We start from the raw sequence: 57671 nt of genomic DNA, 5'->3' as shown, positions 1-57671 counted from the left end.
CGTGGGAAAGATCTTATCAAGAAGCTATCAAAAACCTTAGGGATATGAACGTTCTTGCTGAGGAAGCTGGTTTAAGATACCATATTGGCATGGGTCAGGTAATAGAGGCATATACAATTACCATGTTGGTAGATTATTTTGGTGAAGTACCCTATTCGGAAGCTATTTCCGCTCCGGATATATTAAATCCTAATATTGATGCTGGTGGTGATATTTACGACAGTACTTTGGGCCTATTAGATCAGGCTATTGCTAATTTTAATGCCACTTCTACTGCTTTACCTGAAAATGATTTCTTTTATGACGGTGATGCCAGTCTTTGGATTAAAGCGGCGAATACTCTAAAAATGAGATTATATCGCAATACAGGGAATGCTTCGGCCTTTAACAGTATCGTGAGTAGTGGTAACTTTATTCAGAGTACTGACGAAGATTTCCAATTTACTTGGGGATCCAACGCTGTGCAGCCAGATACCCGTCATCCAGATTATGCACAAGGATACACAGATCAAGGTGGTGGCGATTACCAATCCATTTGGTTAATGGATTTGATGCTGACATCAAATGACCCTAGAATACGCTATTTCTTCTACAGGCAAAGTAACGCCACCCCAGGCGCCCCTGGTGTAGCACCTAATGAAGAGACATTAGCTTGTTCTTTGACAACTCCTCCACAACAGTACGTAGATGGGAATTATGCCTACTGTTCTTTACCGAACGGGTATTGGGGCAGAAACCATGGCAACGACGAAGGTATACCGCCAGATGGTCTATTACGAACTGCGGCTGGTGTTTATCCTATAGCTGGTAAATTTGATGATAGTTCCTTCTCAGAAATCTCATTAGGTGCCGGTGGTGGTGGTGCTGGAATAACGCCAATGCTACTAGCTTCAACAGTAGATTTTTGGAGAGCCGAGTTCTTACTTGGAAGTGATCCGGTTGCTGCCAAGCCGTTCATAATTTCGGGCATACAAAAGTCTATTGCCAAAGTTGCGAGCTTTGGATCTGTGGATCCGGGTGCAGACCTTTCGGAGGCGCCAACTGCGGGTGATATCACCCAATTTATCCTGGACATCGGCACGGCTTATGACGATGCCGAGGGGACGGACAAGTGGAACATCATGGCGGAGCAATTCTTTATCGCTTTAAAAGGTAACGGACATGATGCATATAATTTCTACAGAAGAACAGGATATCCGGACGACCTTGAGCCAAGTTTAGAACCAAACCCAGGAGCATTCATAAGGTCTTTCTTTTATCCGGCAAATGCTTCCAGTAACAATCAATTTATTGTGCAAAAATCCGGTGTAACAGATCAGGTATTCTGGGATACAAATCCAGCTTCCCCTGCTTTTCCACCAGCTAACTAAAATAAAAATTGAGACAATGAAAAAACTAAAATTACATATATACGCTATAGCTTGTCTTACACTTGTCATTTCATGTGATAGTGATGATAAGGTATTAGACGAAGTACTGGAGACTTATACATCAGGAGCAGTCTTAAGAACACTAGATTCTTCAGGCTCTTTTGATATGTTTAGGACAGATAGAACCTTTGCGGTGACGGTTGAAGAACAGGATGATCAAAACGGTGAGTTAATAGATAGGGTGGACATCACGGTAGATTTCGTAGATAACAACAAAGAGGGAGCAACAGGTGATGACACTAATTTAGGAGTGCCTTTTGCTACGCTGACAGCATCAGATTTTACCATTGGTGAAAGAGGATTACCTACGGCTGATTTCTCCTATACGATGGCAGAGGCTCTTACAGCATTGGGCATCGATTTAACCGAGGTTTTACCGGGAGATAGAATAGCCATTAATTTAGAGTTGTTCTTTACTGATGGAAGGTCCTTCAAAGCTTCAGATGCGGCAGTTACAGTAACCGGTGGTTCATTTTTTAGCTCACCATTTGCCTATGCTCTTACAATCTCTGATGGTATAACTTTTGGCAAAAAAGGCGTTTTTCCGAAAGAAGTAAATACCGTTCCCGGAGAAATACTCAACGATTACTCGGTCAATATCAGCATAGATGATAGAGAAGGTGGTGATTTGCTAGAAACTCTAAATATTTATAGAACTTTTAGGGATTTAACCATTGGTGAAGACGGAACAAACTTATCACAGCCAGAAGCGCTAATCGCTACGTTTGAAATTGCCTCATTGACTTTGGAAGTTGATCCAGATGATGAAGATGATTCAGGGACAAGAACGTTGAGCTATGTTATTCCGTCTACTCCTGGTGATGTACTTAGCACAGGTATTACCCTTGACCAATTAGCACTAGGGGATGACTTTTCAATACGTTATGAAATTATAACAGCTGATGGCCGTATCGTTACAACAGATGAGGGAGGGACGGAATATTTTGATGTTATACCAACAACGGAGTGTGTTCAATTAAACCTTGATACACCGGTGCCTGGAGAATATACCATCGAATTCGAAGATAGTTTTGGAGATGGATGGGATGGTGCTTTCATCTCAGTTGATATAGATGGTAGCTCTACTGATTACACTTTAGAAAGCGGATCTAGCGGAACAACTAGTTTCACGGTTCCCGAAGGAGCCGGTTCGTTAATACTAACCTATGTAGATGGTAGTTTTGAGGAAGAACATTCTTATACCATAGTAGATCCAAACGGTCTAGATGCCTTTGCGGATGGTCCTAATCCGAACGTTGGTGTTATACCAATAAAAGTTTGTCAACCAGAGGACTAACCCTAATTATAGCATTATTAAAAGACCGCCTTTTGGCGGTCTTTTTTATTCCCAAAATTTACTATTTCCAAAAAAGTATATTTATAGTCATTCCTTTTTTTTATAATTTTAAACTTTGCTTGTTAACAACTGTAAAAGACTCGATTCCATCTTAAAATAACCGCTTTAATGAAAAATCTCGCTTATTATTTAATAATACTTCTATTTGTTCCAAGTTTTTTAATATCACAAAATCTCAGTACTGCTCCTACTACAGAGGCGGGAATGTTTGGAGCCGCTCAAGGCGGTAGCCCCCAGTTGAATTTAGTTATGATGGAAATTAGATCTAATCCAAACTCCACTAAATTTCTTGGTGAGACCATAGGTACGCCCTATGCAACCGATAAATTCATAAAAAGTAAGCTCTTCTACGGGGAGGAAGCACAAGGTGATTTTTTCGTAAGATATAACGCTCTTAATAGTAATATCCAAATAAAAAAAACCAACGAACCTGATGAAGAGCCAAAAAATCTGTATGCAGACAAAAATGTACGTATTAAGTATTTGAATAAAGAATTACGATTTACTACCTACATCAATAAAAAAGATGAAACCAAAAACGGTTATCTGTCGAAAATCGTGGATGGTGATAAATATAAACTATACCATAGGCTAGCCGTAAAATATTCGGAAGGGAAAGCAGCCGCTAATTCAATGGTTGCTGATATTCCCAGCAGATTTGCCCATTTTGAAGAATATTATTATCAAAAAGTAGGGGTTGATAGAATCGATTATTTATCCTCAAAAAAGAGTGCCATTTTAAGGCTCGTTGATGACAAAATGAAAAGGGAGAGATTAAAATTACATCTAAAAGAGGAAAATTTCGACTTGAACAGAGAAGATGATTTAATTACAATTTTCAAATATATGAATACGCTTTGATTTTATATTGATATTATTCTGCAATTAAAAAATACAAGAACCTATGAAAACATTATTTCATACGTTGGTGATCATGCTTGGTATTTCTTCATTAAGTGGACAGGTTTTAAATACTAGTAATGAACAAGTACAAGTCGCATTGAGCAACGCACAAGTGGAAGGTAGTCCATTAGCTAACTTTTTTCAAAAAAGAACCCCAATGATGGATATTCTCAATGCTCTGGTAAAGGATGACGACGGCATCGTACGCCATTATGTTGGGGCGGAAGTTGGTTCAGCTTATGCAAACGATGATTTTCAACCCGGTCAAGTATTTTATAACGATGAGAAACTTGGGGACGTCCATTATCGTCTAAATGCCTATAACGACGAGATTGAGTTAAAAAAAACAGCCCTGGACGAAGAGAAGCCCTTGGCCCTTATCAAAAATGAAGAGGTTAAAATGGTAACGGAGAACGGTGAAATAGTATTTAGAACCTTTTTAGACGATAAAAATAAATCGAACGAGGGCTATCTATACGTATTGGATGAGGGAGAAAAGTATATTTTGTATAAAAGGCTCTATAAGAAATTCAGCGAACCAAAACCCGCTGCAAACTCCATGGTAAGTCCAATTCCGAGTAGATTTACGGACTATGTAGCCTACTACTATCAAGAAAAGGAGGGAAACCAAATTGTTGAAATTCCTCTAAAGACGAACAAATTTCTAAAAGAATTCTACGTAGATAATTCCAAAGTATTAAAAGAATTCATGAAAAGCAATGATTTGGATTTGGAGAACGAAACAGACTTGGTAAAGATTCTCCAATTTATAGCTGATTAATAAGTCTTTTATATAATTTCCCTCAGGCGATTTTTAGAATTTGTCATTTGTTTACGTAGGAATTTGACATTCAGCGTATTATCCATTATTTTTTCTTATCTTCAAGAAGAATTAAATAATCGCTAAAATATAAGCTATGAAAAACAACTTATTACTAGGATGCTTACTGCTTTCCTTAACCGGGGGTATTACTTTTGCCCAAGTTTCACAAAGTACAAGTGATATTGCATCACAAGCAACCACCTGTGGTGACATGCAAGCTCTTTTTACCAATTCGGGCCAATCTATGCATAACCTATTATATTCAAATTTAGATGTTACTGCTAGTGCTCAAAGTATAGCTGCCCAAAATATAAAAGGTTCTCCATTTCTGGTCGATAATTTTGAAAAAAGCACTATTTACGTTAACGACCAATTACTAGGTTCCTTTTATTCGCGGTACAATGCCTTTAATCAAGAAATAGAAATTAAAAAGACCGATTTGGCAGAAGAGCAATACAAAGCGCTCAGAAAAGATGAAAATATTAAGGTTGTTTTTAATGATAAAGTAATTGAATATTCCTCATTTGTAGATGAGAAAGGTAAGGTGACACAAGATTATTTAGTTTCAGTGCTATCGGGTCCTAACTATAATCTCTATCAACGTTACATGATAAATTTCGTTGAGGGCAAGCCCGCTGAAAACTCTATGGTAAGTGATATTCCGTCCCGTTTTACCAATGCTACTGAATATTACCTTAAAGATTCAAACTCCAATTTAGTTAGTTATGTTCCTTCAAAAAAATCTGAAATTTTGGAGCTCTTTGATACAAACGAGAGAATACAGATTGCTGCACTAATAAAAAAGAAGCGATTAAATCTTAAAAAAGAGTCTTCGCTATTAGAAATCATGAATTTTGCAAATTCTATAAGTTCCGACTACGCTTCAAAGGAAAATAAATAGATACGTTTACCTATTAAAATTGTAAACCGCTCGGTAACTACCGAGCGGTTTTTGTTTACTTTTGTTTCATGCAAACAACCACCCAGATTTACGGTATAAGGGCCATCATAGAAGCTGTTAATTCCAACGAGGAAATTGATAAAGTCTTTGTGCAAAAAGGCCTTAAGGGTGATTTGATACGGGATTTGGAAAATCTATTAAGAAAAAAAGAGATTACAATTTCTTACGTACCCGTAGAAAAACTGAATCGCTTAACCAAGAATAACCATCAAGGTGCCGTAGCCAACATCTCCCCTATTTCCTTTCATACTTTGGAGGAGTTGGTGGAAAAGTCTCAAAATAAAGAAACGCCAGCACTGTTTTTGCTTTTGGACCAGCTATCGGATGTCCGCAATTTTGGAGCCATCATACGAACTGCGGAATGTTCTGGCGTGGACGGCATTATCATTCAGAAAAAGGGAGCAGCACCTGTTACCGCAGATACGATTAAAACCTCAGCCGGTGCCGCATTTAAAGTTCCAATTGCAAAAGTAGAACACCTTAAGGATGCTGTGTTTTATCTACAGGCGTCAGGCATACAAATTATATCAGCTACTGAAAAAACCAAGACATCGGTTTATGATATCGAGTTCACAAAACCAACGGCCATAGTCATGGGGTCCGAAGACAGAGGGATTACCCCATCAATCTTAAAAGTTTCCGACCATTCTGCTAAAATACCCCTACTTGGAGAGATAGGTTCCTTAAACGTCTCGGTAGCCTGTGCAGTTTTTTTATATGAATCCGTAAGACAACGCATGAAGGTTTAATTTATTTGTTCAACCCTCCCCCGATTCTTTTTTGTACTCATAGTTAATTTTGATGGTGTCATTCTCTTCAATCTCCTCATTAGGAGCAGTTTCGATGAAATTACCGTCAGCATCAAAATGCCTTAGAAAAGGATCTTCCTCTTCATCATAATCCTCTCTCTCCCAATCGAAACCTTTAGACGTAGGAACTCTAACGTTTAAACCAAGGGCTAATATAAATCCGGTAATAAAGCCTCCCAAGTGTCCTTCCCACGATATTCCTTCCTTAACTGGAAAAATATACCACAATAGACTTCCGTAGATGAAAACAACGACCAACGATAGAGCAATAAGTCTATAGTATTTAGTAAATACGCCCTTAAAAAAAACGAAACTGGCCAGAACATAAATAAGACCACTTGCACCTATATGATAAGAACTTCTCCCTATTCCCCAGGTTATTAGGCCTGACAATAGCACCCCAATCAAAAGTACTTTCCAAGCGTTACTCTTATAAAAATAGAAAAGAGCAGAGAGCAAAACTGCAATCGGAATGGTATTATTATATAGATGTTTCAGTGAACCATGAATAAAAGGACTTAGTACAATCCCTTTTAGTCCTGATAAAGTTCTTGGATAAATACCAAAAGAGTTCAAATTTATGTTGTTCAATAATTCCAACCAATAGACCCCCCAAATCATGAGAACGGCTCCTAGTGGAACAATCAATACCAGATTAGAAAATTTAAAATTTGAATTTTCCCGCATTGTATTAAAATTAAGAGGAATTAATCAATTTCTTCGCCAAATTCCAAAATCGGGCAAATTGTCACCCTTACAAATACAAACAAAAAACAAGAATTGATATTGCACCAATATAAATAGCACTTCAAGAACTTTATTCTATTTTTATAGCATGAACGAACCTTTAGCTGAAAGAATTCGCCCTAAGACTTTGGAAGACTACATCAGTCAAAACCATCTAGTGGGAGAAAAAGGTTCTTTGACCAATCAGATAAAGAAAGGAATAATTCCTTCCCTTATCCTCTGGGGACCTCCAGGAACGGGCAAAACGACGCTAGCAAACATTATTGCCGAAGAAAGCAAACGTCCTTTCTACGTACTAAGCGCCATTAATAGTGGGGTAAAAGATATACGAGAGGTAATTGAAAAGGCTAAACAGGCCGGAGGGCTTTTTACTTCTAAAAATCCAATTTTATTTATAGACGAGATTCATCGTTTTAGCAAATCACAACAAGATTCCCTCTTGGCAGCGGTTGAAAAGGGTTGGGTAACCTTAATTGGTGCAACAACCGAAAATCCTAGCTTTGAAGTGATACCCGCCCTGTTATCTAGATGTCAGGTCTATGTACTCAATGCTTTTGGTAAAGAAGATTTGGAGAAATTGCTTAAACGTGCGATGCAGCAAGATGATTTTCTTAAATCCAAGAAAATTAAACTTAAGGAAACGGAAGCGTTGCTGCGGCTTTCCGGAGGTGATGGAAGAAAATTATTGAATATTTTCGAGTTGGTTGTAAATTCCGAAGACTCGGAAAAAATAACCATCACTGATGAGCTAGTACTGGAAAAAGCCCAAAAAAATATCGTGCTTTACGACAAGACGGGAGAACAACATTATGATATTATATCCGCATTTATAAAATCTATTCGCGGTAGTGACCCCAATGCGGCCGTCTACTGGCTGGCGCGTATGATAGAGGGTGGTGAGGACGTAAAATTTATTGCAAGGAGAATGCTCATTTCAGCTTCCGAGGACATAGGCCTTGCCAACCCAACGGCTCTAGTTATGGCAAATACTACTTTTCAAGCAGTAACTACAATTGGATATCCAGAGGCGAGAATACTATTGAGCCAGTGTGCCATCTATTTGGCAACATCCGCCAAAAGCAATGCTAGTTATATGGCCATCGGAAAGGCGCAACAAGCCGTTCAACAAACAGGCAATCTTTCCGTACCGCTTTCCCTAAGAAATGCCCCGACTAAACTTATGAAAGACCTAGGTTACGGGGACAATTATCAATACGCACACAACTACGAAAATAACTTTGTGGCAACTGAATTTTTACCCGATGAACTCTCAGGAACTACATTCTATGTCCCGGGCAAAAATCAAAGGGAAAATGCGTTGAGCGATTTTCTTAAAAAAAGATGGAAAGACAAATATGACTTTTAAAACTTAATTTTCAATTCTTTATGCACTAAGGTGTCCCCTTCATAATATTCAAAAATCCATTTCCCCTCTTTTTGATACACCATTCCATTATGATCATCCGATTGTGCCATATAGACATTATCCTTTGAACTCTTTAAAAGTCTCATTCTAATCTTTGGAGAACTATCTACCAGTTGATAACCATTTGGAAGTTCCTGGGCATACCAGACATCGTTTGGGTCAATCCTCTTTGGCGTGAGTTTTTTTATCCCGCTTTCTTCAACCTTCTCCAGAACTACAGGCTCCTTACTTTCGTACAGTTGATTTTCAGTAGTGGCCTGCTGCGTTACCATTGGATTAACGTTTTTTGGCTTTTTGTTGGCCGAGTCTTTAACGCTTACTTCTTTGGATGGAGAAGTTTTTTCGGTCTTTTTTAAATTGGGCGTCTTCTCCTCCAACTTCTTCACATCGTTCTTAAAACTAACGGTGATAGGTTTAGGATTCTCCGTTTTTCCAACATAGCTATAGTTTGCGCTATTAAATGAATTCATAGCCAAATTAATAGCCTCGTTATAGGATTGCTTATATTCCTTAATCCTACTTATACCCTGTTTTGTTTCATAAACCGAATCCCCATTACAATCTATCAAAGCAATAATTGTTTTTGTACTGAACATAGAGGAATCATCCTTTAAAGATGCCTCCAGTCCTAAGCACCTGTTTTGCCTAAGGTCTTCCGGCAGGTCGTCATCGTACACCGCCGTAAATCCTTTTTGAGTAAAGAGGTACTTAATCAAAGTGCTTGTCTGATGTTCGTTGGCGTTCCTGAACCCCTCAAACTTCTTGGGAACAATGATATATTTATAATCGTTCAAGTTTCCCTGGCCCCAGCCTAAGTAGGAAAAAAGTATAAAAAAGGATAATACTATTGTTTTCAAAATAATTGAATTTTAGGATTGTATAGAAAGAAATGAAAAAAGCGTGCCAAAAGCTAAAAGATAATGTAAATGGAGGCTTTAAGGTATTATTTCCTTCCCCAAGATATGATATTTAATCCTAATTGAAAAGAGGCATAATTAGTAGCAGCTATGTTCTGATAGGATAAAAGATTATCCGCCATTACATAAAAGTTAACCGGGCCCGCTTGAATATTCAACCCAAGGCCCAAATTCGTATAGCTGAACTTATCTGCGGTATAGTTGGCTTTGAGCGCCATATAGTTACCGAACCTTCTTAAATAAAAACCGGTCAATGCCAATTGCGGACCCCTAGGTCTATTAATGGCGTATAAATGCCCACCGACCGAATTTCTATATTTTACCCTAAGCCTATTTCTAGAACTTCCCGCTGTACAATCACAGTCTATCCCAGAACCATTTTCAATGGGTTTACCAAAATCATGGCGTAAAGACGCATTGAGTTTTGTAGGTCGAAATGTTATATAAGACTTATAAGAGGTTTCAAAAGGAACAATCTCTTCTACCTCATCTACCAAATCCTGCCAAAAATCCCTATTCAAGTTTGCGAAATCTTCCAGAACATCAATTTCAATGCCCTCCACGGTAGCACTTCCCTCCAGACTGTACGTGTAAACATCACTTGAATGGTAGATAAGGCCCAGGTCAAGTAAACTACCGGTAACGACAGTTCTATCGTTTAAATGATAAGAGAAACCCATATCGAAACCTAAACCTAAATCACCGCCAAAAAGCGCTCTCTTTGTAATAGTACCTCCTAAAGTTTCATCTCTTTCCGCATTTCTCAGCTCTCCAAAACCTGAACTTCTTAGTCTTAAATCTGCACTAATTGTAGTAGCCAACAGATTATTCTGTCCCTGAGTATTTACAAGATATCCGTTGTTCGTGGAAGAGTTGTAATCTGCAATCGAAGAATATATTTTGCCTCTTGCCCCAACCGTTAAATTTTCATCAATTTTCTTATTTATACCGAAATGAAAGACGTTGACCATGGACCCCCGAGATTTCAAATCGCCCAAATCAAATCTTCTATCCAGTTGGTCCGAATTTCCTTCAAATGCCAGGTAGGCATAATCTTGGGGCCAATAAGTAATATTATCCAGCTCCAAATAAGCTCCAAAGGAGTAAAAGATATTTGGATTTTCACTTCGGTAGCCTCCACTCAGGAGTTCTAAACTAACATTACCCATGAACTCATCACGTGTGGAAAGTCCGGCAACCATCCGTTCCCTTACCTTAACATTAATATCCAGACCGTCGTCGGCAAAAATATCGTTCACAGAAATTCCATTTGAACCTGCGTGGGCAGAAAGTCCTGATAGTACGGGAATACCTGCATACCATTGAAAATCAGTCTCCACACCAGGATTAATGATCAAGGATTGTGGAATTTCGGAAAAATCATAAAGCAACTGCTTATTTTGCCCTCGTAATAAAGCACAGCAGAAAAGCATTATAAAAAGACAGCCAGACGAAACTCTCATTTTAATCTGAGCCTAAATTTACCGGCGGACCTCAAAATGATAGCGGCGTCCGGTAGGTTCGAGGTACTACTGTTATCCCCTAGATTTCTTGCGCTAAGTCTAATATTAGAAGTATTTCTTAAAACATCCAAACTCTTACCAGTGGTACCATAGGCAACTTCCCGAATGAGTATTGCGGTAGGTGCTGGGCTCATCTGAAAAAATTCGATATCCAAAACATTATTGTCCTCGTCCAAAAATTCTATGGAAACCTCAATATCCTTGCTGGTCGTGTTCTCTAGCTCGTACGTAATAACACCATCCAAGACCCGATCAGCAAAGAATTTTTCTTCAAACGCATCAAAATTAAAATTCTGGGAAAAGAAACTTAGCCCCACCACCCTGTTGATGATACTTTCTTGGGCTTTTACGTAAAAAATACTTGTTTCGTAAGTGGGTGTAATCGTCAAATCATCATACTGACCAAAGTCCTGCTTGTCCGTGCATGAAGTGATAAACAAAAAAAGTAAAACGACTATCCTTAATCCTTTCATTACCGTTAACTAACACAGCTTAAAGAGCTGTATTAATTATAACTCTACAAATAACTTTTTATTTCCCAAAGATCCTGAATCATAGGACAATGCTGATGTTCTGGTTCGTTATGGGCATTGAAATGAATGGCATGAAGACCTACACCCATTGCCCCAAGGATATCGGCTTCAAGACTATCGCCAATCATAATGGACTTTTTAGGGGCAACATTGGCCTTTTCAAGTGCAAGTTCAAAAATTATCGGATTCGGCTTTTTGACTCCGGCCATTTCCGAATTAATCACTTCATCAAAAAATGAATAAATTCCTGAATTCTTCAGTTTCTTATCCTGTATTTCTTGAAATCCGTTAGTGATGATGTGGAGCCGATAGTTTAGCTTTAAATATTCCAAAACTTCTATAGTATTGGGAAACAAGTTGTTGTGCGAAGATAAATGATAGATATATTCTTCTGATAAACTAAAAATCATATCGTCGGAAACCTCATAACTCAAAGTATCAAAAACAGTCTTTAAACGCTGGTACCTTAAGTCTTCCTTCGATATCTTTTCTTCTCGGTACAATTTCCAGTAAACTAGATTAGCCGGCACATAAACATCAAGGAACTTAGCCAAATCGATATCTATTTTGTGCTCCACCAAAATCTTTTCGAAGGTAAGGGCGGAGTTTTTTTCAAAATCCCAAAGTGTATGATCTAAATCAAAAAAAACATCGGTAACGAACTCTTTATACATGATAATTGTTTAAAACAGCTTTATAAATCGTTTTCCATTCCAGCCGCTCCGAACTCCCCAGCAATTCATTGGAAAAAACGGTTCTGAAACCTCCATTCACATTTTTCACCTCGTCATAGACCAAGTTTAAGCGCAAAGAAACTTCTCCTTCACGTTTTAACGTGGATAGGGCATAATCATGTACGGCATACGGATGGACCTTAATGGGCTGCTGTATTTCCAATGGGATATCATAGAAGGCGAACGAAGTACAAGTACCAGCCCTAAAACCGATTTCATGGGAATAGCCCATGGTGTAATCATCCGTAAATTCGGCCGCCAGGAGTCTCCTGTAGGTATCTGGAACGTCAACCCTGTTGTACCGCATGCGGGAGGAAGTCACGGCCCTGTTGATAACACCTTCCAGATTATTTTTCTCTTTCTTTAACACCTCCTCATTATTAAAGGAAGTATAGGAAGCTGCCAGAGCCACCGTACTGTAATCCGCTATGTATTTGATGAGCGACTTAAAATTATTGTTGTTAATGGAGACGTTTTTATCGTATTTCGAATAATCAGCAAACTGAAAAAAGAAAATACTTTTTACGCCATATTCCCTGTGCCAGTTAATTAATTCCGAAAAATTATCATAGGGATCTTTTCTCAATTTCAGCCATACCGCAAGTCTTTCAATTACTCTTCTCAATTTAAGAGTGCCCAAGTCCAAAGCCAATCCTGATATTCCGCGTACTACTCCCCTATGGGAATAACAGTGTGAAGTCGTCACATCTAGAAGGGACACGTATTCGTAATTCCTTTTTCCTCCTTCTAGCTCTGGGAAACGTTCTTGGAGTTGAGCCAATAGCTTAAACGCCCAAATATCCACTACAGGTTTATGAAGAAAATTATTTTGGTAGGCCAAACTGTCCTTAGGTGAAAATCTTCCATGAATATCCTTGACGTGGGGGAGATACTCCTCATACCTGCTCAATAAATAAAAGCTGGCCGCAAAGACATCAAAGGGAACATTACTACGCTCATCCGTACCAAAAAAACACGGCGTATCATCCCAATCCATAACCGATATTGGAACATCGTTGATTCCCTGTTCGAACAAAAGATCATTACTTTTAACAAAGAACTCGTTCTGAAGCGGTTGTTTGGTATAAGTCATCTTGGGGCCGGAGTGCTTTATAAAATCCTCGACTTTTGTAGCGTAACCAATTTCAACACCCAGTGTCCTTTCAAATAATTGCTTCATGATATAACTGAAGCGAGGAGTAATCTTATGGGTATAAATTAATAACATTTACAATATCTTATCGTCGGCGAAACTAAAATAATTCTTTTGGGTAATGATCAGATGATCTAGAACCTTTATATCTAAAGCCTCTCCGCCTGCCTTAATTTTTTGAGTTATTTGCTTATCCGCATTGCTGGGCTTCAATGTCCCGGAAGGGTGATTATGGGCCAAAATTAACGCTATTGCTCCCAACTCCAGTGCCTGTCGCATAATAATCCTAACATCAACCAACGTTCCTGTTATTCCACCTTTGCTTAGTTGCGCCTTGTGCAGGACCTTATTGGAGTTGTTCAGGTATAAGATCCAAAACTCCTCATGCTCCAAATCACCCATAAGCGGTTGTAAAAGTTCATAAGCATCTCTACTACTACCAATGGCTTCAATTTTTACGGACTCCTCTCCTCTTCTCCTTCTTCCTATTTCCAATGCCGCGGCAATAGTTACCGCTTTCGCTTCGCCTATACCTTTAAACTTCATTAATTGTTTTACGGATAACCTTCCCAATTCGTTCAGGCTATTTTCGGTTGACGCCAAAATACGCTTGGAAAGCTCCACGGCACTTTCAGATCTACTACCTGAGCCAATTAAAATAGCAATAAGTTCGGCGTCTGAAAGAACGGCACGCCCTTTAGAAATGAGTTTTTCCCTTGGTTTATCGTCATCGGACCAGTTTTTAATGGAAAAAGATTTCGCCCTTTCTTGCATGCGCTAAAGATACTGAAGTAATTATTTTATTGTAAATTCAAAATCAACTAAAAAATAGACCTGTGCAATCACTCCTAAACGGCGATACCCACACTGAAATAATAAACAGACTGGACAAGTTGAACGAGAATTCCGAACGCCTCTGGGGTAAAATGACTGTAGGGCAGATGTGTTGGCACTGTCAATACCCCCTAAAGTTGGCCATTACCAACAAAAAAAATACGTCCAGGGGGAATTGGTTCATTAAGTTATTTTTCAAGAAATCGCTGTACGACGATAAGCCGTGGAGAAGAAATCTGCCTACTTCTCCCCAACTTAAAGCTCGAGAACCCAAGAACTTTAAAGAGGAGCGTGACAAACTTAAGTCCCTCATAAACGAATTTCATTCATTGCAAGGGCGCGAAGTATGGTATCCACATCCTACTTTTGGAACCTTTACCAAGGACCAGTGGGGACAACTGCAATACAAACATTTGAATCACCATTTGACCCAATTTGGAGTATGATTTTTATGATGGAAGATTAATTTGCAGTTTTGTTATTTCAATAACCCGTTTAGAGTATCCAAATTAAATCCCCCGTAGTTCCCGGAACTCATAAGCAGTAGCGTTGTATCCTCATAATCTTTTCCGTTTAAATAGGCATGAAAGGAATTCGCATCGGTAAAGATTATTAAATCCTCCCTCTTAAAAGCTTCAGCAATTTGAGATGGAGTAACCGCTGCTAATTTTTTAATGGCAACCGATTCCGGCAGGTAAAATATGACCGCTTCGTCCGCGAAATCCAAAGCTCCCTTATATTCCTTTAGGAACTCAGGATTAAAACTGCTGTACGTGTGTAATTCTAAACAGGCCACCAGTTTTCTATCCGGATATTGTTCTTTAACCGCCCTAGTAGTTGCTGCGACTTTACTCGGTGAGTGGGCAAAGTCCTTATAGGCCACACTTGTTTTACCCTCTGCGATTTTCTCCAAGCGTTTAGAAGCGCCCTTGAACGTGGCGATAGCCTCATAAAAGTCTTCTTCGTCCACCCCCATATGCTGACATATCCATTTGGCACCGGACAAATTACTTAGATTGTGCTCCCCAAAGACTTCAATCGGCATAGGACCTTCAGGAGTCTCCAAAAACGTTTGCCCATCCAACACCTTATATGCGGGAGTTGAATAAGCTAATTTTCTTATGGTATTTTCAGAAGCTTCCACTACACGTTTGACCTCAGGGTCTTCCTCATTGTATGTTATACTTCCTCCATTTACGATACTATCCACAAAAATTTGGAACTGTTCCACGTAGTTTTCGAAAGTTGGAAATACATTAATGTGATCCCAGGCAATACCACTTAACAGCGCAATATTTGGTTTGTACAAATGAAATTTGGGTCGTCTATCAATTGGGGAGGACAAATACTCGTCTCCCTCCAAAACAATAAAATCGTTGTCCTCGGTTAGATGCACCATCCTGTCAAAGCCCTCCAATTGAGCGCCCACCATATAATCCACTTTTATGTTGTGGTAATTCAGCACATGTAAAATCATAGAGGTGATGGTGGTTTTACCATGACTTCCACCAATAACCACCCTCGTTTTATCCTTGGATTGTTCATAGAGAAATTCCGGATAGGAATAGATGGTAAGGCCCAATTCTTGTGCCTTCAACAGTTCTGGATTATCTGCTTTTGCATGCATTCCTAAAACAATGGCATCCAAGCCCTCATGTATTTTTTCAGGATACCAGCCAAAAGTTTCCGGTAAGAGGCCTTTGGCGGCTAATCGGGATTTGGAAGGTTCAAAAATAACATCATCACTTCCGGTAATCGTATATCCCTTATGTTCTAGGGCCAGCGCTAAATTATGCATCGCACTACCCCCAATTGCAATAAAATGTATGTTCATTAAATCAAGTTCTGATGTAAAGATAGTTATCACATTGGGCATCACAAATTCCTTCCTTGTTAAGCGGTTTATTTTTACCTTCGGGAGAAATAGAACACTATGGATTTTAAACTCTCCTCCCTACCTTCAAAAGAAATTATGCCGGGCTACCATGGCAGGCTTGTACATGCCACAAATATGAGCATTGCCTTTTGGGACGTGGAAAAAGATGCTGAAGTACCTGAACACTCCCATATGAACGAACAGATTATGCACGTTCTTGAAGGCGAATTTGAGTTTACCCTGGACGGGGAAACCAAGACCTATTTTTCTGGAGATATTGTGGTCATTGCACCACATCAAAAACATAGTGGACGAGCATTGACAGCCTGTAAACTTATGGATGTTTTTAGTCCAACGCGTGAGGAATATAAATAGGTGATAGAAAATTTTAAAGATGAACATATCCCTTAAAAACAAAAAGGCTTTAGTAGGAGGTAGCAGCAGCGGTATCGGAAAGGCTATAGCAACACAATTGGCGGCTAGTGGGGCAAGCGTTACCCTGATGTCCAGAAATGAAGAAAAACTAAAGAATGCCATTTCAGAATTATCCGCAACAGAGGGGCAAAAGCATGGTTATCTAGTCGTTGATTTTACTGATTTTGAAGCTTATCAGAAAATCATCAGTAATTATTTTAAGGACCATACCGTAGATATTTTGGTCAACAATACCCAAGGACCGGAGGCTGGAAGCACGCTCGAAAAAAAAGTGTCCGATTATCAACAAGCGTTTGACCTACTTTTCAAAACAATTGTTTTTACAACGGAGCTTGCCCTTGTCCAAATGCAAAATAACCAATGGGGCAGAATCATCAACGTCGCCTCCGTATCAGTAAAAGAGCCACTCTCTTACTTGGCCCTTTCCAATACAATACGGGCAGCACTAACTACGTGGGCCAAATCTTTGGCAACGGATGTTGGTACACATAAAATTACGGTAAACAATATCCTTACCGGGTATTTTGATACGGACCGTATTGCGCAGTTAAACGCAAAGAAGGCTGAACAACTGAACATTTCGGAAGATGAGGTAAGAGCTGAGATGGAATCCCGTGTGCCCCTAAAACGTATTGGAAAACCGGAGGAATATGGATTTCTAGTGGCGTTTTTAGCCTCTGACAAGGCCGCGTACATTACCGGAATCAATATTCCTATTGACGGTGGGTTGCTTAAAAGTCTATAACCCTGGTTTCCCTACTTCAATAGACCACTTCCCTAATTCATACTTTTAGGTGGTACGGCTTTTGCACACATTTGTTATGTAAATTTAGACTAATGAAAGTATTGATAGCTACGTTGACCCTAGTCCTTTTTTCCCAATTGCTTCCTGCACAGGAATCCGATGACTCTTATAAGCAACTCTGGGCAAGGGTTCATAAATTGGAAAGAGAGTCAATGACCAAATCGGCATTGGAGGTTGTCCAAAATATCTCAGTTAAGGCTAAAAAAGAGAAAAATTCCAGCCAAATTGTTAAATCACTTTTGTTTACTTCCAAATATGCCCTCATATTGGAAGAGGATGCGCAATTGAAAATCGTTAGTGATTTGAAAAACGAAATAACTGCGGCTGAATTTCCGGTCACCAACATTCTGGAAAGCTACTTGGCCAATTTATATTGGCAGTACTTTCAACAAAACCGCTATCAATTTTATAACAGGACTGCAACTGAAGCCAAGGTGGACACGGTTGATTTTAGAACTTGGGATTTAACCACCTTATTTCATGAAATTAATTACCATTTTGAAAAGTCTCTTGACAATCCAGAAGGGTTACAGAAAGAGAGTCTTAAAGATTTTCATGACATTATTGATTCTCAAGAAGACTCAGCGATTTATAGACCTACTTTGTTCGATTTATTAGCGCATACCGCCTTACAGTTTTATAAGACAGACGAAACAAGCATTACTAGACCTGCAGAAAAATTTGAAATTGACGAACCCCAATATCTTTGTGAAGCCTATGCGTTTACCCAACTGAACCTCCCCAATTCTGATGAGACTTCCCTGCAGGCCAGAGCTTTGACCTTATATCAGCAGCTAGTATCCTTCCATTTCTCCAATCCTGATTTAAGACCTCTTGTAGAAGTGGATATAGAGCGTTTAAACTATACCCACTCCAAAGCTGTTTTGCCTGACAAGGACAATATACTTTTAGAAGTACTGAAAGAGTCTGCTGAAAACCTTAAGCAGCATGAATCGTCCGCATTGTATCGCTATGAAACAGCATCCCTATTAAGAACACAGGGGAATAACTATCGGCCAGAAAAAGGAAATGAACACAGATGGAAGCTAAAAGAGGCCATAGCCGTTTGTGATTTGGTTTACGCGGAATTTCCCAATAGTAGAGGAGCCGAAAAGTGTAAAGTATTAAAATCACAAATTCTAGCCCCCACTTTGAATATAACCGCTGAAAAACATATTCCCATCAACCAGGCGTCCAGATTACTGGTAAACTACAAAAACCATGAAGCCTTGGAACTAAAGGCTTATAAAGTAAGTCAAAAGCAATTGGAAGAATTGGAAAACCTCTATCCTATTCAAAAAAGGCTATCCTATATTTTAGGACTGAAACTCCAGACGAGTTGGACGGTAAAACTTAAAAATGAGGATGATTACCAACTGCATAGTATAGAAATCCCCGCTCCAGCCCTTGCCAATGGCCAGTACATTATTTTAGCAACACCCGCTGCCCCGAAACAAGAAAAGGATTCGACGGAGAGTTTTGCTTACAGCCCCATACAGGTTACAAATTTAGTATTGATGGAAACCCGGATGCCAGCAAAGCATATTTTTCAGGTTGTGGATAGGAATACTGGTAAACCTAAGCCAAATGCCAAAATCACACTGTATTATAAAAAAAACTATCGCGGTATGCTGCTGACCAAAAACTTGGTGACCGATAAGATGGGATTTGCAAGTATGGACTTAACCCAGAAGAGTATTTCCGTTCAAAAATGTAAGGTTTATAATGAAGATGATGTGGCTTTTTTCGGTAATACCTACATCAATCAAAAAAAACGTGAAAACAAAATGCCCAAAATCACCTATAAAACCTTCTTATTCAAGGACAGGAGTATTTATAGGCCAGGACAATCCCTATATTTTAAAGGGATTCTTATAGAAAACGACAATGGTCTATCCACGGTGGCATCAAAGGAATCGGTTACTGTTGGCCTGTATGATGTAAACGGGCAAAAAATCTCAGAAATGGATTTGGAAACGAACGAATTCGGTTCATTTACGGGAGAATTTTTAGTACCCAGTTCCGGGATTACCGGACAGCATTACTTGGAAGTGTATGGCCTATCAGGTTTGGTAAACGAGGATTTTTATTTTTCGGTAGAAGAATACAAACGTCCAAAGTTCGAAACTTCTTTCAATGCCATCAAAGAAACTTTTAAGGTTAATGATAGTGTAACGGTAAAAGGCACCGCAACGGCATTTGCAGGCAGCTCAATTTCACAAGCAAAAGTAACCTATCGTGTGCAGCGCAACGTCAACTTTCCACCGTGGTATTACTGGAGAACATCTTACTATTACAATGAGCCCCAAGAAATAGCCCATGGCGAAACCTTAACAAATGATAAAGGCGACTATGAAATAAGCTTTAAAGCGATACCCGATTTATCCGTTGATAAAGACGACCTTCCCATATTCTCCTATTCTGTTACCGCTGATGTTACCGATATCAATGGGGAAACCAGAAGTACATCAACAACCGTGCGGGTGGGATATCATGCCATGACCGCTAACATTATCGTAGATGATAAGCTAGATAAATCAGCAAAGGACCAAATTATAAGAATTAGCACGCAGAACTTGAATGGGCAAGACGTTTCGGCTAAAGGAGTCTTGAAAATCTATAAGTTGGAATCGCCGGAGTATGTTTTGCGCATCAGACCCTGGCCTTCGCCAGATTATCAATATTGGTCCAAAAAAGATTTTAAGGCCTTATATCCCCACGATGCCTATACTACGGAACACGACCCAAATACTTGGGAAAAGGGAAAGTTGGTCATGGAGACCAATTTTGATACATCAAAAAGTACAGATATAGCTTTAAGGAATATCAAAAAGTGGGATTCCGGAAAATATCTTCTGGAAATGGAAACTACGGATGCTTTTGGCCAAAAGGTGCGAGCAAGGTCCAGAACTGATGTTTACACTGACAACGAAAGAAAATTAGCGGACAACCAACTGTTTGATGTAAAGACCGATAAACCATCTTACGAAGTAGGTGATGTGGCCGAAGTAACTTTCTATAGCAATGCCGAAAAGGTTTTCATTACAATTAATGTAGAAAAGGACAAGGAGATAATCCGTACCGAAATTTTGGAACTGAACGACGGATGTGAATCCATCAGCATACCTGTTTCAAAAATGGATGAAGGCGGTTTTGGGGTTCACTATAGTTATTCGGTTTATAATGCATATCAATCGGGCAGTGTAAACATTTCCGTTCCTTATCCAAAAACCGATTTGGAAATAGAGAGGCTAACTTTTAGGGATAAATTACAGCCAGGAACGGATGAGACATGGAGTTTTAAAGTAAAGGGGCCAAAAGGAGACAAAGTTACGGCCGAGGTTTTGGCGAGTATGTACGATGCCTCTTTAGATCAATTTGTAGGACATGGTTGGTACTTTAATCCAATTAGTAGGCCGTATTACTATTCATCCCTTTACACGAGTGCCAACCAAAGTTTTGGCACCACCTCCTTTAGGAATTTTAATGCGTATCAAATCGTTTCGGGTGTCCCCTCAATTAATTTTGACCATTTGGAATGGTTTGGTTTAAGTTTTAGCAATCCATATTATGCCCAGCAAAACTATTTAAGAAGGCTCCGGTCCAGTACACAGAATTCTGCTCGTACGGATGCTTCAATCAAAGAGGGATTTGTAAAGGGTACTGTTTATGATGAATTTGGTCAACCGTTACCGGGGGTTAACGTTGTTATTTCTGGTACATCCAAAGGCACCCAGACCGATTTTGACGGTAATTTTACTTTAGAGGCTAAACAAGGTGTCTCCCTTATTTTCACCTACATTGGTTATGAAACCTACAGGCAAAAAATTGAAAAGCATAATTATTTTGAAATTTATTTACAAGCAGATTTCAGCGCTCTGGAAGAAGTTGTGGTCACTGGTTATGGAGTTCAAAAAAGAACACAGAGAACGGCTGCAGTTGCTATGGTCGCAGATGAAGAAATGGAAATGGAGGCAGATGTTACCAATGTTTTACAAGGAAAGGTTGCCGGTATGTCCGTGGATGAAGCCCCGGCACCTGAAACGTCTATAAGCCCTAACCCTATAGATTTTAGCACGGTACAAATTCGAAAAAACCTCCAAGAGACAGCCTTTTTCTTTCCGAAGTTACTTACGGATTCCGAAGGTAACGTATCTTTCACTTTCACGACGCCTGAGGCCCTAACCCGATGGAATCTACAACTATTGGCGCATACCAAAGATTTAAAACAGTCAACTACCACCCTATCCACAATAACACAAAAAGAACTAATGGTATTGCCCAATCCACCGCGGTTTTTAAGGGAAGGCGATGCCATTACTATTAGTGGTAAAATTTCAAACTTGTCCGATAATGCCTTGGACGGTTTCGGGCAACTGGAACTGACCGATGTAATCTCAGGAAAGAATATTGATTCCCTTTTGCATAACGCAGAGAAGACGCAAGAATTCTCCGTGGACGCCAAAGAAAACACACAACTTTCTTGGAACATTAACATTCCTAAAGGAATACAGGCCGTACAATATAAAATTGTAGCTAAAGCAGGCGATTTTAGTGATGGGGAACAAAGTGTTTTGCCCGTACTGACTAATCGCATGTTAGTAACCGAAACTATGCCCATGTGGGTGCGTAGTAATCAGTCCAAAACATTTGTGCTGGAAAAACTCAAGGACAATACCTCAACTACTTTGAGTAATCATAAATTGACGTTGGAAATCACCTCTAATCCTGCGTGGTACGCAGTACAAGCGCTACCCTATTTGATGGAATATCCCTATGAGTGTATCGAACAAACCTTTTCAAGGTACTACGCCAATGCTTTGGCCAGTCACATAGCCAATTCCAACCCAAGAATTCGAAGCGTTTTTGACCAATGGGCAAATTCGGCTGCTATGACAGGCTCCGGAACAGCACTACAGAGCAATCTGGAAAAAAATCAGGAACTAAAATCGCTGCTTATCCAAGAGACACCTTGGCTTCGCGATGCACAGTCCGAGACGGAACAGAAAAAGCGAATAGCCCTTTTATTCGACTTGAACAAGATGCAGAACGAAAAGGATATGGCTTTACAGAAACTGAAAAGCAACCAAATGGCCTCTGGCGCCTGGCCATGGTTTAAGGGTGGCAGGGAAAACCGATACATCACCCAGCATATTATTTCTGGATTGGGTCATTTACAAAAACTTACTTCGGCTACGCTGGGCAATCAGAACGCTGCCTTACAAGAGAAGGCTGTTTCGGGGACTGAGCGAAGTCGAAGTCCCGAGAAACAGCTAATTAAGAATGCATTGGAATATTTGGACCATGAATTCGTCAGGGAATACGAGCAAATGAAAAAATACGCGACGGATTTGTCCAAGGATCATTTGAGCTATACCCAAATCCATTATCTGTACATGCGCAGTTTTTTTAAGGATTTCGAAAGTTCAAAGAAAGTAGATGAAGTCATTGACTATTATAAAGATCAAGCGAAAAAATATTGGACCACTAAAAATCTATTTTCTAAGGGAATGTTGGCTTTGGTACTACAAAGGATGGAGGATGGAGCAACCGCAAATAAAATTATCCGCTCCCTAAAAGAAAATAGCATTGTTTCGGAGGAGCTGGGTATGTATTGGAAAGAGAATACGAGTTCTTGGTATTGGCATCAAGCTCCTATTGAAACCCAGGCCTTGCTTATAGAAGCCTTCTCAGAAATTGAAAATGATGAGACCACCATTGACAATCTTAAAGTATGGTTGCTTAAAAATAAACAGACTAATCAGTGGAAAACTACCAAAGCCACTACCGAGGCAGTCTATGCACTATTGCTTAAAGGTAGCGACTGGCTCTCCGTAACAGATGCCATTGATGTTCTTGTAGGAGGAGAAAAAATAGCACCCAAAAAATTGGAAAACGTAAAAGTAGAGGTAGGTACAGGTTATTTCAAAACCGCTTGGAACACTCAAGAAATTGAACCGGAGATGGCGAAGGTTCAGTTAAGTAAAAAAGGTGAGGGTATCGCCTGGGGCGCCCTTTATTGGCAATATTTTGAGGATTTGGATAAGATAACCTTTGCCGACACGCCACTTCAGTTGAAAAAGAAACTCTTCTTAAAAAAGAATACGGATACCGGAGAGAAAATAAGTGAGATTACTGCCGAAACTGATTTAAAGGTAGGGGATTTGGTTCGAGTACGCATCGAATTAAAATCAGATAGAGATATGGAATTCATTCATATGAAAGATATGCGAGCTGCTGGTTTTGAACCCGTGAATGTACTTTCCCAGTACAAGTGGCAGGACGGTCTTGGGTATTACGAGAGCACCAAGGACGCCAGCACCAATTTCTTTTTCGACTATCTGCCAAAAGGAGTATATGTTTTTGAATATGATGTGCGGGTTAATAATGCTGGAGATTTCAGCATCGGAATCACCACTATACAAAGCATGTATGCCCCTGAATTTAGTAGTCATAGTGAAGGGATTCGAGTAGTGGTTAAAGCTCCTTGAGATCCGCATGCGATGAGGAACTCATTTTCTGTTGAGCCGCTGGTGAGATTACTTTTTGAATTTGAACTTAAAACTTGAGTTTGAAGCTTTACAAACTCATCTTATCCTTAAATAAATAGGATTGTCTACGGGAAACCTCAACCTCATCCCCATTGGTCATGGTTAATTTGAGCTTTCCATTAAACCAAGGAACAACATTAGTTATAAAGTTGGTGTTTATAATCTGTTGTCGGTTGGCCCTAAAAAAATATTTCTCCGGTAATTTTTCTTCTACTTGGTTTAAAGATTTATATAGCATTGGACTTTCTACTTCAAAGAAAACCCGTGTATAATTACCCACTATTTCAAAATGCGAAATATCTCCAATTTTTACCAACCAACATTTCTCGCCATCTTTAATGAAGATTTGACTATTCCCGGTAAGACGTTCCTGAGTGCTGGAGGCGGGCTCATTTTTATCCTCTAATTTTGTTTCGGCTTTTTCTACAGCCTGTGCAAATCGCTTGTCATTAATCGGTTTCAATAGATAATCCAAAGCGTTATATTCAAAAGACTTAATGGCATATTCGTCAAATGCGGTCGTAAATATCGTGATAGGAACATCGTCCAGCATTTCCAAAAGTTCAAAACCATCTTTTTCTGGCATGTTAATATCCAAGAATAACAAATCTGGATTCAATTCCTGAATAAGCTTATAACCATCATCAACATTTTCGGCTTCACCCACAACTTCAATTTGCGGATGCTTTTTTATCAGTTCTTTGAGCTCATTACGAGCCAAACGAGAGTCCTCTACGATAACTGCTCTAATGCTCATTGTAAGGGAATATTTATAGTTGCCACTACTTCTTCATTCTTTTCTTTTAGCGAAAAGGATGCACTGGCCCCGTATAATAATCGAAGGCGCTGCTTAATATTCTTAAGTCCCAGTTGTGTTGAACTCTGCCCAATCATCAGCTTTCCTGTGTTCACTACCTCAATGACCAGGTTCTTGCCGTTTCGTTTCGTAATAAGTTTGATAGCACCCCCTGATTTTAAATTGGAAATTCCATGTTTTGCTGCATTCTCCACCAACAACTGAATAATCATAGGCGGTATCTGAATGCTGAGCGTATCTTTCTGAATTTCTTTTATAAATTTTAAACGACCTTCAAATTGAATTTTAGAGAGCGCTATGTAATTGTCTACCATTTCCAGTTCTTCCTCTAGGGCAATGGCGTTGACATCATTTTTAGTCAGGGAATAGCGTAGCATTTCAGATAATTTAGTGAGCATATCCCTAGACTTCTCTACATCTTCTAACATAAGACCTCGGATATTGTTCAAACTATTGAACATAAAATGAGGATTTATTTGGCCTTTTAACGTATTGAGTTGAGCCTGTTTTAAGGTAGAATTTAGTTCTGCACGTTCCAGACGGTTGGCATTCAACTTTGCCGCAATCTTAACGGACAGGTAGAAGACTGTCCAACCAATGATTGTGATGAAGGAATTGATTAAAAGCAGCCCTATTCCAAAATCCTTGTACATTTCGGGAACTTTGACACTTTCTTCCGAATGTTTTCCAACCCAATATCCAAAACCGTACGAAAGCCCAAAGTAAATTAATGACGCAATTACAATTGCGATGAATATTTTGATGAGTTGCCTAGAATCAAAGGCGTCAAAATTTAAAATGCGCTTTAAAATGGAACGCAAAAGACCCGTAGAAAAAATTCCGATAACGAAGGTGGAAATTAAACCATAGAAAAAGACGTTGGTTCCCTTATAACCATCCATATCTGGAGTGAATGCGTAGGCTATAAAGCATAACCCTCCCCAGCCTAACACCTGAACCGTCCAGAAGGAAACGTCCCATCTATATTTCTTAAGGAATGAAGCCATTTATTCTGTTTTCATTTCAAATATAGGTTAATATTCAAAGGCCATGAGGGGTATGGCGGAACCAACTTACTCAAAAAAGGACGGTGATAATTAATGATAAAAGTAATTTTACGATTGCTATCATGGTGGTTTGTTTTAAAAACTATGTTGATTTTGGTGTAAACCTAATTAGTTATATTTTCTCAAAAATGCATTTTATGATTAGTGGTAAATTTATTTACCTCAGCGGCACAAGTAAGTGCACTATTTTACTAGTGCACCTTCTGCCTCACATTCTTCTGAATTTCCTTTATTTAAAAGTGCTACCCCGGTTAATGTCAATCCCGTATAAAGTGGAAAGAAATAATCCATTAAGTTAAGGCTCATTATTGCCCCTACTAGTGATACTGCTACTGTTACCATTCCAATTCCTAATACCGTAAGTTTTGTTTTGTCAATTGTTTTCATGATTGTTGTTTTTAACTGTTATTGTTGTTTTTAATTTCAAACTTCTTAAACAGGTTGTAAATGTTTATTTGTGTTTGATTGATGAGATAAAACTACAGTAGAAAACTTGTGAAAAAGAGTGAAATATGACGAACGGTAGAAAGAAATGTCCGAACGGGGATTTTGCTTGACTAAAATGTAACTAATTGTTTTTCAGTTATTTAAAATGATATTTGAAAATACGAAATATCCCGGAAAGCCTATAAAATGGCACTTTTCATTCTTATGGGGGTATTTAAAAATTGTTTTGAAATAAGGTGATTATTGACGCTTAGTTCCGTTGTTTGGGAGGGTACTTGGAGAATATTTTGGTAACCAATTCTTGTATTTTCTGTTCTTTTACAATAGGAAGATCATCTTCTTTAAATGGGCTTTGGCTTAACGCCCGCCATACCAGCATATCTTTTTTGGCATCTACAAAATCAATTTGAATCTCACGATTGAGTTTAGGACCTCCTACAGGAATACCAATGGACACTCCACCCCCTACGTTTCGTCCTCCACCTCCTAGGCCCACACCAACTGAATTTCCCTGTTGCTGACGAAAAACAGAACTATTTATATTTATGAGAATATCAGGCTCCTCAGAAAATAGCAAGCCTTTTCGTTGAAGGGCAATGTCCATAGCCCTTATTAATCTTTTTTCGTCCAATTCACTTAAACCCGTTTCCATATCCCCAAAATAACTGTAGGTATTATATGCTAAGAAATCTGTTTCCTTTTCGTAATCATAATTGACCTTTACCGCATTACAGGAAACCAGTAGGAGAAAAATCAAAAGGAATTTTACCGTTTTCATCATTGGATTTTGAATTTAGCCCGGATGGCTATATACCTTCTAATTTAAAGAAAAAATGCGTAGTTATTGAGAATGAACTTATTATTCGATTAACTGTTCAGCATCTCCCAAAGCCTATCTTTTAGCTCCACGATTCCCATTTGGGCCACTGAGGATATGAACATGTAATTTGTACCCTTAAAATCTTTATCCAATTCCGTCCGCATTTCGGACATCAATTCATCATCCAACATATCGCTTTTGGATATACAAATCAATCGTTGCTTGTCCAGTAATTCAGGATTGTATCTCCTAAGCTCATCCAATAGAATTTCATATTCCTTACCGATATCCTTACTATCCGCAGGAATCAAAAATAATAAGGTTGCGTTACGTTCTATATGCCTTAGAAAATAATGTCCCAATCCTTTCCCCTCTGCCGCACCCTCAATAATCCCGGGAATATCCGCCATTACAAAACTCTTAAAATCGCGGTACTCCACAATTCCCAGATTAGGTTTCAAGGTGGTAAACTCATAATCGGCAATTTTGGGTTTTGCCGATGTAATAACCGATAACAAGGTAGATTTACCTGCATTTGGAAAGCCAACAAGGCCAACATCCGCTAGAACCTTAAGTTCCAATAAAAAGTCACCTTCCTGTCCCTCTACCCCTGGTTGGGCATATCTTGGGGTTTGATTGGTGGCGGATCTAAAGTGCCAGTTACCACGGCCTCCCATTCCACCTTCAAGGACAATCTTCTCCTCCCCATGTTCCGTAATCTCAAAAAGCACTTTGTTAGTTTCTGGATTTTTCACTACCGTTCCTAATGGCACATCCAAATAAACATCTTCTCCGTCCGCTCCAGTGCTACGACTTTTGCTTCCGTGTTCCCCATGACCGGCCTTAAAATGCTTTTTAAACTTAAAGTTTACCAAGGTCCATAGATTCTCGTTACCGCGAATAATTACGTGTCCGCCTCGGCCGCCATCCCCGCCATCGGGTCCGCCTTTGGTAATGAATTTCTCGCGATGTAAATGCACGGAACCTTTGCCTCCTTTTCCAGAAGCCAGATTTACCTTTACATAGTCGACAAAATTACCCTCGGTCATTCTTTATTTTTATGAAGTAGTTTGGTTTAGAGACCCTCGATCACTTTTGTCAACCGTTCTGTAATTTCGGCTATCGTACCGATTCCGTTGACACTGTGAAACTTGCCTTGTTCCTCATAATATGTTTTTAGCGGAGCCGTCTTAGAATTATATTCGTCAAAACGGTTTCTAATTTTATCCTTATCCTGATCATCGGTACGGCCACTCACCTTGCCCCTTTCCAGGAGTCTTTGGATCAAAACCTCGTCATTGGCCTCTAAAGCTATAGTTGCGTTGATTTTCATGTCCTTGGATTCCAAGAAATTATCTAATGCCTCCGCTTGCGCGACGGTGCGAGGAAATCCATCGAATATAAAGCCGTCCGCCTCTTGGTTTTTGGCTACTTCGTCCTCTAACATCTTAATGGTTACTTCGTCCGGAACCAAGTCTCCCTTATCTATATACGATTTCGCCAAAGTACCGAGATCAGTTCCATTTTTGATATTATAACGAAAAACGTCTCCAGTAGAAATGTGCTGTAAATTGTACTGCTCTTTTAAGAATTGCGCCTGGGTACCTTTTCCGGCACCTGGTTTTCCAAAGAGTACAAGATTGATCATATGCTTTTGGTTTAGTTGGTAAACTTCTCTAAAATTTCTTCCTAGTTCCTTATAATCCAATCCATATCCCACAATAAATCGATCAGGAATTTCCAGTCCAAAATAGTCAATGGCATACTCCCCATTATAGACCTCCGCCTTGTAAAAAAGACTGGCTATTTTAAACTCCTTTACATTGGTATTGGAAAACAGATGTACCAATTCCTTCAAAGTTCGCCCCGTATCGATTATATCCTCTAGGATAATCACGCTTCTTCCTTCAATATTATCGGGCAGATCCAACAAGGTTTCCACAATACCGGTGGACGTGAGCCCTTGATAGGAGCTTAACTTCACGAAAGAAACCTCACATGGATGTGGATAGGCTTTCAAAAAATCGGACACGAACATAAAAGAGCCATTTAAAACACCAACAAAAATTGGAGTTTTATCCTTATAGTCCGCCGCAACCTGATCCGCAACACGTTGTACAGCGAGCAAAATTTCCTTTTCGCTTAGAAAACGCTTAAAATATTTGTCGTGGAGTTGTATCAATTTTTAAAAAATTACTAAGGTTGGCAAAGATAGCGTTTTGCCCCGTGTTTTTTAGATTTTGGGGAATCGGATTCTTAAATTTAAGCGTATTTTTACGGCGTATTAGGTCTGATTTCATTTAAAAAGACCCTTTTAGATATGGATTATTTTTCTTCTGATTTTAAGCTAGGTATTTTAGGCGGTGGTCAACTGGGCAAAATGATGCTCTATGAAACCCGAAAACTTGATATTTACACTTTGGTCTTAGAGTCTTCCAAAGATGCACCCTGCAAAATTGCCTGCAACGAATTCATATTGGGCGATTTAATGAACTTTGATGATGTTTACAATTTTGGTAAGAAAGTAGATGTCCTGACCATTGAAATAGAGAACGTGAATCTTGAAGCTTTGGAGCAGTTGGAAGAGGAAGGGATTAAAGTATATCCCCAACCCAAAGCATTACGTATCATTCAAAACAAGGCAAAACAAAAGCTTTTTTATGTAGACAACGATATTCCCACAGCCGAATTTCACCGTTTTGCCTACAAAAGTGAGATTGAAGATAGCGTCCTGAACGGTGGATTGGAGCTTCCATTCATCTGGAAGGCCACGCAATTTGGCTATGATGGCCAAGGCGTAAAAGTAGTTCGGAAAATGGAAGATTTGGAAGGTCTGCCCCCAGGCGAATGTATTGCTGAAGAAATGATCGACTTTAAAAATGAGTTGGCCGTAATCGTTGCAAGAAATGAAAATGGAGATGTAAGAACCTATCCTGTGGTGGAAATGGAATTCCATCCAGAGGCAAATCAGGTAGAATATGTAATTTGCCCCGCGCGTATTAATGGAAAGGTCGCGACTAAGGCCCGTGAACTTGCCTTAAAAGTATCTGAAAAAATAGGCTTAACGGGACTGTTGGCCGTTGAAATGTTTCAGACCAAAGATGACAAGGTACTGGTGAACGAAGTGGCCCCAAGACCGCATAACAGTGGTCATTACAGTATAGAGGCGAGCTACACCAACCAGTTTGAACAACACATACGCTGTGTACTAAATTTGCCTTTAGGGAACACGGACAGCAAGGTAGCCGGTATTATGGTTAACCTTGTCGGTGCCGAAGGCCACACCGGTGACGTCGTATATGAAAATATAGATGAAATAATGGCTATGGAGGGTGTAACGCCCCACATCTATGGAAAGAAACAGACTCGACCTTTCCGCAAGATGGGCCATGTGACCATTGTGGATTGTGATGTAGCAAAGGCGCGAAATACAGCTCAAAAAGTAAAGGAAACTATTAAAGTAGTAAGTAGATAAAATACACAAAATATGAGCAAAGTAGCCGTAGTTATGGGAAGCACCAGTGACCTTCCTGTTATGCAAGAAGCAATAGATATTTTAAAAGGATTTGACATACCGGTTGACGTAGATATTGTTTCCGCACATCGGACTCCTGAAAAATTATTCGATTTCAGCAAAAATGCCCATACCAAAGGCTACTCGGTCATTATCGCAGGAGCCGGTGGTGCAGCACATTTACCAGGAATGGTAGCCGCAATGTCTCCCCTGCCCGTTATTGGGGTGCCGGTAAAAAGCAGTAATTCCATTGATGGTTGGGATTCCATTCTTTCCATACTACAAATGCCGGGAGGAGTACCAGTTGCTACGGTAGCCCTTAACGGTGCTAAAAATGCAGGTATCCTTGCCGCACAGATTATTGGAAGTTCCGATAAATGTGTTTTGGACAAGATTATATTCTATAAAGAAGGCCTGAAGCAAAAAGTAATGGAAGGAGCTAAAGCCATAAATAACAAGAAACAGTAAGTTTAAATTCCCGTCCATTCTGGCACAGACCAAAAACCTTCTTCGTACTAAATCCTAATATTTATAAATGAATCCCCTTTTAACAAAATTTGATACCGCACCTTTCTCCAAAATAAAAAACGAACATTTCAAGCCTGCATTTTTAAAGGCCATGGAAGATGCCCGTTCGGAAATTGATGTAATTACATCCAATACTGTAGCACCTACTTTTGAAAATACCATTGAAGCTTTAGAGTTTTCTGGACAGCAACTAGACCGTATCTCTAGCGTTTTTTTCAACCTTAACGCTGCCGAGACCAATGAGGAAATACAAAAAATAGCTCAAGAGGTTTCTCCCTTACTTTCGGAATTTAGTAACGATATCACGCTTAACGAGGACCTTTTTCAAAGAGTAAAAAAGGTTTATGACCAAAGGGAAGGTCTGAATTTAAATACAGAGCAACAAACCTTGTTGGACAAAAAATACAAAAATTTTAGCCGCAACGGAGCTAATCTCTCAGCGGAGAAAAAGAAAAAGCTTCGACAAATCGATGCTGAACTATCGAAACTAAAATTAAAATTCGGTGAAAATATCCTAGCAGAAACCAACAAATATCAAATGTATCTTTCCAACGAAGAGGATCTAGACGGACTGCCGGATGGAGAAAAAGAGGCAGCGGCTCAGAGGGCAAGGGAAAAAGGAAAAGATACAGGTTGGATGATTACTCTAGATTATCCGAGCTACATTCCCTTTATGAAATATGCCAAAAACAGAAAATTACGAAGGGAACTCTCATTGGTATTTGGCAGTAAAGGTTTTCATGGAGACGAATTGGATAATCAGGAGAACGTCTTGAAAATAGCCAAACTGCGCTACAGCCGTGCCAAACTATTAGGTTATAAAACGCATGCCCATTTTGTACTGGAAGAACGTATGGCCGAAACGCCGGAAAAAGTCCATTCATTTTTGAATGAACTGCTCGAGAAAGCAAAACCTGCGGCAGAAAGGGAATTTGCCCAATTGGAAAACTTTGCAAAAAAAATAGACGAAATTGACCGCTTGGAGAAATGGGACGGAAGCTATTATTCCGAAAAACTAAAACAAGAACTATTTAGCCTGGACGATGAGCAATTGAAGCCGTATTTTAAATTGGAAAATGTTATCGACGGGGTATTTAAGGTAGCCGAGAAACTTTTTGGACTGCGGTTTGAAGAAGTAAAAGACATTGATACCTATCACGACGAAGTAAAAACCTATCGCGTGTATGATCTGGAAAATAACTTTATATCCATTTTCTATGCAGATTTCCATCCTCGTGCCGGAAAGCGAGGCGGTGCTTGGATGACTTCTTTTAAATCCCAATGGAAAGAAGGCGGCCAAAATATACGCCCACATATTTCCAATGTGTGTAATTTTACGCCTTCCACCCCTACTAAACCTTCACTGCTAACTTTTAACGAGGTTACCACCCTTTTTCATGAGTTTGGTCACGGATTGCACGGAATGCTGGCCAACACCACTTATCCTAGTCTTTCGGGAACTTCGGTCTATTGGGATTTTGTAGAACTACCAAGTCAAGTAATGGAAAACTGGTGCTATGAAAAGGAAGCTCTGGAGCTGTTCGCTAAGCATTACGAGAGCGGAGAGGTGATTCCAATGGAATTGGTGCATAAAATTAAGGAATCGGCAACGTTCCAAGAAGGTATGCAAACTTTAAGGCAGTTGAGCTTTGGTCTTTTGGACATGTCATGGCATGGAACAGACCCCTCTGACGTAACAGATGTTAAAGCCTACGAAACACAGGCTTTTAAAGGCACAAACCTCTATCCGGATACACTTGAAACTTGTATGAGCACTTCTTTCGCACATATTTTTCAAGGTGGGTATTCCTCTGGTTACTACAGCTATAAATGGGCGGAAGTACTGGACGCCGATGCATTTGCCTACTTTAAGGAAAACGGAATATTCAACCAAGAGATCGCTGCCAAATTTAAGGAACATGTACTTTCTAAAGGAGGTACGGAAAATCCCATGGTACTCTATAAAAGATTTAGAGGCGCTGAGCCAAAAGTGGAGGCGCTGTTAGAAAGAGCTGGTTTATTACAAAATTAGGTTTATGGAGAAGCACAAATTCTTTTATGACAAAAACAGGGTAACTGCCTTTTGTGACGCCGTTTTTTCTATTGCCATGACATTGTTGATTCTAGAAATAGAAGTACCCAGTGTTGAAGCGCTGAACACCCATGATTTCATGTCTTTACTAGCCAATCGTATTCCGAGCTTCATAGGATTTTTGGTAAGTTTTTTGGTTATTGCTCTCTATTGGGTCTCTCACCTTCGGATATACAAATATGTTACAGAACTGTCCGAAAAATTTGTCTGGCTTAATATTTTCTTATTGCTTTTTGTAGTTTTTCTACCCTTTTCAACTGCGCTTTATGTTGGTGATTTTAACGGAACTGCACCCTTTGTGTTTTACTGTTTAAATCTTGTTCTCTTGGGACTGTTCAACTTCTTATTGGTAAGAACCATTTCCAAAAAAGAAATCGGCAATAACGGCATGACAAATGATATTGGAAATTGGCTGCAGTTCCGTTCACTGAATGCAGTAATAATCTGGGCTTTAGCGGCTGTTCTGGCTTCATTTTTCCCATTATTGGCAAGGCTCATTTTTATTCTAATATTTGTTTTTCAAATAATTGGTGACCAATACTTTAAAAGAAAAATTGACAAGTATGTCAGCTGATGATTATGATGATATAACCGCCTTTCATTATGAAGCCTACCGTCCACCATTACATGCATCAATTTTGAAGGAATGCTTGGGTGATGCAACATTCAAACATGGATTAGATATTGGATGTGGTACGGGAAAATCCACGGTCGCACTTAAGAGTTTTTGTGAAACTGTCGTTGGAGTAGATCCAAATATAGATATGCTAAGTAAAGCAACCCCAGTCCCTAATATCCACTACGAACTTTTTGACGGCAGACTTCTTAATTTTGAGCCAAATACTTTTGACCTCATAACCTTGGCCGGATCCTGGTGGTACGCCAAATCCAAAACTTTATTAAATGAGATTCACAGGGTTAGTATGAACGGTGCTAAAATAGCCTTGTACGATTTTGAGGTTCAGTTTCAATCTGTTTATAAGACTTTGGGGTTAACTCTTCCATCAGCAAAAGATGCCTACAACCACTTTGCCGATTTTTCGAAATTTGACAACGTTGGTTTTGAATTAAACCGTAAAAAATCGGAAGAATTAAAACTAAGCCTCACCGCTGACAAATTAGCTCATTTGTTATGCTCTGAAAAGAAAACTTTAGTGGTTTTAAAAGAAAAATATGGTTTCCCAGATACGTTTGAAAAAGTGAAAGACATACTGCGAGATAGCTACGATACAAACAAAATAGATGTGCTCACAAAAACTTACTCTACAAAATATTACGTAAAAAAGGAAAAGAATATTTAGTTCCTGGGGATGTGATTTTTATTTATTTCATTTTTTAGATTCTAACCAAGCATCGTATCCACCCTCCAAGTCAATGACATTTTTAAAGCCCATAGACGTTAATTTATCTTGTGCTTTGGTACTACGCCCGCCTTTTTTACAGTAAACATATATGGTCTTGTCCTTGTCAATCCCATTGAATCTTTTGGCAAAATCAGCATCGAACCAATTGATGTTCAAAGCGTTTTCCAAGTGGCCCATTTCAAATTCTTCGGGAGTACGTACATCCACTAATATTCCTTCTTTAATATCGTTCTGTGAAACCTTTGTGATATGTTTTGAATTATTTTGGGCACATCCGAGGTTTACCAACAGTAAAAAGAGGACTAAAAAAGTATTTTTCATCATAAAAATTTTATCAAAAATAAGCATTAAGTATGACTAAAATATGAAGAGCTAAGGGTAAACATAAGGATAGTTTGCATAAATTCAGTTACTTTTGAACAGCATCGAAAAAAATGGCAACACATAAACTACAGCCCGATACCTGGGTTGATAATTATGGAGATTATTTATTCAACTTTGCCGTTGGCAGGGTAAGCGATTCCGAAATTGCCAAAGATTTGGTATCGGAGACTTTCTTAGCCGGACTTAAATCTGCCAAAAATTATAAGGGTGACGCTGCGGAGCGTACTTGGCTAATAGCTATCTTAAAAAGAAAAGTAATTGATTATTACCGAAAAATAAATTCAAAGAAAGGAAAAGCAGAGGTACGTATGAATTACAGTTCTTCCAGTGATTCTGATGGAGATTGGATGGAAGAGCAAGTGGCAGATCCCTATAGCATGTTGGAAAATAGCGATATGGAAAATGACGAATTAGGACTGGCCATACAAGAATGTATCTCCAAACTTCCTAAAAAACAATCCATGGTATTTACCATGAAAACCATTCAAGGAATAAGCACAGAAGATATCTGTAATGAACTTGGGATTAACCCGTCTAATCTGTGGGTAATGATTCATCGCGCACGAACAGCGTTGATGGGTTGCCTAAATCAAAATTGGTTTTAGTAATGATGATTTCATGTGAAAAAGCTACTATAATTTGCAATAAAGCCCAGTATAGGGAAGCAACATTATTTGAAATATTAAAGCTCAAAATCCATGTAATTCTTTGTAGGACCTGTGCTAAATTCACAAAACAAAACACTGAGTTTACTTCGCTGTGCGAGAAAGCTAACCTTAAAAGTCTTTCCGAACAGGATAAGCTTAAGATGAAGCAAAAACTCCATAAGGGTCAATAAAAATACTGCTTCATAGTAATTATAATTAGATACCATAATATGGGTATCCCCTCTACACAAAAAGACGCAAAATACTTAGATTGATTCTTACGGGTAATGAACATTAAGATTCCCAGTAACAGGAATAGTATGCCCTTTCCGACAACATCGAAAATAGGAATTTGGTCTTTCAGGAACGTTGAGAAAAAGAATATCAACACCAAAAAGGAACCCATGATTTTTGTTCGTGCTATACCGTATCGCTGGGGCAAAGTTCTAAGACTTTCGTGATCATATTTTAAATCCCTTATTTCAAAAGGAATTATCAGGATAAGTACAAAAAGAAACCGTTGCAGGGTATCAATCCAAATGTCCCAAGAAATAATATCGCTTTGCGTTAAGCTCGGTAAGATTACCGTGGCACCGGACCAAACAAGGGCCACGACAAAAATCTTTAAACCTCCCAAACTTCTTAAATTTTTAGCCGTTGGTAAAACAGGTATAGCATATAAACCCGTCAAAAAAACCAAAAGGAAGATTCCAAACCAAATCGAGGTTTTAAGAAAATACCCGTGATAAATTGCAAATCCAAGGGCTACAAAGCTGACAATCTGAATGCTTTTATGGTATTGATTTGCCACCAAGAAGTATTTCTCTGCCTCTACGCCGTATTTAATGAAATTATAAACGGAAATAGTTCCAAAAAATAAGAACCAAGAAAAATGATGATCACTAGAAATGTTGAAGGTTAAGCAAGTTACCTGTACTAGTGAAAAAACGGCCAAAGCAACATGGATACTAGCATCCAGATAAAAATTAAAAATGCGATTCAACCACCTCATTAAACAAAAGTAGACAAAGTGTTTATAACCTTGGTTTTTGGTTAAAAACTTTCCCTAGGCTACTGATTTAAGCCCCCTAAACAAGGAAATTAATCCTTAATTTTGCACGACTAATTTGACTATATATGAAGACTGACGTGTTTGCATCGCGCCATATTGGCATCAGGGAAGATGACCTTCAACACATGCTTGAAACTGTCCAAGTAGAAAATCTGGAACAACTCATTTTTGAGACTATTCCAAAAGATATCAGACTTAAAAATCCCTTGCAATTAGATGCTCCGATGAGCGAACATAAATTCCTTGCACACATTGAGGAATTGTCTAAAAAAAATAAGGTTTTTCGTTCTTACATTGGTTTAGGTTACCATGAGAGTTTAACCCCTTCCGTCATTAAGCGAAACATTTTGGAGAATCCAGGATGGTATACCGCATATACACCCTATCAAGCTGAAATTGCGCAAGGGCGTCTAGAAGCTTTAATAAACTTCCAGACCGTTATTACCGATTTGACGGGAATGGAACTTGCCAATGCTTCCCTTTTGGACGAAAGCACTGCGGCAGCGGAAGCCATGACTATGTTGTTGGATTTACGGACAAGGGATCAGAAGAAAAATGAAGTTTTAAAATTCTTTGTTTCTCAGGAAGTTTTACCGCAAACATTATCGCTTTTACAGACCAGGTCCACTCCATTGGGCATTGAGTTGGTCGTTGGAAACCATGAAGAATTTGAATTTGGCGAAGATTTTTACGGCGCCCTGTTACAATATCCAGGTAAATATGGTCAGTTCTACGACTATACCTCTTTCGTATCTAAGGCCAAAGCCAAAGATATAAAGGTGGCGGTTGCCGCAGATATTCTGAGTTTGGTGTCGCTAACACCTCCCGGAGAATTCGGCGTAGACGTTGTAGTTGGTACTACACAGCGCTTTGGGATTCCACTAGGCTATGGTGGGCCACATGCTGCCTTTTTTGCCACTAAGGAAGAGTACAAAAGAAATATTCCAGGTCGCATTATCGGTGTAACCAAGGATACCGATGGCAAACCGGCATTACGCATGGCACTTCAAACCAGGGAGCAGCACATAAAAAGGGACAAGGCCACGTCCAATATATGTACCGCTCAGGTTTTATTGGCGGTTATGGCAGGGATGTATGCCGTGTATCACGGACCTAAAGGTTTACAATATATTGCAGACAAGGTGCACCGTACGGCTGTAACACTTACCGATAGTTTGGAAAAATTAGGACTATATCAGACCAATACTTCCTATTTTGATACCATTACCGTAAAAGTAGATGCAAAAAAGGTAAAGCCCATTGCCGAGAAAAACGAGGTCAACTTTTTGTATATCGATGAAGAAACAGTCTCCATTGCTGTAAATGAAGCGACGTCAATTAAAGATTTGAATCAAATAATCTCAATTTTTTCGGAGGCCTTAGATAAGGAAAATCGAGTAATTACCGAATTATTGCAGACCTCAGCAATTAGCGATGAAGTAAGGCGTACCTCTCCATTTCTAGAGAACAAAGTGTTTAATTCCTATCACTCAGAAACGGAATTGATGCGCTATATTAAAAAACTGGAACGCAAAGATTTGGCATTGAACCATTCCATGATTTCTTTGGGAAGTTGTACGATGAAATTAAATGCCGCTTCGGAAATGCTACCATTGAGCCAGGTCAACTGGGGAAATATACATCCTTTTGTGCCCATAGACCAAGCGGAAGGCTATCAAATCGTGTTACGGGAATTGGCCAAGGATCTATCAACCATAACAGGTTTTGCCGACACTTCCTTACAGCCAAATTCCGGAGCTCAAGGAGAGTATGCAGGCCTTATGGTCATAAGAGCGTATCATGAATCTAGAGGGGATAGCCATAGAAATATCTGCATTATCCCAGCATCGGCCCACGGAACTAATCCAGCTTCGGCAGTGATGGCCGGAATGCGAGTGGTGGTGACCAAAACTGATGGTAAAGGAAACATTGATGTAGACGACCTAGAGGAAAAAGTAGCACAACACGCTGAGAATTTAGCCGCTTTGATGGTCACATATCCGTCTACGCATGGTGTTTTCGAATCGTCCATTCAACATATTACAAAACTGATACACGATAATGGTGGGCAAGTTTATATGGATGGCGCCAATATGAACGCTCAAGTTGGACTTACGAACCCAGCGATTATTGGGGCGGATGTATGCCATTTAAATTTGCATAAGACTTTTGCCATACCGCACGGTGGCGGTGGTCCTGGAGTTGGTCCCATTTGTGTGGCTCCTCAACTCGTACCCTTTCTTCCTAGTAATCCTATAATAAAAACAGGTGGTGAAAAGGCAATTACCGGAATTTCCGCTGCGCCTTGGGGAAGCTCGCTGGCGTGCCTCATTTCCTATGGCTACATAAAAATGCTCGGGGAACATGGTCTTACACGGTCCACCAAGATTGCCATTCTCAACGCCAACTATATTAAGAGTAGGTTAAGCGGCAAATTCGACGTGCTCTACACTGGTGAACAAGGAAGGGCCGCTCATGAGATGATAATTGATTGTAGACCCTTTAAGCAAAATGGCATTGAGGTTACGGATATTGCCAAAAGGTTGATGGATTATGGTTTTCATGCCCCAACAGTTTCATTCCCAGTTGCTGGAACGGTTATGATAGAACCCACCGAAAGCGAAGGCTTATCCGAACTTGATCGGTTCTGTGATGCAATGCTATCCATTCGCTCCGAGATTGACGCTGTAAATGCAGACGATGTGGACAATGTGCTCAAGAATGCACCACACACATTAGAAATGGTAACAACAGATGATTGGAATTTTCCTTACACAAGACAACAAGCAGCCTTTCCATTACCTTATGTCTCGGAAAATAAGTTTTGGCCAGCCATAAGAAGAGTAGATGATGCCTATGGAGACCGTAATTTAATATGTACTTGCGCACCTATAGAAGCATATGCCGAGGCCTAGTACAAATTAGGGATTATACTAAAAACAAAGGCCTGCAAGTATCTAAGCAGGTCTTCTCCTTTTTCTGAATACCAGATAGTCTTGGTTGAACATCGTAATAACTCCTATGCACGCATAAGAAGCAGAAGGTTTTTCGATATATTGTTAACTACAGACCAAACAGTTTATTAAAATGAGTATAGGTATTACGGGATCGGGTAGTTATATACCATCCCAAGTTGTTGCAAATGATGATTTTGGAACGCGTGAGTTCCTAAATGCCGATGGCACCGATTTCAAGCAAGAAAATGCAGTAATCATTGAGAAGTTCAAAGCTATTACTGGAATTGCCGAAAGACGTTATGCAGCAAAAAACCTAAATACATCCGACATTGCTTTCCTCGCTTCAGAGAAGGCAATTGCTGATGCCGGCATAGATAAGGAGAAACTGGATTATATCATATTTGCCCATAATTTTGGTGATGTGGCTTACGGACAATCCCAAAGCGATATGCTTCCGAGTCTAGCAACCAGGGTAAAACATCATCTTAGGATTAAAAATCCAAAATGTGTAGCCTACGACATGTTATTCGGTTGCCCAGGATGGATTGAAGGTGTCATCCAGGCTAATGCATTTATCAAAAGTGGTATTGCTAAAAAATGCCTTGTGATAGGCGCAGAAACACTGTCCCGTATTGTAGACCCTTTTGACAGGGATTCCATGATTTATTCCGACGGTGCAGGAGCAACCGTTATCGAACAGAAAGAAGGTGCTGGAGAAATAATAGCACACGCCAGCGAAACATATACCTATAAAGAGGCTTATTTTTTATACTATGGAAAGTCCTACAATCCATCCGTAGATAATACCAAGTATATAAAAATGTTCGGTAGAAAAATTTATGAATTTGCCGTAAGTTACGTTCCAGGGGCAATGAAAAGTTGTTTAGATGAAAGTGGAATTGCCATTACAGATGTTAAAAAAATAATTATACACCAAGCCAACGAGAAAATGGACGAAGCCATTGTTAAACGGTTCTATGCACTGTACAACATGGAAATGCCCAATAAAATAATGCCGATGAGCATTGAAAAACTAGGCAATAGTTCCGTTGCCACTATTCCAACATTATTTGATTTGATTAAGAAGGGAATAATATCAGGTCACGAATTTGCCAAAGGGGATGTCATCATATTTGCCAGCGTTGGTGCAGGTATGAATGTCAACGCAATTGTTTATAAGGTTTAAATAGTTTGAGGTTTCTATCGTTTAAAGTTATTTTGATCTAAATTTGGGTAGCGTAGGTTTTCAACCCTAAATTGGAAATTCCTCAAATTGAAACCTTTTTTAATGTACGAAAATACTTATCCAAATAAACGTTTTCAACATACTTTACAATTTTTAGAAAAATACGTAAAAGTGAATCAACACATTTTGGACCTGGGTGTTCCAAACCCCTTATCGGAGAAGATGATTGAAAAGGGATATACGGTTCAAAATACGGAGGGTGAAGATTTGGATATTGATTTTTCCACAGTAGTAAACTCCGATGCAGAAGTAGTTACCGCTTTTGAAATTTTTGAACACCTCTTGGCCCCTCTAAATGTCCTGTCGAAGATAAAGGCTGATAAACTAGTAGCCAGTATTCCTCTAAAATTATGGTTTTCCCCAGCGTACAGAAGTAAAACGGACCCTTGGGACAGACATTACCATGAATTTGAAGACTGGCAATTTGATTGGCTTCTCGAAAAAAGCGGTTGGAAAATTATAGATTCTATGAAGTGGACAAACCCCGTGAAAAAAATTGGTATCAGACCCTTGCTAAGGGCATTTACACCAAGGTATTACATAATTTATGCCGAAAGAAAGCCTGAATCTTTGGAATCTACCATCAAACCTGGGAAGAGCTTAACTTAACATTCACGCAAGTCTAATCGTTTGGATTATTATATCATCATACCGGCACACAATGAAGAGGTCTTCCTAGAAGACACTTTACAATCTGTCTTAGAACAAACGTTGAAACCAAAAAAAGTTATAGTCGTCAATGATAATTCAACGGACAGAACCGAAACTATCATTGATAAATTCACGGACAAGAGTTCCATCTTTCAAAAATTGAATATCCATTCTTCTGACGACCATATGCCCGGGAGTAAAGTTATCAATGCCTTTAATGCAGGATTTCAACTGCTGGATGAGAACTATGATTTCATAGTAAAATTAGATGCCGACATCATACTCCCAGACAACTATTTTGAAAAAATAGGCTATGTATTCAAAGGAAGGCCCCAGATAGGAATTGCCGGGGGCTTCATTTATGAAAGAGACAATAACGACGAATGGAAACTAAACCATTCCATGAATAAAAACCATGTACGGGGAGCCTTAAAAGCGTATTCCAAAAAATGTTATAAGGACATAGGCGGATTAAAAAATGCCATGGGATGGGATACTTTGGATGAGTTACTGGCACAATACTACGGCTATGAGGTCTTAACAGACGATTCCTTAAAAGTAAAACACTTACGACCAACTGGCAACGCATACAATGCTCAAGCGAGATACTTACAGGGAAGGGCTATGTACACGATGCGTTACGGCCTGTGGATAACTACAATTGCCTCCTTAAAAATGGCATGGAAGCTTAAAAAGAAAAGTATTTTTATTGATAATATGTACGGTTTTTTTGAAGCTCAAAAAAATAAAGTCCCCTATTTGGTTTCAGATTCCGAGGGGAAATTTATCAGAAAACTTCGTTGGAAAGGCATTAGAGAACGATTGACTCCATAAAAAAAGCCACTCATTGAAGTGGCTTTTCAGTTGTATTTATATTTTGGTTAAAAACCAAGTTCCTTTTTAACATCGGCCAAAAGATCTTTACCATTGGCAACAATCAAACCTCCGCCGGCCTGTGCATCAATTACGTAATCATAACCCTGTGCGGCTGCCACTTTTTCTATAGCAGTTTTTGCTTTTTGGGAAATAGGAGCAAATAGTTCCGCTTGCTTCTTTTGTATTTCTTGCTGTGCGTTTTGCTGAAACTCACCAACAGTCTTTTCCATTCCCTGCAATTCCACGGCTCTTTTGTCGTTTTCCTCTTTAGATTTTGAAGGCGCTTCATTTTGGTATTGCGTAAACTTGTTTCTAAGTTCTGTCATTGATGCCTGAATATCCGCTTGATAGGTTTCGGATAATTTTTTAAGTTCAGCTTCCGCAACTTTCATTTCTGGCATATCTGCAAGCAATTTAGTCACATCAATATGGGCAATTTTACTTTGTGCATTTACAAAACTGGTCGCCGCTACAAACAACATTAAGGCTACAGCTATCTTTTTTACTTGTTTCATGAGTTAAAATTTAATTTCTATTTGAGTGTTAATTAATGGTTACTTTACTAATTGTTACCGTTATCTTCTTTTTCTTCGGTATCTTTTTTACGATTTCCTTGTTTCTCTTTTTTCTTGGCTTCTCTTTCTTCCAATAACTTTTTTCTTCTTTCCTCGTAGGCCTTTTTACGTTCTTCCCGCAACTTTAACTGTTCCGCTCTTTTTTCATCTGCGGTTTTCTCCCTTGCTTCACTTGCCGCCTTGGCCTGGTCCATTCTTTCTTGCAGGGCTTCGCTAATTGTCTCCTCCTCTTCTAATTCCTCTCCTTCAAATTCGTTTAACCGGTGTCTATTTGCTTTTTTAGCCGGTTTGCTAATTTTTCTTGTTCTGGCTATACCCCTAAGCACCAACTCACTTATATCGTGCCTTTTTTCGGAGTACAACATTACGACATCCGCCGATTTATCAAAAATAAAATCATATTTATTATTGGCGCCGATTTTTTGCACTTCATTGAACACTTGGTCCTGGATGGGCTGTATCAGCTGTCGTTTTTGCAATACCAAATCTCCCTGCGGTCCAAATCGATCCTGTTGATATTCCAACATTTCTCTTTCCAAAATTTGAATCTCTTCCTCGCGTTCTGATATTAATTCTGGCGTTAACAACACCTTCTCCGCCATTAAATCTTTCTTCATCTGTTCCACGACACTTTGCTTCTGCTCTATCTCGACTTTCCATTTTTGAACCTTGGTGTCCAATTGCGTACTAGCATCCCTATATTCCTCCACGTTCTCCAGAATGTACTCCATATCTACATAACCTATCCGGACACCTCTCTGGGCATGAATAACCAGCGTTGTGCTAAAAGCAATTAAGAGTAAAAGAACTTTTGTTTTAGACTTCATTTTTGATATCGTTTAATCCAATAGAAAATATCGTGCCAAAATTACTAAATCTTTTAAAATGAAAGGGTTAGCGTAATACACAATTGTAATATTCCGTATTAAAATTAAAACTGTTGACCAATTATGAAGTGCGTTTGCCATCCGCTCGGACCATTGCCAAGGGATTGTGGTCGCAAATCCTCGTCGAATCCATAACCAAAATCAATACCCAGCAAACCAAACGCAGGCATAAAGATGCGTAACCCCACACCGGCCGATCGTTTTAGTTGAAACGGATTAAACTGCTGAAAATTGTTGAAAGAGTTACCACCTTCTAAAAAAGCTAGTCCATAGATGGAAGCTGAAGGCTTTAGGGTTAACGGATATCTGAGCTCCAACGAAAATTTATTGTAAACCAAACCTCCATCCTGTTGTCCGGTTAATGGATCTATTGGAGTCAAGGACTGGTTATCATAACCTCTCAACTGCACAACGTCCCTCCCGTCCAGTGTAAAATTACCAAGTCCATCTCCCCCAACAAAGAAACGTTCAAAAGGAACATCACCAATATCGCTATTGTAATTCCCTAAAAAACCGAATTCTGCATTGGTTCGCAATACTAGTTTATCCACCAGAGTGGTATACCAATCCCCCTTAAATTTTATTTTATAATACTCCAACAACCTAAACCGCTCTTGATCAGCATTTTCTAGCTGTTGAGTCTCGGTCAAAGTAAGTGCTTGACCGCTTGCCCTTTTTCAGTCAGTTCTTCACTTGTTTCTCTCAAAGACCTGTAATCCTTATCACTGAACAAAGAATAAGGCGGTGTAAACTTCGCCGTAATCTCAAAATTTGAGCCTCCTCTCGGGAATATCCTCCCTCCTAACGTAGCATTCCTAGAGATTCCTAAAGTATATGCCAAAGAATTGGCCTTACCGTTCCCGAAATTAAAGAGTCCGATATTGTAATTTCTAAAATCATATAGTTGGTAGCCCAATGAATGAGAAATGGTAAAGAAATCATCTGGCCACTGTACCCGTTTTGCTAGACCTACGGTTATTCCGGTTATTGAAAATTGCTGATCCTTATTCACCTGAATACCACCCCTACCTCCAAATGAAGCTGCAAACTGTTGGGTACGGGAAAGATTTAAATTAAAACGTACAGGTTTTTTTCCTCCTAACCATGGCTCCGAGAAATTAAGGCTATACACTCTAAAGGTTCTACTTGCCTGCAAACGCAATGCAAAAGTCTGGCCGTCTCCCATGGGAACCGGTTTGTAGGCTTCCCCTTTAAAAAGGTTCTGCACGGAAAAGTTACTAAAGGACAGACCCAGGGTACCAATAAAACCACCTCCCCCGTAACCACCTTGCAATTCTATTTGACTAGAACCGGATTCTACCAAGCTCCAATCTAAATCGACCGTTCCTTCATTTGGGTTGGCATTCAATACATCAGGTTTTATCTGTTCTGCGTCAAAAAAGCCAAGTTGTCCCAATTCACGAATACTCCGTATAATGTCCGATTTATTGTATTTCTGACCAGGTCTTGTCCGTAATTCCCTGAAAATAACATGGTCGTTGGTTTTATCGTTACCGTTTACCGTAACGTGATCAAGAAACGTCTCCTTTCCTTCTATTATACGGATCTCAAAGTTAATCGTATCGTTGGCGGCGGAAATCTCCACTGGATTTATGGTCGAGAACAGGTACCCGTTGTTTTGGTACAAACTCGTAACATCGTTCGGATCTGGTTTAGAATTATCCGCAATCCTTTCCCTTAACAACACGCCATTATAAGTTGACCCCTTCTTTATACCTAAAACTTGGGAAAGTTGACGATCTGTATATACCGTATTTCCAACAAAATCAATATCCCCAAAATAATATTTGTTCCCCTCCTCTACTTTTATATTCAATTGAATGTTGTTCTCATCCAATTTAATCACGGTATCGGAAATTACACGAGCATCCCTATATCCGTTTTCTGCATATTTATCGATTAACGAGCCTAAATCTTCCTCATAATCCTTTTTGATAAACTTTGATTTTTTCCAAAAGCGACCAAAGCGTTTCCTTTTGGTATTCTTTAAAGCCTTACGAAGTTTTTTACTGGATAACTCTTCGTTTCCTTCAAAAACGATATCCTTAATTTTTACCTTATCCCCTTTTTTAATATTCACGACCATACTACGTGCATTGGTTTCAGAAGTATCCTTTGCGGTCGCAATGTTTACGGTAGTGTTTAGAAATCCCTGTTTCTTATACTTATTGGCAATGTAATTTTTAGTGTTGGCTATAAGGCTCTCCGTTATTTTCTTCCCCTTTTTTAAATCAGTATCCTTAACTAACTCCGGCACTTTTCTTTTTTTAATGCCATAGAAAGTTACGTCCGTGAGCGTAGGACGTTCTATAATATTTAACTCTAAGAAAACCGTGTTGCCCTCTATATTTGTGATGTATATATCAATGGAGCTAAAAAGCTCTAGACCCCACAATTTATTGATTACCGCACTGATTTCCTCTCCAGGAAGGGTTATTGGTTGCCCCACTCTGAGACCAGTGTAGGTTTTTACCGTTTGTTCGTTATAACTTTGCAGTCCCGTTACTTCCAGACCACCTAAAATATAGCTTTTTCCATCCTCATAAGAAGTCTCTTGGGCTATTAAGGTAATATTCGTAAGTAAAATAAGTAGGGTGGTAAGTACGTGGTTCAAGGATATGAACCTGGTCATATCTTTAAATGAGTTGTTCGCTAGTTTTTCCAAATCTTCGTTCTCTGTTCTGGTAATTTTTTATGGCCTCTACCAAATGATGCTCACTAAAATCGGGCCAAAATACATCAATAAAATATAATTCGGCGTAAGCAATTTGCCATAATAAAAAATTGCTGATCCGATGTTCTCCACTAGTACGGATAAGCAAGTCTACGTCTGGCAAATTATGTGTGTAAAGATGGTTATTTATAATGGTTTCATCAATATCATCAGATGAAATTATATTATTTTTAACTTTGATACTGATGGCCTTTATTGCGGATTGTAGTTCTTCGCGTGACCCGTAACTCAATGCTAAGGTGAGGGTCATACCCGTATTTTCCTTGGTTTTTTCCATAACTTCCATCAACTCTTTGTAAGCCCTGGACGGTAAGGATGAAATACTACCTATGGTATTTAATCGAACATTGTTTTTCTTAAAGGTCTTAAGTTCTTTTTTCAGGGAAGACACTAAAAGTCGCATTAAAGTGTCGATTTCGATTTTAGGACGTTTCCAATTTTCCGTGGAAAAGGTGTAAAGAGTAAGGTACTCTATTTTTATTTTCACACAATTTTCTACAACTGTCCGTACCGTTTTAACGCCATTTTCGTGACCAAAAACCCTATGCTTACCTCTTTGTTTGGCCCATCTACCATTTCCATCCATAATAATGGCCAAATGCTTCGGCAGATTATGGTCAGCAATGTCATCTATTTTGTTCATGTACTGTTTTATTCAAAACAATCCGTACAAGACTTTCTTCCAAATGTATAAGTTAATGTAACCCCGGAAAAAACGTACCAATCGTCACTAAAAATATTCCCAAACTGGAACTCCTCAAAATTGGAGCCGATAGGATTACTAGCATCCAGATTATCCGTAAAGGTATATCTAGCTCCTATTTCTGCGCCAAAAATAAGAAACTGATTGATACGATACTTAAAACCACCTATGATTGGTATGGCGAAAGATCCGTCTTTTTGATTTATCTCCTGCAAAACCCCACCATTAAAATAATCGAAATCATACCTAAAATAGGTCACACCCGTGTATAAATAGGGCGTAAAAGCAGGTCCAAGTTTGTGTAAATTATATTCGACAAAGTTAAATTCCAGCCCAACCGAACCTTCCAGTACGGAATTGTCAACAAGGTATCCTCGTTGTTGTCTAGCGGTTGTATTGGATTTGGCATCATCCGCAGTAAATTTTCCGTAGATAATGCTGCCTCTCCAGGCATATCTTTTACTCTTGTTCCACTTGAAAATTCCGCCAAAAGCGATGTCGGAGGGTAGGATGAAATTTGTCCTTCCTACATCACCAATCATGTTAGCACCTCCACCAAAAACACCAACTTCATACGTTTGTGAATGAACGCCAAAAAATGACAAGGCTAGTATAACAAAAACAATTTGCTTCATAAATTAAAAAAATTTGCGTCTTGCGAATAGCATATTTACCCCAGTTTAGGGTCATATAAAAGCTCTTTCAAGATAAACAGCTTTTGGGGGCATTTATTGTTCGGGTTCCGATTCAATTACGTTTGTCCTCACCCCACAACAATTTATTCCGAAGGGTTTTCAAAAAGCTTTCTGAAGTATATTCTATCATCTTAATCGTAAAGGATGCCTTTTTTATAGTTATTTCTTGGCCATTTTCTAATGAGGCAATTCTGGAGTCCAAGGAAACCAAGTGATTTTCCTCCCTCCCAGAAACCTTTAACCTAATTACAGTATCATCAGAAATCACCAAGGGTCGTGCATTTAAATTGTGAGGTGCGATAGGCGTAAGCACAAGGGATTTGGCCGTTGGAACAATGACAGGTCCCCCACAACTTAAGGAATAACCCGTTGAACCTGTTGGTGTAGAAATGATAAGGCCATCTGCCCAATATGAGGTCAAGTATTCATCGTTCAAATAGGTTTCTACCGTAATCATGGAGGTAGTATCCTTCCTGCTTACTGTGATTTCGTTTAGTGCAAAATTAAGCTCTCCAAATTCCTCATCCAATGCTTGCGTGTTCAACTGCACCAAACTTCTTTCCACCACGGAATATTCCCCACTTACAAATTCCCGCACCACCTTTCTAACATCCTCTTTTTTGAACGTGGACAAGAAACCAAGTCGACCAGTATTAACGCCAACTATGGGAATGCCGAGATCTCTTACAAACGTGGTGGCCCGCAAAATGGTGCCGTCACCACCAAAACTGACGAACATATCAAAAGAAGCATCCAGACCTGACTGTGATGTAAATGTTGTAAACTTTTCTTTGTTTCCTTTGGAAAGATACAACTGATGAAATTCTTCTTCTATGCAGATTTCTGCATTTTCCCTTTTGAGTTCATCCAAAAGTTCCAGTAAAAATTCAATTGCATTTTCCTGGTACGTTTGTCCGTAGATAGCAGCCTTCATACTAGACGTTTAGATATTTGTCCAAATAGTCTGAGCGCCCCTTAAGATTTTCCAGAAATTGATCATCCGCATTTCCAAAAAGAATATGATAACCGTAGCGTCTAAAGGTCTGTACGACCTCATTAAAGTTGGTGTTGCTTATCTTAATGGTTATCTGTACCACATCGTTTTGCACATCGGTAATAAAACCACCGATAAATTTAGCATTATTACTCTCCACAATCTGTGCGACCTCACTAAAGGAATAGTCTTTTGCAGCCGTTGCAATGACCAGAATATTTCCGGGATCGGTAAAAAAGGGAGTGTCAATAAAAACCGCCACAATATCCGTAAGGTCATAATACCCTATTACTTGTTCATCCGACCCTACAATAGGAAGCAAATTTGCTTCATTTCTGGCAAACGCTTCCAACACGTCCAGCCAATTGGTGTCCTTTTGAACAAAAAAAGACTCCAAATCGTATCGGTAATCCTCAATTTTAGCTTTTGGCTTTACAACTTCCATATCATTCTCGGAAAAAACCCCAACAAATTTTCCCTTTTCCGTGATGGCAACATGTGAAAAGGTGTTCGTCTTAAAGAAATCCAAAACCTTTTCAAAGGTCCCTTCAATCTTAAAAACTGGAATATTGGTTATGATGTGATCTTGTATCTGCATAAACTAAATTATAACGCAAATTAGTAATTATTAATATCAAAAGGTATGCCTTATTCGTATTTTTGGAGTCCCTTAAAATCAAAATCGATAATATGGCCAAACTAAGCGTTAACGTGAACAAAATTGCCACTCTTCGTAATGCGAGAGGGGGAAATACACCCAATCTATTGAAGGTAGTAGAGGATATTGAACGTTTTGGAGCACAAGGAATTACCGTGCATCCACGACCGGACGAACGGCATATTCGCTATGAGGATGTCCGTAATTTAAAGAATATCGTCACCACGGAATTCAACATTGAGGGTAACCCCATACCAGCATTTATAGATTTAGTCCTTGAAGTACGACCCACTCAAGTCACTCTGGTACCAGATGCGGAAGACGCAATTACATCCAACGCAGGATGGGACACTGTTAAACATAAAGATTTTTTGAGTGATGTTATTGGCATCTTTAAAGAAGCTGGTATCCGAACTTCAATTTTCGTAGACCCTATTGTTGCCGCTGTTGAAGGCGCCAAGGACACGGGTACCGACCGTATTGAACTCTACACGGAAAGTTATGCCTCCGATTATGCGAAAAATAAAGAAATGGTCATTAAGCCATTCATTAAGGCGAGCAAAAAAGCCATAGACCTCAGTATTGGTATTAACGCCGGGCACGACCTTAGCTTGGACAATATTCAATACTTCAAAGCCAACATTCCCAATCTTTTGGAAGTATCCATAGGCCATGCGCTCATTTGCGAATCATTATATTTTGGTCTGGACAACGTTATAAATATGTACTTGAATAAACTGAAATGAATCCAATCCTATCCTCTAAGATTATTGGCCAGGGTAAACCGTTGTGCATTCTACATGGTTTTCTTGGGATGTCCGATAATTGGAAAACCTTAGGCTCTTCCTATTCCGAAAATGGCTTCGAAGTCCATTTAATAGATCAGCGAAATCACGGCAGGAGCTTTCATTCCCGTGATTTTAATTATGACATTTTGGCCGAGGACTTGTCGGCTTATTTAAAGTTTCATGAAATAAAATCGACTTTTCTCATTGGACACTCCATGGGCGGAAAGACCGCAATGCAGTTTGCCTGCTTATACCCAGATAAGGTTACAAAGTTGATAGTCGCCGATATTGCCCCCAAGTATTATCCTCCTCATCATGACTACATAATCGATGCACTTAATAAGATGGATGTTGAGAATATCATCTCTAGGAATGAAGCAGACGAACAACTTGGAAAATACATACCTGATTTTGGAACGCGGCAGTTTTTACTAAAAAATCTTTATAGGGCCGACGGTAAACAATTGAAGTTTCGCTTTAATCTGCCAGTTCTAAGTGGAAAAATGGAAGAGGTAGGAGAAAATATCAGTAGCACGGACAGGTATGACGGTCCCACACTTTTCTTAAAGGGAGACCGATCGGAGTATGTAGTGGACAACGATTTTCTGGAGATTAAAAAGCACTTTCCCAAAGCCAGCCTTAAAACTATTAGCAACGCCGGCCATTGGTTACACGCGGAAAACCCCGATGAATTCTTAGAAAAATCGTTAAAATTTCTAAATTCTTAAAAAAGGCTCTAATTTATTATGCATGCATAATTTTTTTATCCAAATAATTGTGTGAGTAATAATTTTGGTTAATTTTGGTTCTACTGTGATTTAAATATCATTCAAACAAATTAACTCAAAATTATACTGATGAAAAAGATTTTAGCCCTACTCGCTCTTTTTGGATTTGTTTTCATTTCCTGTAGCGATGATGATGGCACTCCCCCTGTAACCCCTGAAGAACCGGAACCGATAAACTATACTAGTGGTTCGGCCAATTTCAGCAACTATGTTGCCATAGGAAACTCCCTTACAGCCGGTTACTCCGATGCGGCCCTCTTTATTGACGGTCAAACGGCTTCCTTTCCCAACATGTTGGCAACCAATTTTGCATTGGCAGGTGGCGGTGATTTTAGCATACCGTTCATGGCGGATAATCTTGGTGGAGCAACACTTGGTGGAACACCTATATTGGGAAATAGAGTGATACTTTCCTTTGCATCAGGATCCCCCTCCCCTGTTCCGGTTAGCGGAACGGGTTCTACCGAAATTAGCAACACACTTTCAGGGCCATTCAATAATATGGGCGTCCCTGGAGCAAAGAGTTATCACCTTTTGGCACCTGGATATGGAAATGTACAGGGCGTTGCTCTTGGATTGGCAAATCCTTACTACGCCAGATTCGCGAGTAATCCAAATGCAACAATTATTGAAGATGCCGCAGCTCAAGATGCCTCTTTTTTCACTCTTTGGATAGGCAATAACGATATTTTAGGTTATGCCACCGCTGGTGGAGCGGGAGTGGATCAAACCGGTAACTTCGACCCGAGCACCTATGGTGGTAACGACATATCCGACCCTAATGTGGTTGCAGGTGCAATAAATTCGGCCTTACAGGCAATGACGGAAAATGGAGCGGATGGCGCTATTGCAAATCTGCCCGATGTTACCACCATACCGTATTTTACTACCGTGCCTTATAATCCAGTACCTTTAGATGAAGGTACGGCCGCACTTCTAAATGGTGCTTATGCAGCTTACAATGGTGGTTTAGCGCAGTTACAAGGTTTAGGAGCCATTACTGCGGATGAATTAGCACAAAGAACAATTTCCTTCTCTGCCGGAAGCACGAACGCCGTAGTTCTATTGGATGAAGATTTAACGGATTTGACCAGTTTTAATCCGGCTTTGATAAATATGAGACAAGCAACCCCGGAGGATTTAGTCGTTTTAACTGCCAGAAACTTTATTGGGACTTTGGCAAATCCTCAGGATCCAACCTCTATTAACGGTGTTGCCGTGCCATTAGCCGATAAATGGGTATTGACCCCGGAAGAGCAACTTTCAGTAAACACGGCCCTAACCGCTTATAACGCAAATATTACTGCCCTCGCGGCCCAGTATGATATTGCCTTAGTGGACGCCAACGCCTTTCTAAGGGTTATCTCAACCGACGGATTTCCACTTGGCGATGGAAGCACTGTTACTGCTACATACGCTACGGGTGGCGGCTTTTCATTGGATGGGGTACATCCTTCTCCGAGGGGTTATGCGCTTCTGGCCAATCTTTTTGTAGAGGCCATAAATGAAAAATACGGTTCCAATTTACCCGGGGTGAACCCGCTAGATTTTACCGGACTATATATCAACTAAAGAATTTATTCATTATGTTTAAGGGTGCCTATTGGCACCCTTTTTTATTCAACTAAACCAAAAAAATATGAAACTTATTCTTAGAGTCCTTTTAAGTGCATTGGCCGTAATTCTTTTAGCAAATTTTCTGCCGAACGTTTCAGTAGACTCCTATGTAACCGCAATTATTGTGGCTGTGGTGCTGAGTTTGCTGAATTTTTTAGTGAAACCTATTTTGGTCATACTTACACTACCCGTGACCATTCTCACCTTTGGGTTGTTCTTATTAATCATTAACGCCATCATCATTTTATTGGCAGACTATTTAATTACAGGATTTAACGTAGAAGGAATTTGGTGGGCTTTGCTTTTCAGTCTATTACTTTCATTTTTACAATCCATCCTTTTTTCGCTATTAAAGGAAGACTAATAAATACTAGTTAATATTTGGAACACAAGGGTTTAAAAACTTGGTAGACATGCTAATTTGTAGTAATTTTGCCTCCCATTTTATATTAAAGGATTTAGACAAGTATAGATAATGAATATTACAAAGGAGCAGATAGATAATTTAAACGCCGTCGTTAAAGTTGCCATAACTAAAGATGACTACCAGGACAAGGTAGACACCATTTTAAAGGACTACAAAAAACAGGCAAATATCCCTGGATTCAGAAAAGGGCAAGTACCAATGGGACTTATAAAAAAGCAATATGGCAAAGCGGTATTGGTAGACGAGGTCAACAAATTATTACAGGATAATTTGAACAAATATCTTACCGAAGAAAAACTGGACGTACTCGGAAACCCCCTGCCAAAGCAACAAGACAATTTTGATTGGGATAAAGAGGAATTGGCATTTGAGTTTGAGCTTGGTCTGGCTCCCCAGTTTGAGGTACCCTTAAAAACTAAAAAAGCCATTACGCACTACAAGATAGTGGCGGATAAAAAAATGGTTTCTGAGCAAATAGAACGTATTCAAAAACAATACGGTAAGTTAGTAAGTAAAGATACCGTAGGAAAAACCGATGAAGTTTCAGGAAAGTTTGTGAATGAAGCCGAGGGTATAGAAAACCAATCGCTTTTGGAGATGGACAAGCTAAAAAGTAAAAAAGCCGTTGAATCTCTTTTAGGCAAAAAGGTTGGTGATACGGTAACTTTAAAAACCAAGGGGCTTTTAAATGAAGACCATTTACTTTCGAGTATACTTGGAGTTTCAAGAGAAAAAACTGAGAAGTTGAACATCGAAGTTTTATTTACAATTACTGAAATAAATGAAAGACAGCCCGCGGAACTGGATCAAGAATTGTTCGATAAACTTTTTGGAAAAGATACCATTACCTCTGAAAAAGAACTTAGAGAACGCATCAAAGAAGATTCCGAGAAGCAATTTGAGCAACAATCCGACCAAAAGCTCCTAAACGATGTGACCGAATATTTTATTGAAAACGTAAAATTTGAATTGCCTGGAGAATTTTTAAAGAAGTGGATACAAAGGACGGGGGAAAAAGAATTGACAGAGGAAGAAGCAAGTGAAGAATTTGCAAAATCTGAAAAAGGTTTGCGTTACCAGTTAATAGAGGGGAAAATCATTAACGATAACAATCTCCAGGTTCAATTTGATGAGCTTAAGGAGTTTTCCAAGGGCTTTATACGAACTCAGATGGCCCAGTTTGGCCAAATGGACCCGAAAGAAGAAGAACTGGATAACATTGCGGCTCGGGTTTTGAGCAACCAAGATGAAGTCAAAAGATTATCGGAACAGTTAATGAGCCAAAAATTATTAAACCTTTATAAAGAAAAAGCAAATCTTAAAACTAAGGAAGTTACTTATGAAAACTTCGTGAAAGAAGTTTACGGATAGCCTGGGAATTATAAATTAAGTATCTTTACGGTGCCGGAAATATTTTTTTCGGCACCTTTTTTTACCACTAAAATCGATTATCAATTTATGGATTACGGAAAAGAATTTAAGGATTACGCCATAAAGCATCAGGGTATTAGTAGCATGTACTATGATAAAATCATGAGTAGCATGTACCCTACCAATATGACCCCTAACATTATTGAGGAGAGACAAATGAATGTTATTGCCATGGATGTTTACTCAAGGCTGATGATGGATAGGATTATTTTTTTAGGCACCGGTATCAACGATCAGGTTGCGAATATTGTACAGGCCCAATTATTGTTTCTGGCCAGTGTGGATGCCTCTAAGGACATCCAGATATATATTAACTCCCCCGGCGGCAGCGTTTACGCGGGACTAGGAATTTACGATACTATGCAGTTCATTAATCCTGATGTAGCCACCATTTGTACCGGAATGGCAGCTTCTATGGGCGCAGTATTACTTTGTGCAGGAGAAAAAGGTAAGCGTAGCGGCTTACAACATTCAAGGGTAATGATCCACCAACCTATGGGAGGTGCCCAAGGACAGGCAAGTGATATCGAAATTACAGCAAGAGAAATTCTGAAGCTTAAAGAAGAGCTTTACGAAATAATTGCCAATCACTCAGGCCAAACCATTGAAAAAGTACACGATGATAGTGATCGTGATTATTGGATGAAGGCGGACGAAGCCTTGAAATATGGTATGATCGATGAAATTTTGGTTAGGGATAAGAAATAATTTCGACTAAAATAAAAAATCTCTGTTTTTTTGAACCAAAAATAGAATTGTTACGTTAGGGTTCAGTATAGTTTAGTAGTGTTATGGCAAAGGAAAATTTAGAATGTTCGTTTTGTGGAAGGAAGAAGCCAGAAACTAATTTGTTGATTGCTGGTCTTGATGCGCATATCTGTGACCGCTGTATAGAACAGGCACACGGTATCGTTGCAGAGGAATCCCGACAAACTAAAACCAACGATCTTTCTTCTGAATTGGTTCTAAAAAAGCCTATTGAGATAAAATCTTTTCTAGACACTTATATCATTGGACAGGAACGCACTAAAAAAGTGATGTCCGTTGCAGTTTACAATCACTATAAAAGACTTTTACAACCTTCATCCAAAGAGGACGATATAGAGATCCAGAAGAGTAATATTATAATGGTAGGGCAGACAGGAACAGGCAAGACTCTTATGGCCAAGACCATAGCCAGAATGCTTAATGTTCCTTTAGCTATAGTAGATGCTACTGTGCTAACCGAAGCCGGTTACGTGGGCGAGGATGTGGAGAGTATTCTAACACGTTTGCTACAAGCTGCAGATTACAATTTAGAAAAAGCCGAAAGAGGAATCGTATTTATTGATGAGATAGATAAGATTGCTCGCAAAAGTGACAATCCTTCAATTACAAGGGATGTCTCTGGGGAAGGAGTTCAACAAGGCCTACTGAAACTTCTAGAAGGTACCGTAGTAAACGTTCCGCCCAAAGGGGTAGAAAACACCCAGATCAAAAATTTATCGAGGTTAACACGGAAAATATTCTTTTCATAGCTGGAGGTGCCTTTGACGGTATAGAACGAGCTATTACCAAAAGATTGAATTTGCAGGCAGTGGGATACAATGCCTCTAAGACTGACGATCAATTGGACAACTCAAATATGCTTCAATACATTATACCCAAGGATTTAAAAGAGTTTGGACTTATACCTGAAATTATTGGAAGATTACCGGTCCTGACGCATATGAACCCGTTGGACGAGAAAACGCTTAGAGCGATACTTACGGAGCCGAAAAATGCCATTATTAAGCAATATGAAAAGCTCTTTTCAATGGATGGTATTACATTTACCATTACAGATCAAGCTTTGGACTACATTGTAAAGAAGGCAATAGAATACAAGTTAGGAGCCAGAGGCTTGCGTTCACTATGTGAAGCCATTTTCACCGATGCTATGTTTGAAATGCCCAGTAACGAGGAAACTGAATTTAAGGTAACCAAACCATACGCGGAGAACAAACTCTCCTATGAGACAATAAAGAAACTTAAGGCAGTTTCCTAATTATACTACCTTCTTTGTTTTAGGAAGAATTTGGGTTACTTGACTCAAAAGATCCATACATACTTTTTGAATGACTATTTCATCCGTGTAAAGCGTATGTCCGAAATTCTTAAAAATTTCCATTTCAATACCTAAGTTAGAAGCCCACTTATCATAAGGTTTAGCACTATCGTTCTCACCATAAAGTAAAGTGAAAGGAGCACAAGGCTTTTCATCTTCCAGACGTATTCTGGTTGCCGAAACGCAATACAGGGATTTTACGGGAAGTCCTTTTTTCGCGGCATTCCAGATAATCGTTCCACCCGTACTAAAACCTAAATAATAGCAGGGATTCTTTTCCCTTTTTAGCAAATGTGCCACTGCCGTATCTATACCACCATTTACGAAGGCATTATGAATATTCTCTTCCGAATTGACCGGTAAATCTAAATTTGCCAGTTGTTGACTATCATAAAATGTAATGTCAAAATATTGTTGCAAGTATCCCAAATAAGAAGTAATCCAAAGTCCTTTTTTAGCTCCCCACATGTCAGAAACAATTACTAATTTTTCAGCCATGACTATAATTTTATATCGGTTAGGTTAAGAATATTTCTCTAAGCTCATTATTTAACGAGGGAAATCCTCATTTATTTGTTTAGCCGTTGTAAATCATCGATGTAGTCCATAATTGTGATTTCTATATTGTATTACTTGCCAATTAAAATTATAGTTGTACTAATTAGAACCCCAAATCAATATTACCGAGTCCAACACCAGATTGGCCCCCCGCCAATTTGAACAATCCAAAAGTGCCTGCAGTAATAGAGACGGGCAGTACAATGGTCTTCCCTAAAGAGAACTTTCCTTTTTTGATTTGTTGAATCCCATCCAAACTCAGTTTATCTATTCTTCCATTTCGTATTTTATAAGTTAAAACGCTATCGTTAACACCTATAACACTTCCTCTTTTATACTTCCCATATTCCTCATGATTTAACTTATAGTTTTCTCCGGGTTCAAGACCTTCATATCTTGATTCCAGTTCT

Annotated in this window: 51 protein-coding genes and 2 pseudogenes (2 of these 53 only partly in view); 28 read left to right on the top strand and 25 right to left on the bottom strand. The window is 39.2% G+C overall.

The window, feature by feature from the left end; genetic code table 11:
- The 6 genes from N8A89_RS11760 to rlmB all read left to right on the top strand — a co-directional run.
- A protein-coding gene (locus N8A89_RS11760; protein WP_289644359.1) for a SusD/RagB family nutrient-binding outer membrane lipoprotein crosses the window boundary here: on the top strand, nucleotides 1-1370 show its 3' portion. The gene continues 268 nt to the left of window position 1, outside the view; only the last 1370 of its 1638 coding nucleotides appear in the window; the start codon falls outside the window, past its left edge; it ends in the stop codon at nucleotides 1368-1370.
- A gap of 16 nt (nucleotides 1371-1386) precedes the next feature.
- On the top strand, nucleotides 1387-2727 hold the full coding sequence (locus N8A89_RS11755; protein WP_289644358.1) for a hypothetical protein: 1341 nt from the start codon (nucleotides 1387-1389) through the stop codon (nucleotides 2725-2727).
- Between the two features lie 168 nt (nucleotides 2728-2895).
- Complete coding sequence (locus tag N8A89_RS11750; RefSeq protein WP_289644357.1) at nucleotides 2896-3648, top strand: hypothetical protein; 753 nt, start codon at nucleotides 2896-2898, stop codon at nucleotides 3646-3648.
- A 43-nt stretch (nucleotides 3649-3691) separates the two neighbouring features.
- Nucleotides 3692-4471, top strand: a complete 780-nt coding sequence (locus N8A89_RS11745; RefSeq protein ID WP_289644356.1) for a hypothetical protein — start codon at nucleotides 3692-3694, stop codon at nucleotides 4469-4471.
- A 136-nt stretch (nucleotides 4472-4607) separates the two neighbouring features.
- A complete protein-coding gene (locus N8A89_RS11740; RefSeq protein WP_281542443.1) occupies nucleotides 4608-5414 on the top strand; it encodes a hypothetical protein in 807 nt (268 codons plus the stop codon).
- Nucleotides 5415-5482: 68 nt separating this feature from the next.
- Nucleotides 5483-6223 (top strand): 23S rRNA (guanosine(2251)-2'-O)-methyltransferase RlmB, encoded by a 741-nt coding sequence (gene rlmB / locus N8A89_RS11735; protein WP_281542442.1) that lies wholly within the window; start codon nucleotides 5483-5485, stop codon nucleotides 6221-6223.
- Between the two features lie 9 nt (nucleotides 6224-6232).
- On the opposite strand, the gene N8A89_RS11730 is transcribed toward rlmB, so the two are convergent.
- A complete protein-coding gene (locus tag N8A89_RS11730; protein ID WP_289644355.1) occupies nucleotides 6233-6970 on the bottom strand; it encodes a rhomboid family intramembrane serine protease in 738 nt (245 codons plus the stop codon).
- Nucleotides 6971-7118: 148 nt separating this feature from the next.
- Here N8A89_RS11730 and N8A89_RS11725 point away from each other — a divergent pair, with 148 nt between their 5' ends.
- Nucleotides 7119-8396, top strand: coding sequence for a replication-associated recombination protein A (locus N8A89_RS11725; RefSeq protein ID WP_281542441.1), 1278 nt, complete (start codon nucleotides 7119-7121; stop codon nucleotides 8394-8396).
- Here N8A89_RS11725 and N8A89_RS11720 read toward each other — a convergent pair.
- From N8A89_RS11720 to radC, 6 genes are all read right to left on the bottom strand, one after another.
- Nucleotides 8393-9313, bottom strand: coding sequence for a hypothetical protein (locus tag N8A89_RS11720; protein WP_281542440.1), 921 nt, complete (start codon nucleotides 9311-9313; stop codon nucleotides 8393-8395). The two genes, N8A89_RS11725 and N8A89_RS11720, sit on opposite strands and share 4 nt — an antisense overlap.
- Nucleotides 9314-9399: 86 nt before the next feature.
- The gene (locus N8A89_RS11715; protein ID WP_289644354.1) at nucleotides 9400-10764 is read right to left on the bottom strand and encodes a DUF5723 family protein; all 1365 of its coding nucleotides are present in this window, start codon (nucleotides 10762-10764) and stop codon (nucleotides 9400-9402) included.
- Nucleotides 10765-10832: 68 nt separating this feature from the next.
- Nucleotides 10833-11369, bottom strand: coding sequence for a hypothetical protein (locus N8A89_RS11710; protein WP_281542439.1), 537 nt, complete (start codon nucleotides 11367-11369; stop codon nucleotides 10833-10835).
- A 44-nt stretch (nucleotides 11370-11413) separates the two neighbouring features.
- On the bottom strand, nucleotides 11414-12103 hold the full coding sequence (locus N8A89_RS11705) for a YjjG family noncanonical pyrimidine nucleotidase (RefSeq protein ID WP_281542438.1): 690 nt from the start codon (nucleotides 12101-12103) through the stop codon (nucleotides 11414-11416).
- Entirely contained in the window at nucleotides 12096-13391 is a 1296-nt protein-coding gene (locus N8A89_RS11700; protein WP_488251363.1) for a polysaccharide deacetylase family protein, read from the bottom strand. Before N8A89_RS11700 ends, N8A89_RS11705 begins: the two co-directional genes overlap by 8 nt.
- Complete coding sequence (gene radC, locus N8A89_RS11695) at nucleotides 13392-14090, bottom strand: RadC family protein (RefSeq protein WP_281542436.1); 699 nt, start codon at nucleotides 14088-14090, stop codon at nucleotides 13392-13394.
- Nucleotides 14091-14152: 62 nt separating this feature from the next.
- Between radC and N8A89_RS11690 the strand changes: the two genes are divergently transcribed.
- A complete protein-coding gene (locus tag N8A89_RS11690; protein WP_289644353.1) occupies nucleotides 14153-14596 on the top strand; it encodes a DUF1569 domain-containing protein in 444 nt (147 codons plus the stop codon).
- 32 nt (nucleotides 14597-14628) lie between these two features.
- Here N8A89_RS11690 and N8A89_RS11685 read toward each other — a convergent pair whose 3' ends face one another.
- Entirely contained in the window at nucleotides 14629-15984 is a 1356-nt protein-coding gene (locus N8A89_RS11685) for a UDP-N-acetylmuramate--L-alanine ligase (protein WP_281542435.1), read from the bottom strand.
- 99 nt (nucleotides 15985-16083) lie between these two features.
- Here N8A89_RS11685 and N8A89_RS11680 point away from each other — a divergent pair, with 99 nt between their 5' ends.
- The 3 genes from N8A89_RS11680 (at nucleotide 16084) to N8A89_RS11670 (ending at nucleotide 23757) form a co-directional block, all read left to right on the top strand.
- Complete coding sequence (locus tag N8A89_RS11680; protein WP_281542434.1) at nucleotides 16084-16401, top strand: cupin domain-containing protein; 318 nt, start codon at nucleotides 16084-16086, stop codon at nucleotides 16399-16401.
- 19 nt (nucleotides 16402-16420) lie between these two features.
- Nucleotides 16421-17206, top strand: a complete 786-nt coding sequence (locus N8A89_RS11675; protein WP_289644352.1) for an SDR family oxidoreductase — start codon at nucleotides 16421-16423, stop codon at nucleotides 17204-17206.
- A gap of 92 nt (nucleotides 17207-17298) precedes the next feature.
- Nucleotides 17299-23757 carry an alpha-2-macroglobulin family protein gene (locus tag N8A89_RS11670; protein WP_289644351.1) on the top strand — a complete coding sequence of 2153 codons (6459 nt, stop codon included), beginning with the start codon at nucleotides 17299-17301 and terminating at the stop codon, nucleotides 23755-23757.
- An 88-nt stretch (nucleotides 23758-23845) separates the two neighbouring features.
- On the opposite strand, the gene N8A89_RS11665 is transcribed toward N8A89_RS11670, so the two are convergent.
- From N8A89_RS11665 to N8A89_RS11640, 6 genes are all read right to left on the bottom strand, one after another.
- A complete protein-coding gene (locus N8A89_RS11665; protein WP_281542432.1) occupies nucleotides 23846-24574 on the bottom strand; it encodes a LytR/AlgR family response regulator transcription factor in 729 nt (242 codons plus the stop codon).
- Nucleotides 24571-25641 (bottom strand): sensor histidine kinase, encoded by a 1071-nt coding sequence (locus N8A89_RS11660; protein WP_281542431.1) that lies wholly within the window; start codon nucleotides 25639-25641, stop codon nucleotides 24571-24573. Before N8A89_RS11660 ends, N8A89_RS11665 begins: the two co-directional genes overlap by 4 nt.
- Nucleotides 25642-25884: 243 nt before the next feature.
- Nucleotides 25885-26088 (bottom strand): hypothetical protein, encoded by a 204-nt coding sequence (locus tag N8A89_RS11655; protein WP_281542430.1) that lies wholly within the window; start codon nucleotides 26086-26088, stop codon nucleotides 25885-25887.
- A gap of 310 nt (nucleotides 26089-26398) precedes the next feature.
- Nucleotides 26399-26929 carry a DUF4136 domain-containing protein gene (locus N8A89_RS11650; RefSeq protein WP_347343926.1) on the bottom strand — a complete coding sequence of 177 codons (531 nt, stop codon included), beginning with the start codon at nucleotides 26927-26929 and terminating at the stop codon, nucleotides 26399-26401.
- An 86-nt stretch (nucleotides 26930-27015) separates the two neighbouring features.
- Entirely contained in the window at nucleotides 27016-28017 is a 1002-nt protein-coding gene (obgE, locus tag N8A89_RS11645) for a GTPase ObgE (protein WP_281542429.1), read from the bottom strand.
- Nucleotides 28018-28043: 26 nt separating this feature from the next.
- Nucleotides 28044-29150 carry an adenylate kinase gene (locus N8A89_RS11640; RefSeq protein WP_281542428.1) on the bottom strand — a complete coding sequence of 369 codons (1107 nt, stop codon included), beginning with the start codon at nucleotides 29148-29150 and terminating at the stop codon, nucleotides 28044-28046.
- A 138-nt stretch (nucleotides 29151-29288) separates the two neighbouring features.
- Here N8A89_RS11640 and N8A89_RS11635 point away from each other — a divergent pair, with 138 nt between their 5' ends.
- The 5 genes from N8A89_RS11635 to N8A89_RS11615 all read left to right on the top strand — a co-directional run bounded on the left by N8A89_RS11635 (nucleotide 29289) and on the right by N8A89_RS11615 (nucleotide 34403).
- Nucleotides 29289-30443, top strand: coding sequence for a 5-(carboxyamino)imidazole ribonucleotide synthase (locus tag N8A89_RS11635; protein ID WP_281542427.1), 1155 nt, complete (start codon nucleotides 29289-29291; stop codon nucleotides 30441-30443).
- Between the two features lie 12 nt (nucleotides 30444-30455).
- On the top strand, nucleotides 30456-30950 hold the full coding sequence (gene purE / locus N8A89_RS11630; protein WP_281542426.1) for a 5-(carboxyamino)imidazole ribonucleotide mutase: 495 nt from the start codon (nucleotides 30456-30458) through the stop codon (nucleotides 30948-30950).
- A 67-nt stretch (nucleotides 30951-31017) separates the two neighbouring features.
- Entirely contained in the window at nucleotides 31018-33042 is a 2025-nt protein-coding gene (locus tag N8A89_RS11625; protein ID WP_281542425.1) for a M3 family metallopeptidase, read from the top strand.
- Between the two features lie 4 nt (nucleotides 33043-33046).
- Complete coding sequence (locus N8A89_RS11620; RefSeq protein WP_281542424.1) at nucleotides 33047-33676, top strand: TMEM175 family protein; 630 nt, start codon at nucleotides 33047-33049, stop codon at nucleotides 33674-33676.
- A complete protein-coding gene (locus N8A89_RS11615; RefSeq protein WP_281542423.1) occupies nucleotides 33666-34403 on the top strand; it encodes a class I SAM-dependent methyltransferase in 738 nt (245 codons plus the stop codon). The genes N8A89_RS11620 and N8A89_RS11615 overlap by 11 nt, the downstream gene beginning before the upstream one ends.
- 27 nt (nucleotides 34404-34430) lie before the next feature.
- On the opposite strand, the gene N8A89_RS11610 is transcribed toward N8A89_RS11615, so the two are convergent.
- Nucleotides 34431-34790 (bottom strand): rhodanese-like domain-containing protein, encoded by a 360-nt coding sequence (locus tag N8A89_RS11610; RefSeq protein ID WP_281542422.1) that lies wholly within the window; start codon nucleotides 34788-34790, stop codon nucleotides 34431-34433.
- Between the two features lie 110 nt (nucleotides 34791-34900).
- Here N8A89_RS11610 and N8A89_RS11605 point away from each other — a divergent pair, with 110 nt between their 5' ends.
- Complete coding sequence (locus tag N8A89_RS11605) at nucleotides 34901-35455, top strand: sigma-70 family RNA polymerase sigma factor (protein ID WP_281542421.1); 555 nt, start codon at nucleotides 34901-34903, stop codon at nucleotides 35453-35455.
- 226 nt (nucleotides 35456-35681) lie between these two features.
- Here N8A89_RS11605 and N8A89_RS11600 read toward each other — a convergent pair whose 3' ends face one another.
- A complete protein-coding gene (locus N8A89_RS11600; RefSeq protein ID WP_281542420.1) occupies nucleotides 35682-36509 on the bottom strand; it encodes a UbiA prenyltransferase family protein in 828 nt (275 codons plus the stop codon).
- A 125-nt stretch (nucleotides 36510-36634) separates the two neighbouring features.
- On the opposite strand from N8A89_RS11600, the gene gcvP reads away from it, so the two are divergent.
- The 4 genes from gcvP (at nucleotide 36635) to N8A89_RS11580 (ending at nucleotide 42257) form a co-directional block, all read left to right on the top strand.
- On the top strand, nucleotides 36635-39484 hold the full coding sequence (gene gcvP / locus N8A89_RS11595) for an aminomethyl-transferring glycine dehydrogenase (RefSeq protein ID WP_281542419.1): 2850 nt from the start codon (nucleotides 36635-36637) through the stop codon (nucleotides 39482-39484).
- Between the two features lie 172 nt (nucleotides 39485-39656).
- Nucleotides 39657-40712: a 3-oxoacyl-ACP synthase III family protein gene (locus N8A89_RS11590; protein WP_281542418.1), complete on the top strand. Its 1056-nt coding sequence runs from the start codon at nucleotides 39657-39659 to the stop codon at nucleotides 40710-40712.
- Between the two features lie 102 nt (nucleotides 40713-40814).
- Nucleotides 40815-41381 (top strand): methyltransferase, encoded by a 567-nt coding sequence (locus tag N8A89_RS11585; protein WP_281542417.1) that lies wholly within the window; start codon nucleotides 40815-40817, stop codon nucleotides 41379-41381.
- A 21-nt stretch (nucleotides 41382-41402) separates the two neighbouring features.
- The gene (locus tag N8A89_RS11580) at nucleotides 41403-42257 is read left to right on the top strand and encodes a glycosyltransferase family 2 protein (RefSeq protein WP_289644349.1); all 855 of its coding nucleotides are present in this window, start codon (nucleotides 41403-41405) and stop codon (nucleotides 42255-42257) included.
- A gap of 47 nt (nucleotides 42258-42304) precedes the next feature.
- Here N8A89_RS11580 and N8A89_RS11575 read toward each other — a convergent pair whose 3' ends face one another.
- From N8A89_RS11575 to N8A89_RS11545, 7 genes and pseudogenes are all read right to left on the bottom strand, one after another.
- Entirely contained in the window at nucleotides 42305-42814 is a 510-nt protein-coding gene (locus tag N8A89_RS11575; RefSeq protein ID WP_281542416.1) for an OmpH/Skp family outer membrane protein, read from the bottom strand.
- A 47-nt stretch (nucleotides 42815-42861) separates the two neighbouring features.
- Complete coding sequence (locus tag N8A89_RS11570) at nucleotides 42862-43701, bottom strand: OmpH/Skp family outer membrane protein (protein ID WP_281542415.1); 840 nt, start codon at nucleotides 43699-43701, stop codon at nucleotides 42862-42864.
- 104 nt (nucleotides 43702-43805) lie between these two features.
- Nucleotides 43806-46414 (bottom strand): annotated as a pseudogene (locus tag N8A89_RS11565) (BamA/OMP85 family outer membrane protein).
- A gap of 4 nt (nucleotides 46415-46418) precedes the next feature.
- Nucleotides 46419-47159: an undecaprenyl pyrophosphate synthase gene (gene uppS, locus N8A89_RS11560; RefSeq protein WP_281542414.1), complete on the bottom strand. Its 741-nt coding sequence runs from the start codon at nucleotides 47157-47159 to the stop codon at nucleotides 46419-46421.
- An 8-nt stretch (nucleotides 47160-47167) separates the two neighbouring features.
- Complete coding sequence (gene porG / locus N8A89_RS11555) at nucleotides 47168-47854, bottom strand: type IX secretion system protein PorG (protein WP_281542413.1); 687 nt, start codon at nucleotides 47852-47854, stop codon at nucleotides 47168-47170.
- A 112-nt stretch (nucleotides 47855-47966) separates the two neighbouring features.
- Nucleotides 47967-48848, bottom strand: coding sequence for an NAD kinase (locus N8A89_RS11550; RefSeq protein ID WP_281542412.1), 882 nt, complete (start codon nucleotides 48846-48848; stop codon nucleotides 47967-47969).
- Between the two features lies 1 nt (nucleotide 48849).
- Nucleotides 48850-49506 carry a CBS domain-containing protein gene (locus tag N8A89_RS11545; RefSeq protein ID WP_289644348.1) on the bottom strand — a complete coding sequence of 219 codons (657 nt, stop codon included), beginning with the start codon at nucleotides 49504-49506 and terminating at the stop codon, nucleotides 48850-48852.
- Nucleotides 49507-49598: 92 nt separating this feature from the next.
- Between N8A89_RS11545 and N8A89_RS11540 the strand changes: the two genes are divergently transcribed.
- The 7 genes and pseudogenes from N8A89_RS11540 (at nucleotide 49599) to clpX (ending at nucleotide 56643) form a co-directional block, all read left to right on the top strand.
- Nucleotides 49599-50312: a pyridoxine 5'-phosphate synthase gene (locus N8A89_RS11540; RefSeq protein ID WP_281542411.1), complete on the top strand. Its 714-nt coding sequence runs from the start codon at nucleotides 49599-49601 to the stop codon at nucleotides 50310-50312.
- Nucleotides 50309-51082 (top strand): alpha/beta fold hydrolase, encoded by a 774-nt coding sequence (locus N8A89_RS11535; protein WP_281542410.1) that lies wholly within the window; start codon nucleotides 50309-50311, stop codon nucleotides 51080-51082. The genes N8A89_RS11540 and N8A89_RS11535 overlap by 4 nt, the downstream gene beginning before the upstream one ends.
- Nucleotides 51083-51211: 129 nt before the next feature.
- Entirely contained in the window at nucleotides 51212-52714 is a 1503-nt protein-coding gene (locus tag N8A89_RS11530; protein WP_289644347.1) for an SGNH/GDSL hydrolase family protein, read from the top strand.
- A 67-nt stretch (nucleotides 52715-52781) separates the two neighbouring features.
- Nucleotides 52782-53123 carry a phage holin family protein gene (locus N8A89_RS11525; RefSeq protein WP_281542409.1) on the top strand — a complete coding sequence of 114 codons (342 nt, stop codon included), beginning with the start codon at nucleotides 52782-52784 and terminating at the stop codon, nucleotides 53121-53123.
- 111 nt (nucleotides 53124-53234) lie between these two features.
- Nucleotides 53235-54557 (top strand): trigger factor, encoded by a 1323-nt coding sequence (tig, locus tag N8A89_RS11520; protein WP_289644346.1) that lies wholly within the window; start codon nucleotides 53235-53237, stop codon nucleotides 54555-54557.
- A gap of 87 nt (nucleotides 54558-54644) precedes the next feature.
- Entirely contained in the window at nucleotides 54645-55325 is a 681-nt protein-coding gene (clpP, locus tag N8A89_RS11515) for an ATP-dependent Clp endopeptidase proteolytic subunit ClpP (RefSeq protein WP_289644345.1), read from the top strand.
- Nucleotides 55326-55408: 83 nt separating this feature from the next.
- Nucleotides 55409-56643 (top strand): annotated as a pseudogene (clpX, locus tag N8A89_RS11510) (ATP-dependent Clp protease ATP-binding subunit ClpX).
- Here the strand turns inward: clpX and N8A89_RS11505 are convergent.
- Together N8A89_RS11505 and N8A89_RS11500 are read right to left on the bottom strand one after the other, a co-directional pair.
- Nucleotides 56644-57201 carry a dienelactone hydrolase family protein gene (locus N8A89_RS11505; protein ID WP_281542408.1) on the bottom strand — a complete coding sequence of 186 codons (558 nt, stop codon included), beginning with the start codon at nucleotides 57199-57201 and terminating at the stop codon, nucleotides 56644-56646. It lies immediately after the preceding pseudogene.
- A gap of 163 nt (nucleotides 57202-57364) precedes the next feature.
- On the bottom strand, nucleotides 57365-57671 hold the 3' portion of the coding sequence (locus N8A89_RS11500) for a hypothetical protein (RefSeq protein WP_289644344.1). It continues 62 nt past the right edge of the window; 307 of the gene's 369 nt are visible here — the last part of the coding sequence; its start codon lies beyond the right edge, outside the window; the stop codon is at nucleotides 57365-57367.

The sequence above is a fragment of the Maribacter aestuarii genome (assembly GCF_027474845.2).
In the GTDB taxonomy this organism is placed as follows: Bacteria; Bacteroidota; Bacteroidia; order Flavobacteriales; family Flavobacteriaceae; genus Maribacter; species Maribacter aestuarii.
This window is presented reverse-complemented; position numbering and strand designations above follow the sequence as displayed.

Bases quoted from the DNA above. Each gene is read 5' to 3' on its own strand.
- N8A89_RS11535 (WP_281542410.1), top strand. From the start codon at position 50,309: ATGAATCCAATCCTATCCTCTAAGATTATTGGCCAGGGTAAACCGTTG.
- N8A89_RS11620 (WP_281542424.1), top strand. From the start codon at position 33,047: ATGGAGAAGCACAAATTCTTTTATGACAAAAACAGGGTAACTGCCTTT.
- tig (WP_289644346.1), top strand. From the start codon at position 53,235: ATGAATATTACAAAGGAGCAGATAGATAATTTAAACGCCGTCGTTAAA.
- N8A89_RS11525 (WP_281542409.1), top strand. From the start codon at position 52,782: ATGAAACTTATTCTTAGAGTCCTTTTAAGTGCATTGGCCGTAATTCTT.
- N8A89_RS11605 (WP_281542421.1), top strand. From the start codon at position 34,901: ATGGCAACACATAAACTACAGCCCGATACCTGGGTTGATAATTATGGA.
- N8A89_RS11740 (WP_281542443.1), top strand. From the start codon at position 4,608: ATGAAAAACAACTTATTACTAGGATGCTTACTGCTTTCCTTAACCGGG.
- N8A89_RS11615 (WP_281542423.1), top strand. From the start codon at position 33,666: ATGTCAGCTGATGATTATGATGATATAACCGCCTTTCATTATGAAGCC.
- N8A89_RS11650 (WP_347343926.1), bottom strand. From the start codon at position 26,929: ATGATGAAAACGGTAAAATTCCTTTTGATTTTTCTCCTACTGGTTTCC.
- obgE (WP_281542429.1), bottom strand. From the start codon at position 28,017: ATGACCGAGGGTAATTTTGTCGACTATGTAAAGGTAAATCTGGCTTCT.
- N8A89_RS11725 (WP_281542441.1), top strand. From the start codon at position 7,119: ATGAACGAACCTTTAGCTGAAAGAATTCGCCCTAAGACTTTGGAAGAC.
- N8A89_RS11590 (WP_281542418.1), top strand. From the start codon at position 39,657: ATGAGTATAGGTATTACGGGATCGGGTAGTTATATACCATCCCAAGTT.
- uppS (WP_281542414.1), bottom strand. From the start codon at position 47,159: ATGAACAAAATAGATGACATTGCTGACCATAATCTGCCGAAGCATTTG.
- N8A89_RS11635 (WP_281542427.1), top strand. From the start codon at position 29,289: ATGGATTATTTTTCTTCTGATTTTAAGCTAGGTATTTTAGGCGGTGGT.
- N8A89_RS11665 (WP_281542432.1), bottom strand. From the start codon at position 24,574: ATGAGCATTAGAGCAGTTATCGTAGAGGACTCTCGTTTGGCTCGTAAT.
- N8A89_RS11585 (WP_281542417.1), top strand. From the start codon at position 40,815: ATGTACGAAAATACTTATCCAAATAAACGTTTTCAACATACTTTACAA.
- N8A89_RS11600 (WP_281542420.1), bottom strand. From the start codon at position 36,509: ATGAGGTGGTTGAATCGCATTTTTAATTTTTATCTGGATGCTAGTATC.
- N8A89_RS11575 (WP_281542416.1), bottom strand. From the start codon at position 42,814: ATGAAACAAGTAAAAAAGATAGCTGTAGCCTTAATGTTGTTTGTAGCG.
- N8A89_RS11610 (WP_281542422.1), bottom strand. From the start codon at position 34,790: ATGATGAAAAATACTTTTTTAGTCCTCTTTTTACTGTTGGTAAACCTC.
- radC (WP_281542436.1), bottom strand. From the start codon at position 14,090: ATGCAAGAAAGGGCGAAATCTTTTTCCATTAAAAACTGGTCCGATGAC.
- gcvP (WP_281542419.1), top strand. From the start codon at position 36,635: ATGAAGACTGACGTGTTTGCATCGCGCCATATTGGCATCAGGGAAGAT.
- N8A89_RS11700 (WP_488251363.1), bottom strand. From the start codon at position 13,391: ATGTTATTAATTTATACCCATAAGATTACTCCTCGCTTCAGTTATATC.
- N8A89_RS11545 (WP_289644348.1), bottom strand. From the start codon at position 49,506: ATGCAGATACAAGATCACATCATAACCAATATTCCAGTTTTTAAGATT.
- N8A89_RS11655 (WP_281542430.1), bottom strand. From the start codon at position 26,088: ATGAAAACAATTGACAAAACAAAACTTACGGTATTAGGAATTGGAATG.
- porG (WP_281542413.1), bottom strand. From the start codon at position 47,854: ATGAAGCAAATTGTTTTTGTTATACTAGCCTTGTCATTTTTTGGCGTT.
- N8A89_RS11625 (WP_281542425.1), top strand. From the start codon at position 31,018: ATGAATCCCCTTTTAACAAAATTTGATACCGCACCTTTCTCCAAAATA.
- N8A89_RS11670 (WP_289644351.1), top strand. From the start codon at position 17,299: ATGAAAGTATTGATAGCTACGTTGACCCTAGTCCTTTTTTCCCAATTG.
- N8A89_RS11730 (WP_289644355.1), bottom strand. From the start codon at position 6,970: ATGCGGGAAAATTCAAATTTTAAATTTTCTAATCTGGTATTGATTGTT.
- N8A89_RS11660 (WP_281542431.1), bottom strand. From the start codon at position 25,641: ATGGCTTCATTCCTTAAGAAATATAGATGGGACGTTTCCTTCTGGACG.
- N8A89_RS11530 (WP_289644347.1), top strand. From the start codon at position 51,212: ATGAAAAAGATTTTAGCCCTACTCGCTCTTTTTGGATTTGTTTTCATT.
- N8A89_RS11685 (WP_281542435.1), bottom strand. From the start codon at position 15,984: ATGAACATACATTTTATTGCAATTGGGGGTAGTGCGATGCATAATTTA.
- N8A89_RS11540 (WP_281542411.1), top strand. From the start codon at position 49,599: ATGGCCAAACTAAGCGTTAACGTGAACAAAATTGCCACTCTTCGTAAT.
- purE (WP_281542426.1), top strand. From the start codon at position 30,456: ATGAGCAAAGTAGCCGTAGTTATGGGAAGCACCAGTGACCTTCCTGTT.
- clpP (WP_289644345.1), top strand. From the start codon at position 54,645: ATGGATTACGGAAAAGAATTTAAGGATTACGCCATAAAGCATCAGGGT.
- N8A89_RS11505 (WP_281542408.1), bottom strand. From the start codon at position 57,201: ATGGCTGAAAAATTAGTAATTGTTTCTGACATGTGGGGAGCTAAAAAA.
- N8A89_RS11675 (WP_289644352.1), top strand. From the start codon at position 16,421: ATGAACATATCCCTTAAAAACAAAAAGGCTTTAGTAGGAGGTAGCAGC.
- N8A89_RS11745 (WP_289644356.1), top strand. From the start codon at position 3,692: ATGAAAACATTATTTCATACGTTGGTGATCATGCTTGGTATTTCTTCA.
- N8A89_RS11750 (WP_289644357.1), top strand. From the start codon at position 2,896: ATGAAAAATCTCGCTTATTATTTAATAATACTTCTATTTGTTCCAAGT.
- N8A89_RS11570 (WP_281542415.1), bottom strand. From the start codon at position 43,701: ATGAAGTCTAAAACAAAAGTTCTTTTACTCTTAATTGCTTTTAGCACA.
- N8A89_RS11755 (WP_289644358.1), top strand. From the start codon at position 1,387: ATGAAAAAACTAAAATTACATATATACGCTATAGCTTGTCTTACACTT.
- N8A89_RS11550 (WP_281542412.1), bottom strand. From the start codon at position 48,848: ATGAAGGCTGCTATCTACGGACAAACGTACCAGGAAAATGCAATTGAA.
- N8A89_RS11705 (WP_281542438.1), bottom strand. From the start codon at position 12,103: ATGTATAAAGAGTTCGTTACCGATGTTTTTTTTGATTTAGATCATACA.
- N8A89_RS11680 (WP_281542434.1), top strand. From the start codon at position 16,084: ATGGATTTTAAACTCTCCTCCCTACCTTCAAAAGAAATTATGCCGGGC.
- rlmB (WP_281542442.1), top strand. From the start codon at position 5,483: ATGCAAACAACCACCCAGATTTACGGTATAAGGGCCATCATAGAAGCT.
- N8A89_RS11710 (WP_281542439.1), bottom strand. From the start codon at position 11,369: ATGAAAGGATTAAGGATAGTCGTTTTACTTTTTTTGTTTATCACTTCA.